Annotated in this window: 57 protein-coding genes and 1 pseudogene (2 of these 58 cut by a window edge); 30 read left to right on the forward strand and 28 right to left on the reverse strand. The window is 66.6% G+C overall.

Annotation, left to right across the window (positions count from 1 at the left end):
• Positions 1–246, reverse strand: the 5' portion of a protein-coding gene (locus ACSFA7_RS11145; RefSeq protein ID WP_435499399.1) for a hypothetical protein. 312 nt of this gene lie to the left of the window's left edge; 246 of the gene's 558 nt are visible here — the first part of the coding sequence; the start codon lies at positions 244–246; its stop codon lies off the left edge, out of view.
• Entirely contained in the window at positions 243–1,655 is a 1,413-nt protein-coding gene (locus ACSFA7_RS11150; RefSeq protein ID WP_435499400.1) for a carotenoid oxygenase family protein, read from the reverse strand. Before ACSFA7_RS11150 ends, ACSFA7_RS11145 begins: the two co-directional genes overlap by 4 nt.
• Before the next feature lie 144 nt (positions 1,656–1,799).
• Between ACSFA7_RS11150 and ACSFA7_RS11155 the strand changes: the two genes are divergently transcribed.
• A complete protein-coding gene (locus ACSFA7_RS11155; RefSeq protein ID WP_435499401.1) occupies positions 1,800–2,441 on the forward strand; it encodes a TetR/AcrR family transcriptional regulator in 642 nt (213 codons plus the stop codon).
• Positions 2,442–2,458: 17 nt separating this feature from the next.
• Here the strand turns inward: ACSFA7_RS11155 and ACSFA7_RS11160 are convergent, their stop codons facing one another.
• From ACSFA7_RS11160 to ACSFA7_RS11180, 5 genes are read right to left on the reverse strand one after another with little or no spacing between them, the layout of a single operon-like run.
• Positions 2,459–3,235 (reverse strand): GNAT family N-acetyltransferase, encoded by a 777-nt coding sequence (locus ACSFA7_RS11160; RefSeq protein ID WP_435499402.1) that lies wholly within the window; start codon positions 3,233–3,235, stop codon positions 2,459–2,461.
• A complete protein-coding gene (locus tag ACSFA7_RS11165) occupies positions 3,232–4,479 on the reverse strand; it encodes a biosynthetic peptidoglycan transglycosylase (protein WP_435499565.1) in 1,248 nt (415 codons plus the stop codon). Before ACSFA7_RS11165 ends, ACSFA7_RS11160 begins: the two co-directional genes overlap by 4 nt.
• A gap of 31 nt (positions 4,480–4,510) precedes the next feature.
• The gene (locus tag ACSFA7_RS11170; protein WP_435499403.1) at positions 4,511–5,080 is read right to left on the reverse strand and encodes a hypothetical protein; all 570 of its coding nucleotides are present in this window, start codon (positions 5,078–5,080) and stop codon (positions 4,511–4,513) included.
• Positions 5,061–5,990: an exosortase Q gene (gene xrtQ, locus ACSFA7_RS11175; RefSeq protein ID WP_435499404.1), complete on the reverse strand. Its 930-nt coding sequence runs from the start codon at positions 5,988–5,990 to the stop codon at positions 5,061–5,063. Before xrtQ ends, ACSFA7_RS11170 begins: the two co-directional genes overlap by 20 nt.
• A gap of 18 nt (positions 5,991–6,008) precedes the next feature.
• Positions 6,009–8,069 carry a VIT and vWA domain-containing protein gene (locus ACSFA7_RS11180; RefSeq protein ID WP_435499405.1) on the reverse strand — a complete coding sequence of 687 codons (2,061 nt, stop codon included), beginning with the start codon at positions 8,067–8,069 and terminating at the stop codon, positions 6,009–6,011.
• Between the two features lie 205 nt (positions 8,070–8,274).
• On the opposite strand from ACSFA7_RS11180, the gene creD reads away from it, so the two are divergent.
• The 4 genes from creD to ACSFA7_RS11200 all read left to right on the forward strand — a co-directional run bounded on the left by creD (position 8,275) and on the right by ACSFA7_RS11200 (position 14,115).
• The gene (creD, locus tag ACSFA7_RS11185; RefSeq protein ID WP_435499406.1) at positions 8,275–9,732 is read left to right on the forward strand and encodes a cell envelope integrity protein CreD; all 1,458 of its coding nucleotides are present in this window, start codon (positions 8,275–8,277) and stop codon (positions 9,730–9,732) included.
• A complete protein-coding gene (locus tag ACSFA7_RS11190; protein WP_435499407.1) occupies positions 9,729–11,021 on the forward strand; it encodes a glycoside hydrolase family 3 N-terminal domain-containing protein in 1,293 nt (430 codons plus the stop codon). The genes creD and ACSFA7_RS11190 overlap by 4 nt, the downstream gene beginning before the upstream one ends.
• Positions 11,022–11,032: 11 nt before the next feature.
• On the forward strand, positions 11,033–13,435 hold the full coding sequence (locus ACSFA7_RS11195; RefSeq protein ID WP_435499408.1) for a penicillin-binding protein 1A: 2,403 nt from the start codon (positions 11,033–11,035) through the stop codon (positions 13,433–13,435).
• 74 nt (positions 13,436–13,509) lie between these two features.
• Complete coding sequence (locus tag ACSFA7_RS11200) at positions 13,510–14,115, forward strand: hypothetical protein (protein WP_435499409.1); 606 nt, start codon at positions 13,510–13,512, stop codon at positions 14,113–14,115.
• Here ACSFA7_RS11200 and creC read toward each other — a convergent pair.
• Both creC and creB read right to left on the reverse strand, forming a co-directional pair.
• Positions 14,109–15,548, reverse strand: a complete 1,440-nt coding sequence (gene creC, locus ACSFA7_RS11205) for a two-component system sensor histidine kinase CreC (RefSeq protein ID WP_435499410.1) — start codon at positions 15,546–15,548, stop codon at positions 14,109–14,111. The genes ACSFA7_RS11200 and creC overlap by 7 nt on opposite strands.
• Positions 15,545–16,339, reverse strand: coding sequence for a two-component system response regulator CreB (creB, locus tag ACSFA7_RS11210; protein WP_435499411.1), 795 nt, complete (start codon positions 16,337–16,339; stop codon positions 15,545–15,547). Before creB ends, creC begins: the two co-directional genes overlap by 4 nt.
• A 569-nt stretch (positions 16,340–16,908) precedes the next feature.
• Between creB and ACSFA7_RS11215 the strand changes: the two genes are divergently transcribed.
• Positions 16,909–17,853, forward strand: a complete 945-nt coding sequence (locus ACSFA7_RS11215; protein WP_435499412.1) for a YcjF family protein — start codon at positions 16,909–16,911, stop codon at positions 17,851–17,853.
• A 1-nt stretch (position 17,854) separates the two neighbouring features.
• Here the strand turns inward: ACSFA7_RS11215 and cueR are convergent, their stop codons facing one another.
• The gene (gene cueR, locus ACSFA7_RS11220) at positions 17,855–18,256 is read right to left on the reverse strand and encodes a Cu(I)-responsive transcriptional regulator (protein ID WP_435499413.1); all 402 of its coding nucleotides are present in this window, start codon (positions 18,254–18,256) and stop codon (positions 17,855–17,857) included.
• On the reverse strand, positions 18,253–18,447 hold the full coding sequence (locus tag ACSFA7_RS11225; RefSeq protein ID WP_206176408.1) for a heavy-metal-associated domain-containing protein: 195 nt from the start codon (positions 18,445–18,447) through the stop codon (positions 18,253–18,255). Before ACSFA7_RS11225 ends, cueR begins: the two co-directional genes overlap by 4 nt.
• Before the next feature lie 136 nt (positions 18,448–18,583).
• On the opposite strand from ACSFA7_RS11225, the gene ACSFA7_RS11230 reads away from it, so the two are divergent.
• Positions 18,584–20,827 (forward strand): heavy metal translocating P-type ATPase, encoded by a 2,244-nt coding sequence (locus ACSFA7_RS11230; RefSeq protein ID WP_435499414.1) that lies wholly within the window; start codon positions 18,584–18,586, stop codon positions 20,825–20,827.
• 10 nt (positions 20,828–20,837) lie between these two features.
• Here ACSFA7_RS11230 and ACSFA7_RS11235 read toward each other — a convergent pair.
• The 5 genes and pseudogenes from ACSFA7_RS11235 to ACSFA7_RS11255 form a co-directional block, all read right to left on the reverse strand.
• Positions 20,838–21,323, reverse strand: a pseudogene (locus ACSFA7_RS11235) (N-acetyltransferase family protein); the annotation flags it as partial.
• Positions 21,324–21,367: 44 nt separating this feature from the next.
• Positions 21,368–22,495: a sterol desaturase family protein gene (locus tag ACSFA7_RS11240; RefSeq protein ID WP_435499415.1), complete on the reverse strand. Its 1,128-nt coding sequence runs from the start codon at positions 22,493–22,495 to the stop codon at positions 21,368–21,370.
• A gap of 35 nt (positions 22,496–22,530) precedes the next feature.
• Positions 22,531–23,823 (reverse strand): beta-ketoacyl-[acyl-carrier-protein] synthase family protein, encoded by a 1,293-nt coding sequence (locus ACSFA7_RS11245; protein WP_435499416.1) that lies wholly within the window; start codon positions 23,821–23,823, stop codon positions 22,531–22,533.
• Positions 23,820–24,101 carry a phosphopantetheine-binding protein gene (locus ACSFA7_RS11250; RefSeq protein ID WP_435499417.1) on the reverse strand — a complete coding sequence of 94 codons (282 nt, stop codon included), beginning with the start codon at positions 24,099–24,101 and terminating at the stop codon, positions 23,820–23,822. The genes ACSFA7_RS11245 and ACSFA7_RS11250 overlap by 4 nt, the downstream gene beginning before the upstream one ends.
• A gap of 38 nt (positions 24,102–24,139) precedes the next feature.
• Positions 24,140–25,000, reverse strand: coding sequence for an alpha/beta hydrolase (locus tag ACSFA7_RS11255; protein ID WP_435499418.1), 861 nt, complete (start codon positions 24,998–25,000; stop codon positions 24,140–24,142).
• Between the two features lie 138 nt (positions 25,001–25,138).
• Here ACSFA7_RS11255 and ACSFA7_RS11260 point away from each other — a divergent pair, with 138 nt between their 5' ends.
• Both ACSFA7_RS11260 and ACSFA7_RS11265 read left to right on the forward strand, forming a co-directional pair.
• On the forward strand, positions 25,139–25,828 hold the full coding sequence (locus tag ACSFA7_RS11260) for a response regulator transcription factor (protein WP_435499419.1): 690 nt from the start codon (positions 25,139–25,141) through the stop codon (positions 25,826–25,828).
• Entirely contained in the window at positions 25,825–27,204 is a 1,380-nt protein-coding gene (locus ACSFA7_RS11265; protein WP_435499420.1) for a sensor histidine kinase, read from the forward strand. The genes ACSFA7_RS11260 and ACSFA7_RS11265 overlap by 4 nt, the downstream gene beginning before the upstream one ends.
• Here ACSFA7_RS11265 and gloA2 read toward each other — a convergent pair.
• From gloA2 to gstA, 7 genes are all read right to left on the reverse strand, one after another.
• Positions 27,201–27,962, reverse strand: coding sequence for an SMU1112c/YaeR family gloxylase I-like metalloprotein (gloA2, locus tag ACSFA7_RS11270; protein WP_435499421.1), 762 nt, complete (start codon positions 27,960–27,962; stop codon positions 27,201–27,203). The genes ACSFA7_RS11265 and gloA2 overlap by 4 nt on opposite strands.
• Before the next feature lie 5 nt (positions 27,963–27,967).
• The gene (locus tag ACSFA7_RS11275) at positions 27,968–28,432 is read right to left on the reverse strand and encodes a GNAT family N-acetyltransferase (protein WP_435499422.1); all 465 of its coding nucleotides are present in this window, start codon (positions 28,430–28,432) and stop codon (positions 27,968–27,970) included.
• The gene (locus ACSFA7_RS11280; protein ID WP_435499423.1) at positions 28,429–28,914 is read right to left on the reverse strand and encodes a RidA family protein; all 486 of its coding nucleotides are present in this window, start codon (positions 28,912–28,914) and stop codon (positions 28,429–28,431) included. The genes ACSFA7_RS11275 and ACSFA7_RS11280 overlap by 4 nt, the downstream gene beginning before the upstream one ends.
• Positions 28,915–28,978: 64 nt before the next feature.
• A complete protein-coding gene (locus ACSFA7_RS11285; protein WP_435499424.1) occupies positions 28,979–30,082 on the reverse strand; it encodes an alkene reductase in 1,104 nt (367 codons plus the stop codon).
• A gap of 96 nt (positions 30,083–30,178) precedes the next feature.
• Positions 30,179–31,993, reverse strand: a complete 1,815-nt coding sequence (locus ACSFA7_RS11290) for an acyclic terpene utilization AtuA family protein (protein ID WP_435499425.1) — start codon at positions 31,991–31,993, stop codon at positions 30,179–30,181.
• Positions 31,990–32,772, reverse strand: a complete 783-nt coding sequence (locus ACSFA7_RS11295) for an enoyl-CoA hydratase/isomerase family protein (protein WP_435499426.1) — start codon at positions 32,770–32,772, stop codon at positions 31,990–31,992. The genes ACSFA7_RS11290 and ACSFA7_RS11295 overlap by 4 nt, the downstream gene beginning before the upstream one ends.
• Positions 32,773–32,916: 144 nt before the next feature.
• Positions 32,917–33,525 (reverse strand): glutathione transferase GstA, encoded by a 609-nt coding sequence (gene gstA / locus ACSFA7_RS11300; RefSeq protein WP_206176431.1) that lies wholly within the window; start codon positions 33,523–33,525, stop codon positions 32,917–32,919.
• 192 nt (positions 33,526–33,717) lie between these two features.
• On the opposite strand from gstA, the gene ACSFA7_RS11305 reads away from it, so the two are divergent.
• The 10 genes from ACSFA7_RS11305 to ACSFA7_RS11350 all read left to right on the forward strand — a co-directional run bounded on the left by ACSFA7_RS11305 (position 33,718) and on the right by ACSFA7_RS11350 (position 41,921).
• Entirely contained in the window at positions 33,718–33,903 is a 186-nt protein-coding gene (locus ACSFA7_RS11305) for a DUF1328 family protein (protein WP_013538518.1), read from the forward strand.
• Positions 33,903–34,049: a hypothetical protein gene (locus ACSFA7_RS11310; protein WP_206176434.1), complete on the forward strand. Its 147-nt coding sequence runs from the start codon at positions 33,903–33,905 to the stop codon at positions 34,047–34,049. Before ACSFA7_RS11305 ends, ACSFA7_RS11310 begins: the two co-directional genes overlap by 1 nt.
• 11 nt (positions 34,050–34,060) lie before the next feature.
• Positions 34,061–34,948, forward strand: a complete 888-nt coding sequence (locus ACSFA7_RS11315) for a transglutaminase-like domain-containing protein (RefSeq protein ID WP_435499427.1) — start codon at positions 34,061–34,063, stop codon at positions 34,946–34,948.
• A gap of 176 nt (positions 34,949–35,124) precedes the next feature.
• The gene (gene mnmG, locus ACSFA7_RS11320) at positions 35,125–37,083 is read left to right on the forward strand and encodes a tRNA uridine-5-carboxymethylaminomethyl(34) synthesis enzyme MnmG (RefSeq protein WP_435499428.1); all 1,959 of its coding nucleotides are present in this window, start codon (positions 35,125–35,127) and stop codon (positions 37,081–37,083) included.
• The gene (gene rsmG / locus ACSFA7_RS11325) at positions 37,080–37,721 is read left to right on the forward strand and encodes a 16S rRNA (guanine(527)-N(7))-methyltransferase RsmG (RefSeq protein ID WP_435499429.1); all 642 of its coding nucleotides are present in this window, start codon (positions 37,080–37,082) and stop codon (positions 37,719–37,721) included. Before mnmG ends, rsmG begins: the two co-directional genes overlap by 4 nt.
• A gap of 113 nt (positions 37,722–37,834) precedes the next feature.
• A complete protein-coding gene (locus ACSFA7_RS11330; RefSeq protein ID WP_435499430.1) occupies positions 37,835–38,449 on the forward strand; it encodes a LysE family transporter in 615 nt (204 codons plus the stop codon).
• Positions 38,450–38,471: 22 nt separating this feature from the next.
• A complete protein-coding gene (locus ACSFA7_RS11335; protein ID WP_435499431.1) occupies positions 38,472–39,386 on the forward strand; it encodes a ParA family protein in 915 nt (304 codons plus the stop codon).
• A gap of 42 nt (positions 39,387–39,428) precedes the next feature.
• Positions 39,429–39,974: an RBBP9/YdeN family alpha/beta hydrolase gene (locus ACSFA7_RS11340; RefSeq protein ID WP_435499432.1), complete on the forward strand. Its 546-nt coding sequence runs from the start codon at positions 39,429–39,431 to the stop codon at positions 39,972–39,974.
• The gene (locus tag ACSFA7_RS11345; RefSeq protein WP_435499433.1) at positions 39,974–40,915 is read left to right on the forward strand and encodes a ParB/RepB/Spo0J family partition protein; all 942 of its coding nucleotides are present in this window, start codon (positions 39,974–39,976) and stop codon (positions 40,913–40,915) included. Before ACSFA7_RS11340 ends, ACSFA7_RS11345 begins: the two co-directional genes overlap by 1 nt.
• A gap of 112 nt (positions 40,916–41,027) precedes the next feature.
• Positions 41,028–41,921, forward strand: coding sequence for a CsgG/HfaB family protein (locus tag ACSFA7_RS11350; RefSeq protein ID WP_435499434.1), 894 nt, complete (start codon positions 41,028–41,030; stop codon positions 41,919–41,921).
• 83 nt (positions 41,922–42,004) lie between these two features.
• On the opposite strand, the gene ACSFA7_RS11355 is transcribed toward ACSFA7_RS11350, so the two are convergent.
• Positions 42,005–43,429, reverse strand: a complete 1,425-nt coding sequence (locus ACSFA7_RS11355) for an FAD-binding oxidoreductase (RefSeq protein WP_435499435.1) — start codon at positions 43,427–43,429, stop codon at positions 42,005–42,007.
• 74 nt (positions 43,430–43,503) lie between these two features.
• Between ACSFA7_RS11355 and ACSFA7_RS11360 the strand changes: the two genes are divergently transcribed.
• From ACSFA7_RS11360 to ACSFA7_RS11370, 3 genes are read left to right on the forward strand one after another with little or no spacing between them, the layout of a single operon-like run.
• Positions 43,504–44,004 (forward strand): DinB family protein, encoded by a 501-nt coding sequence (locus ACSFA7_RS11360; protein ID WP_435499436.1) that lies wholly within the window; start codon positions 43,504–43,506, stop codon positions 44,002–44,004.
• 14 nt (positions 44,005–44,018) lie between these two features.
• Entirely contained in the window at positions 44,019–44,624 is a 606-nt protein-coding gene (locus tag ACSFA7_RS11365) for a cob(I)yrinic acid a,c-diamide adenosyltransferase (RefSeq protein WP_435499437.1), read from the forward strand.
• Positions 44,621–44,971 (forward strand): hypothetical protein, encoded by a 351-nt coding sequence (locus tag ACSFA7_RS11370; RefSeq protein ID WP_435499438.1) that lies wholly within the window; start codon positions 44,621–44,623, stop codon positions 44,969–44,971. The genes ACSFA7_RS11365 and ACSFA7_RS11370 overlap by 4 nt, the downstream gene beginning before the upstream one ends.
• 64 nt (positions 44,972–45,035) lie before the next feature.
• Here ACSFA7_RS11370 and ACSFA7_RS11375 read toward each other — a convergent pair whose 3' ends face one another.
• Positions 45,036–45,674 carry a GDSL-type esterase/lipase family protein gene (locus ACSFA7_RS11375; protein ID WP_435499439.1) on the reverse strand — a complete coding sequence of 213 codons (639 nt, stop codon included), beginning with the start codon at positions 45,672–45,674 and terminating at the stop codon, positions 45,036–45,038.
• A gap of 160 nt (positions 45,675–45,834) precedes the next feature.
• Between ACSFA7_RS11375 and ACSFA7_RS11380 the strand changes: the two genes are divergently transcribed.
• Genes ACSFA7_RS11380 through ACSFA7_RS11405 form a run of 6 tightly spaced genes read left to right on the forward strand, consistent with a single transcriptional unit; the run spans position 45,835 to position 52,037 of the window.
• Positions 45,835–47,019: an ABC transporter substrate-binding protein gene (locus ACSFA7_RS11380; RefSeq protein ID WP_435499440.1), complete on the forward strand. Its 1,185-nt coding sequence runs from the start codon at positions 45,835–45,837 to the stop codon at positions 47,017–47,019.
• Entirely contained in the window at positions 47,020–48,849 is a 1,830-nt protein-coding gene (locus tag ACSFA7_RS11385) for an ABC transporter permease (protein WP_435499441.1), read from the forward strand.
• Positions 48,850–48,866: 17 nt separating this feature from the next.
• Positions 48,867–49,445, forward strand: coding sequence for an OsmC family protein (locus ACSFA7_RS11390; protein WP_435499442.1), 579 nt, complete (start codon positions 48,867–48,869; stop codon positions 49,443–49,445).
• On the forward strand, positions 49,429–50,271 hold the full coding sequence (locus ACSFA7_RS11395) for an ABC transporter ATP-binding protein (RefSeq protein WP_435499443.1): 843 nt from the start codon (positions 49,429–49,431) through the stop codon (positions 50,269–50,271). Before ACSFA7_RS11390 ends, ACSFA7_RS11395 begins: the two co-directional genes overlap by 17 nt.
• Positions 50,268–51,113, forward strand: a complete 846-nt coding sequence (locus tag ACSFA7_RS11400; protein ID WP_435499444.1) for an ABC transporter ATP-binding protein — start codon at positions 50,268–50,270, stop codon at positions 51,111–51,113. The genes ACSFA7_RS11395 and ACSFA7_RS11400 overlap by 4 nt, the downstream gene beginning before the upstream one ends.
• A 30-nt stretch (positions 51,114–51,143) precedes the next feature.
• Positions 51,144–52,037 carry a VOC family protein gene (locus ACSFA7_RS11405; protein ID WP_435499445.1) on the forward strand — a complete coding sequence of 298 codons (894 nt, stop codon included), beginning with the start codon at positions 51,144–51,146 and terminating at the stop codon, positions 52,035–52,037.
• 5 nt (positions 52,038–52,042) lie between these two features.
• Here ACSFA7_RS11405 and ACSFA7_RS11410 read toward each other — a convergent pair whose 3' ends face one another.
• A complete protein-coding gene (locus ACSFA7_RS11410; RefSeq protein WP_435499446.1) occupies positions 52,043–52,474 on the reverse strand; it encodes a winged helix-turn-helix transcriptional regulator in 432 nt (143 codons plus the stop codon).
• Positions 52,475–52,588: 114 nt separating this feature from the next.
• On the opposite strand from ACSFA7_RS11410, the gene ACSFA7_RS11415 reads away from it, so the two are divergent.
• The gene (locus ACSFA7_RS11415; RefSeq protein ID WP_435499447.1) at positions 52,589–53,179 is read left to right on the forward strand and encodes a dihydrofolate reductase family protein; all 591 of its coding nucleotides are present in this window, start codon (positions 52,589–52,591) and stop codon (positions 53,177–53,179) included.
• 124 nt (positions 53,180–53,303) lie between these two features.
• Positions 53,304–53,756, forward strand: a complete 453-nt coding sequence (locus ACSFA7_RS11420) for an RcnB family protein (protein WP_435499448.1) — start codon at positions 53,304–53,306, stop codon at positions 53,754–53,756.
• Positions 53,757–53,834: 78 nt separating this feature from the next.
• On the opposite strand, the gene ACSFA7_RS11425 is transcribed toward ACSFA7_RS11420, so the two are convergent.
• Both ACSFA7_RS11425 and ACSFA7_RS11430 read right to left on the reverse strand, forming a co-directional pair.
• On the reverse strand, positions 53,835–54,098 hold the full coding sequence (locus tag ACSFA7_RS11425) for a hypothetical protein (protein ID WP_206176473.1): 264 nt from the start codon (positions 54,096–54,098) through the stop codon (positions 53,835–53,837).
• Between the two features lie 136 nt (positions 54,099–54,234).
• Positions 54,235–54,577, reverse strand: the 3' end of a protein-coding gene (locus ACSFA7_RS11430) for a CysB family HTH-type transcriptional regulator (protein ID WP_013538536.1). Its footprint extends 602 nt past the window's final position; 343 of the gene's 945 nt are visible here — the last part of the coding sequence; the start codon falls outside the window, past its right edge; the stop codon is at positions 54,235–54,237.

The following is a 54,577-nucleotide window of genomic DNA, read 5'->3' on the forward strand; positions in this document are numbered from 1 at the left end:
GACGCGCAGGCGCACGCCCAGCAGCGACCACTCAGTGTGCGCCACGAGCGCGTAGACCGCAAGCCCGCCGAACAGCAGCACGGTGCCGATCTCCAGCACCTTGACCGTGCGCCCGGGCGTGAGCCAGTCGCGCACCAGGAACACCGCCGACAGCAGCGCCGCCGCCCACAGCGCAGGTACGACGCCCAGGACGCGGTCGAACACCGCGAAGACGATGAAGGGCAGGAAGGCCAGCAGCATGCTCATGTGCGTTCTCCAAACCAGTTGCCATGAAAGCCGACCGGCACGCGGTGCGGCAGCGACGCCGTGCAGACCGGGCCCTTGGCGAGCGCGCAGGCATCGAAGATGACGAGGTCACTGGTGTTGGTCGCGCCGCGCCACACGGTGGCGAGCAGCCAGCCGTCGCCTTCTTCGGCATCGGGCGAGCGGGGGACGAAGACGCCTTCCGACACCACGTCGGGCGCGGGGAACATGTACATGTCGCGCTCGCCCTTCTTCGAGTGGTCGATATGGAGCAGGCCCGCGTAGAGGCGCGGCGGCTCGCCGGGCGCCGCTTCGGCGTGACACGCATACCAGCCGTGGCGGTAGGGCAGGCCGGCGAAGCGTTCGTCGATGCGCGGGAACTCGCCCGGGATTTCCGCGAGCCGCGTCCGCGTGAATTCGCGCGACGGGTTCGACAGGTCGAACTGCCAGCGCACCAGCCAGCTCGGTGACGGCGCGTCGCTCGCGGGCGAGCCATCGGGCTTCGGAAAGAGGGGCGGCGTGTCGAACTGGAACACGTCGGCGAACAGGCTGCCATCGGCCTCCCAGGCGTTCATAACGTGGAACGCGTAGCAGCTCGGTCCGCGCCACCAGACGATGTCGGCCGTGCTGCCGCCCCGCGGCATCAGGCCGACGCGGGTGCCGTACTCGGGCTCCCAGGCAAAGGGCGGTCGGCCGCTCTGGGCGCGCTCCAAGCTGGCGGTGAGCGGCATGACGGGGAACATCACATGGCGGTCGGTCACCATGAAGTCGTGGACCATGCTGGCGTAGGGCGCCTCGAAATGCTCGAAGCGCGTCACGCGGCCTTCCGGCGAGATCACACCGAAGCTCATGCCGTTCGACAGCCGTGCCGGCGTGCCGTAGCCGAAGAACAGCAGTTCGCCGGTGCGCGGATCGGTCTTCGGATGGGCAGTGAAGGTGCCGCTCAGGCGGCCGTCGAAATCGGTGGCGCCCAGGGTGGCGAGCGTGGGCAGTTCGAAGCCGATGGGCAGATGCGCCTCCTCGAGCGCGAGCAGCCGGCCGGCGTGGGCGATCACGTTGGTGTTGCCCGTGCCGTCGTGCTTGGGCGGAGGTCCGTCGCTGACAGTCGCTTTCTGGAAACTGCTGGTCAGGTCCCGCCCTTCGGTGGCGGCGCGCCAGAGATCGGTGCGCAGCCAGCGGTTGCGGTAATGCACCTGGCCATCGGCCAGGGTGAACGAATGCAGCATGCCGTCGCCCGCGAACCAGTGCGCCTTGGGATCGGGCACCACCGGGTTCGGGCCGTTCCGCACCAGCGTGCCGCGAAGGCCTTCGGGAAGGGTGCCTTGCAGGGGCAGCGGGCCGAGCGCCGTTTCGAAGTCGATCGGGGCCATGTTGGGCGGCGGGGCGTTGCGAGGGAGGGTGATGTCGTTCATCGGGGCTCCAGGGGTTTCGAGGGAAGGTCGGTCGAATATCTTTCCAGTGGAAATATCAATGAGCCCGCGCGTGCTGTCAAGGAATTTTTCCAGTGGTAAGATTTTTGGCCTCCTCGCCACTGCCGTCGCTTTTTTCGCTTTCCCATGACCACCGAAACCCCGTCCAAGCGCTACCACCACGGCTCGCTGCCTGAGGCGCTGCTGGCCGCGGCCGAGGCCGTGTTGCTGCGTGACGGCATTTCCGGCCTGGGCCTGCGGGCCATCGCGCGGGAAGCGGGGGTGTCGCACACGGCGCCCAAGCACCACTTCGGCGACATGTCGGGATTGGTGAGCGAACTGGCCGCAGTTGGTTTCCGGCGCCTGACCGATGCCATGCGCACCGCCGCGCCCGAGATCGCGGACGTGCCCGAGCGCCGCAACGCCATCGCGCGCGCCTATGTGCACTTCGCCAACGACAACGCGGCGATGTTCGGGCTGATGTTCCGCAACGACATGATCGACATGCGGCGCCCCGCCCTGCACACAGCCGCCCGCGAGTCGATGCGCGTGATGGCCGCCATCATCGGCGGCAGGCCGGAAACCTCGGCGGAAACGCCGGTGTCGTTGGGCAACGCCGAGGCCGTGCAGATGACAGCCGCCTGGGGCTACGTACACGGCCTGGCGATCCTGCTGATCGACCAGCGCCTGGGCGGCATCCTTCAGCTGACGCCCGGATTCGGCAGCCCGATCGACTTGGTCGATGCGACGCTGCGAGATGCGCGCTTCGGCTTCGAAGCCGGCGATTGAAGAAGAGGACCTGGGCCTTACCGGGACCACTGCTGGCGTTGCCAGTATCTGTATTGCCAGTGGGTTTCGAACCCTGCGCGCCGATAGAGCGACAGCGCCGGATGGTTCTGCGCATCGACCTGCAGGAACACACGCTCGAAACCCTTCGTCAGCGCCGCTTGGGCGAGCCCCGCCAGCACGCGCCCGGCCAGTCCCCGGCCCCGGTGCGCCTTGTCGGTCCGCATGCCGTGCACGCTGGCCCAGCCGTGTCCGAAAGCCATCGCGCCCGCGGCCACTGTGCGCCCGTTTTCGCGCACGCTGGCATAGAGCGAGCCCTTGGCGCGGGCCAGCGCGCGCACACGATGGGCGCCGTCCACCGGATCGAAGCCCTCGCCGAGGAACAGTGCCGCCCAGGCGTCGTCGGGTGTGCGGTCGACATCGGCCAACGCACCTCCGCCGGCACCGGCCGCGGCCTGCCGCATCTGCCGTGTGGTTCCGATCTGCACGCAGGTTGGGCTGTCGCCCATGTAGTGGCGCCGCTCCAGCTCGGCGCGCAGGCTTTCGAAGCAATCGGCATCTGCCAGCCGCAGCGCAGGGGCGACCTGGCGGCTGTCGTAACGGTCTTCGATGCGGTCGAGCGTGGCTGGGTCTACCGCACTGCGATGCAGCGGAACCGCCGATCTCGCACGCTTGACGGTGCCGCCGTCAAAAGGCAGCAGCCAGCCGTCGAGTTCCTCGGATGCCTCGGGCGATACCGCCGCGATGGTGGCGCGCTCGATGGCCTCGATGTCGGCAATGCTCGGCACTGTGCTCATGGCGTATTGGCCTCTGGTGGGATGTACTTGGCCGCTGCCACGCTCTTGAGCAACGCCTCTCGCTGGTTGCGGCTGATGCCGCGCACGCTTTCGGCGACCCACTTGGTGCGGTCGGGGTCGATGTTTCCGTCGCGCCGCCATTGCTCGAGCACGGCCTGCGGCTTGTGCAGCATCGCGGCGAGCCAGACGGCCTGTGCGGGCTCCAGCGTGCGTGCGCTGCGCTTGAAGTAACGCCGCGCCGCCGCCTCGGCACCGCAGATGTTGCCGCCCCAGGGCGCGTTGTCCAGGTAGAGCTGCAGGATGCGGGCCTTGCCCAGCGTCTGCTCCATCTCGACCGCATAGAGCATCTCGCGCAGCTTGCGCTCGGCCGTGCGGTCGCTGCCGGTCACCAGCAGCTTGGCGAGTTGCTGCGTGAGCGTGCTGCCGCCGCGCTTGGTCTGGCCTTCCTTCTGGTTGTTGTCGATCGACGCGAGGATCTCGGTGATGTCGTAGCCCGCGTGCTGGAAGAAGCGCTGGTCTTCGGCCGCGATGACGGCCCGGGCCAGCCAGCTGTCGTTGGCCAGCTTGGCGGACGGGCCGCAGCTGGTGCGCGCACCGAGCATCGCCTCGGTGCCGAGGCCCTCGACGGTGAACTGGCTGATGACGGGCTGCACAGCGAACGTGGCCTCGGGCAGCACCAGCTGTGCGCTCAAGGCGAGCGTGCCGCCGATGCGCGCGCGCTGCAGCTCGGGCAGCGTGGGCACCAGCACCGCGTACCAGCGCGCGATGGGCGCGTCCTGGACCTTGGCGCTCAGGTGCAGGTTCTTCGGCGCGAGGCGGCCTTCCCATGTGCCCTGGAGCATGTCGGTTTCGGTGGTCCGGGGCGTGGCTTCGAAAGTGCCGGTCAGCGTGTTGCCGTCGCGGCGCACGGTGGCGACCAGGCGTTCGACCTTGATCGGCTGCGTGCCGAGCGCCGGCACCTCAACGCTGCAGGGTTCGCAGCGTAGCTCCTGCAGGCCGGCTGCGTCTTTCCAGCTGAAACGCACGGTGCCGAAACGGGTATCGAGGGAATGACCATCCAGCCGCGGTGCGAACCAGGACGAGGTGGCCAGGCGCATCGCAGTCGGCACACCGATCTCGAAGTTGAGCGGACCGGCCTTCACCGCCGTGCTCCATTCGCCCGCCGCCGGAGCCAGCGCGATCTTGACTATCAAAAAGATAGCTACAAGCGCTGTCAACACGAGGGCCAGCAGCCCGAAAAGCACAAATCGCAAGGTCTTCTTCACAAACACGCTCTCACATCGGTCTCGCCACCGTGACGGCTTGCCACGGACCGGTCGACTGCCCACTGGCCGCCGACCAATACCAGGCTGAAGTGTCGGTGAAAGCCGTGCCTTGGGCATCGACGATGCGCTCGCAAACGCGGATCTTTTGAGGGCCGTGCCGTTGCGCAACAAAACAGCGCCACAAACGCGCCTGCGCGTCGCGCTCCAGCCGCGCCTGTTCGATGCGGTAGCCGAGCGCGCGGTAGCAGTCCGCGGCCGGATGGAGCATGCGGGTGGGCTGTTTCACCTCGCGCATCACGAGGGTCTGGGTACCGTCGGTCATGCGGCCGATGGCGCCGGGGAAGCGGTCGGCGAAGCGCTGCTCGACTTCGCTCAATGCGAGCGGCCGCAGCGGAACGCCGTCCCACTGGCTGGGCCACTCGTGCGAGGCAGCCATCGCCTCGGGCGCAGACGGTGCCCGCAGCGCCGCCGCCGTCGACCACAGCATGCACAGCAGCATCGCCAGCGCGAAGGCTGTCTTGTGGCCGATGCGGTTGATGAAATGGTTGGCGAACCAGCGTTCAAAGAACGGTGTCGACATGGCGGCCTCCTTGCGTGGTGATCAGGCCCGATATAGGGTGATCGGCGGGTTCCGGCATGGCACGCGCAGGCACCATCAGGCGGGCGATGCAGCCGCAGACGGCCGCCAGCACGACCAGGCCCAGCGCGTTGTGCGCCCACGGCGCCAGCGCATGCCCCGCGCCTTCGAAAGCGATGAGCACGCTGTTGCGCACGATGTTGCCGGCCAGCACCAGCAGGCCGACCATTGGCAGGCGCCGCAGGAAAGCCTTGTCGCTGCGTCGCGCCCACAGCGCGACGGCACAGGCGGCGAAGTAGCCCAGCCACACCATCTGCACGCCGGAGCAGGGCGCATCGACGATCACCAGGCGACCGTCCACCATCAAGCTCGTGCCTTCGCGCGCCACGTCGAAGCCCGGTGCGAGCAGCCAGCGACTGGCCTCGGCCGTCACCACGCGCAGCGGATAACCTGCATAGAACTGCAGCGATGACAACAGCGGCAGTGCGAGCACCGCGAGACCCGCTACCGGCAGCGCCGCGACGCGCCTCGGCAGAAAAGCCAGCAGGCCGCAGGCCAGTGCCAGCACAGCCACCAGTCCCGCCGCCAGCGGCGGCAGCGCCGGCACGACACCGAGCCCCGAACGCAGCAGCGTGGCGAGCACGGTGCCTGCACCCGCGAGCGCCAGCCAGCCGAGCCGCGGCGAAGCGCGCAACTCACGTCGGCATTGCCATGCCAATGCAGCCAGTGCAACCAATGCCAGCAGGCCCAGCGGATCGTCGGAGCCGTCGCGCATGCGCTGGACCATCCATGCCCAGGTCGGCGTCAGCGCGGCGAACTGCAGCGTGAGCCAGCCTGCGGCCGGCGTGCGGTCGATGTGAATGCCCCAGTCCACGATGCGCGGATGACGGTGGGCGAGCGTTGCCAGAGACATGTTTTTCTTTCCGCTCGTTCAAGAGGTGAATCGGCGAGCATCGTTGCGGCGCGCGCGGCGGCGCAGCATGGCGAGCATCGACAGCACGACGGCGATGGCGCCGAGCGTTTCGGGTTCGGGGGTGCTGGGCACCTCGGCGCCCAGCGCCAGGTCGCTCACACCTTGCGGCATCGGCAGCGGTTGGTTCACATCGACGCTGTTCTGCGGCGCCAGGTTGCGCACAACCTTGTCGACTGCGATGAAGCTCGTGTACTGCGTGAGCAGGCTGTACTTCAGGCCCAGCTCGGTGATGCGTTCCTTGAAGGCCGCGCTGCCTTCGAGTGTTTCCTGGTCGCTCAAGCTCTGGATGCGATGACGCGCCCACAGCGTGCGCAGCGCGGCGGTGTCCAGGCGGGTGCGGTCGTCGATGCGCACTTCCTGGCGGTACGGGCCGCTGGCGCCCTGGCCTTCGATGATGACGCGGCCTTTGGGCTCGCCGCGCCACTTGCCGAACACGATCACCGGTCGTTCGCCGAGCACGTCGGGCAGGGCTTGGGGTTCCACGTCGTACACATCGAGACCGCCGAAGGTGGCCTTCACGCTGGTGAGCACCGGAGACTCCACCATGCGGCGAAACCGTGCGGCCTGCTCGGGCGCCTGCACCGGGTCGGTGATGATGAAGGGCTCGCCCATGCCGGCGCGCGCAATGCCTTCCATCAGGCTGCGGTTCACCGAAGAGCCGATGCCGAAGGCGAACACGTTGGCTTTGGAGAGGTTGCTGCGCACCAGGTCAAAGGCTTCGCGCTCGACCGTCACGTAGCCGTCGGTCACCACGACCACGGTGCGCGACACGTTCTCTTCCTTCGGCTCGGCGTAGACGCGTTTCAACGCCGGAATCAGTTCGGTGCTGCCGCTGCCGCTGTAGTTCTTGATCGTCGCGAGCGCCTGTTCGATGTTGGCGCGCGTGGCCGGCACGGATTTCGGCGAGAGCATCTTGTTGCTGCCCGAAAACAGCAGCACGTTGAAGGTATCGCTCGGGCGAAGGCCTCCGATCAGGCGTTCGAGCACCGTCTTGGCGGTATCGAGCGGAAAGCCATGCATCGAGCCCGAGATGTCGACCACGAAGATGTAGTCGCGCGGCGAGATCGCGCTGGCGGCCACGGCTTTGGGCGGCTCGACCATGGCGAGAAAGAAGTTCTCGGCGTTCTCACCTTGGCCCTTGTAGAGCATCAGGCCCGACTCGATCTTTTCGCCCGCGAGGCGGTAGTCCAGCACGAAGTCACGGTTGTCGGCAGGGCGGCCATCGGCTGTGAGCGTGATGTCAGCGTGCTGGTCTTCGTCGCTCTTCTTCACATCGATGGTGTGGGTGGTCGAGCGCACTTCCTTCAGGCCCATCGGCGTGTCGATGGTGGCCTTGAGCTTGAAGCTGGTGCTCGGTGCCACGCCTGCATGCAGCGTGGGTTGTGCCGCCCACTTGGCTTGCGCGTTCTCCGATTGCGGGCTGTTGTAGCGTGGGCCGACCACGGTCGGGAACACGAACTCGTAGTTGCCCGATTGCGGCACCAAGAGCTCGGTGTAGCGCAGCTCCACCTTCACGTCGTCGCCGGGCAGGATGTTGGCGACGTTCATCTGGAACACGTTGGGCAGGTGCTGCTCGAGCAGTGCGGCGGTCTTGCCTTCTTTCTTCGCCGTGTCGTATTCGATCTGCGCTTGCTGCTTCTCGCGGATCTGCGCGGTGATCAGTCGATCCGCCAGCCGAACATTAAGACCGCTCACAGCGGCCTTGGTCGAGCCGGGGAACACATACTTGGCTTCGATGGCGCGCTGGCCTTCGTTGCGATAGGTCTGCGTGACCGTGACATCGGCGATCACGCCCGAGATCTTCACGGCGACTTCCGTGCCCTTGAGCGGCAGGCGATCGACCGAAGGGTCGTCGCTCTTGACGAAGAAATACGGGCTCTCCGTCTTCAGGCGCGGGCCGGCAGGCGCTTCCTGCGCATGCACAGGGCGCAGGCCCATGGCGATGAAGCCCGCGGTCGCCAGGCTCACGGTGGCGAGCCAGAGCCAGCGGCCGGGACGTGGGGTGGTGGTGGCATCCATGGCGGGGGTCCTTGTCCGTGCGAACTTGCACGGCCGCAACTTTCGGCGGCGTGCGAGAAGGCAGTTGGAAGGCTCCTTGAAGTCGCCGGCCGCGAACGTCGCGCTGTGTGAAGCCTGTGTGAAGTGCCGCCGTCCGGGTGCTTCACACAAGCTTCGGATCGCGCAGGGAGCATCGCCGCTTCGCTACAGACGAGGAGAAAAAATCATGCTTCAGTTCCTGAAGGCACTTCAGACATCCGTGCTGGCCAAGGTGGCCGGACTGTTCTTCCTGATGCTGCTGCTTTGCATTCCGCTTGCGGAGATCGATTCGATCAACAACGCACGCGGCGAGAGCCGGCGCGAAGCCGCGCAGGAACTCGCCGCCACCTATGCCAGCCGCCAGACCATGGTCGGTCCGCTGTTGCTGGTTCCGTACGTCGAGCGCTGGATGGAGCCGCTGCGCGACGCGCAAGGCAAGGTGATCGGCCAGGAGCAACGCAGCAAGGAGATGGTCCACGCGGTGTTTCCCGACAAGCTGCACATCGACGGCTCGATGACGCCGCAGGAGCGTTATCGCGGCATCTTCAAGATTCCGTTCTACACACTCAACGCCACGCTGACCGGCGGATTCACGGCCTTCGACCCCAAGGTCTTGCCTCACAGCGAAACCGATTCGAAGATCGAGTTCAAGGCACCCTTCATCGCCTTCAACGTGAGCGACTTGCGCGGCCTCGACGGCTCGCCGGCGCTGGTGATGGGCGGCGAGGCGCTGCGTTTCAAGCAACGCGTGCCGGGCATCGCCGACAACGCCTGGTTCGCCGACGGCATCCACGCACCGGTCACAGGCACCGCGCTCGCGGCATGGCAGGCCAACACGCCCCTGACCTTCGAGATGAAGCTCGGCCTGGTCGGCCAGGACACCCTCGCGATCGCGCCCATCGCCGAAGACACCACCGCACGCCTCACCTCGCCTTGGGCGCACCCGAGCTTCGGTGGCCGTTTTCTCGCCGCGCAACGCAACGTGACGCCGCAGGGCTTCGATGCGCAATGGCGCATCTCGTCGCTCGTGACCTCGGCGCGCGAGCAGGTGCGTGCCGGACTCTCCGGTCGCGTCGACGGCAACGACACAGCCGCAGCGGCAAGCAGCGCGCGCCCGCAGCGCAATCTCGGCCCGCTGCAGACCTTCGACGTGTCGCTTGCGCAGCCGATCAACGTCTATTCGATGAGCACACGCGCCGGCAAGTACGGCATGCTCTTCATCGGCCTGGTGCTGATGGCGGCCTTCATGTTCGAGCTCTTCCGCAAGTTGCGCCTGCACCCGATCCAGTACGGCCTGGTCGGCCTTTCTATCGCGCTGTTCTTCCTGTTGCTGCTCGCGCTGTCGGAAAAGTTCGCGTTCTGGATCGCCTATGCGAGCGCAGCCGGCGCAAGCGTTGCACTGCTCGCCGTGTACTTCAGCGCAGTGCTCGGCGGTTGGCGGCGCGGACTGTCGTTCGGTGCCTTCATCGCGCTGTTGTATGGCGCACTCTACGGACTGCTCGCCTCCGAAAGCAATGCGCTACTGCTCGGCGCATTGCTGATCTTCGGCATGCTGGCCACGTTGATGTTGGTGACGCGCAAGGTCGACTGGTACGCACTGTCGCGGCGCGCCGAGCCTGCAGCACCTGCTGCACAAGGCGCATGAAACTCCTGCGCTTCGCGCTCGGCGCCCTGGGCTGGCTGGCCCTGGCAGCGCTGTGGTTCTGGGCCTTGCACCTGAAGGACCCGCATCTGCGCTTCATGCGTGCATGGGAGTTGCCGATTTTGCTGGGTGCGCTGGGCGTGGGCGCGGTGACCGCGTGGCGCTTCGGTCGCCGCGCACTCCGGCCCGTGTCGCTCGGCCTGGTGTTCGCGGCGCTGCTCATGGCCCTCGGCAACGAAATGACGAGCCTGCGTCACCGTGCCGAGGTACCCGCTTCATCCGGTCCCGTGGCGCAGATGCTCGGTGCGCACTTCATGGTTGGCTACGACGATGCGAAGGACCTGCACGAACTCGCCCGCAAGGGCTTGATCGGCGGCGTGTTCATCACGGGCCGCAACGTGAAGGGACGCACGGCCATCGAACTGCGCGAGGAAATCGATGAGTTGCAGGCATTGCGCCGCGAAGCCGGCATGCCTGCGCTGATCATCGCGACAGACCAGGAGGGCGGTGCCGTGTCCCGCCTCTCGCCTTTGATCGAACGCCAGCCCGGCCTCTCCACGCTCGTCGACGCCGACGTGCCCGAAGCCGAACTCGCGCAGCGCGCCCATGCCTACGGCGCACAGCAAGGCCGCTCACTCGCTGCGCTCGGCATCACGCTCAACTTCAGTCCCGTGGTCGATCTGCGTACCGGCCGCGCACCGGGGCGATGGGACTTCCACACCCGCATCGACGAACGCGCCATCTCGGCCGACCCCGCTCTCACCGCGCAGGTGGCGCTCGCTTACGAGCAAGGCCTCGAATCGGCTGGCGTGCGGGGCACCCTCAAGCACTTTCCCGGACTCGCCGGCGTGACCGAGGACACACACCACTTCGCCGCGACCCTGCGCACGCCCGTCGCCCGACTTGCAACACATGACTGGAAGCCGTTTCAAGACGTGTCGAGAAAATCGAACGCCGCGATCATGCTAGGTCATGTGGTCGTTCCGGAACTCGACCCCATCTATCCGGTCTCTTTCTCGCGCAAAATCGTGCAGCAGCTGATTCGCGGCGAGTGGGGCTACCAGGGCCTGCTCGTCACCGACGATCTGACGATGCGCGCGGCCTACAACCGCGGGCTGTGCGACACCACGGTCCGCGCCCTCGATGCCGGTGTGGACCTGTTGTTGATCGCTTTCGACCACGACAAGTATTTCGACGCCATGCATTGCGCGCAGCAGGCCGCGCAGCGCGGCGCACTCGACCTGCCGATGCTGGAACGCAGCGGCGCCCGCCGGCTCCAACCCCTTCGCTAGCCACTTTCTCTATGTTCAAACGTTCAAGCCCCTCCCGACCCGACGACGGCGCCACGCCGAACGACCGCGACGCCCGCTGGCGGCTCATCGGCAAATGGAGCGCCATCGTGGTGGGCTCCGGCGCACTGATGGTGCTGGTCGCATCCATCGTCGCGGTGGTTGCCATCTATCCGAAGCTGCCCGATATTTCCGAGCTCGCCGATTACCGGCCCAAGCTGCCGCTGCGCGTGTATTCCACCGAAGGCACGCTGATCGGCGAGTTCGGCGAAGAGCGCCGCAACCTCACGCCCTTCGCGAGCATTCCCAAGGTCATGAAGGATGCCGTGCTCGCCGTGGAAGACGCGCGCTTCTACGACCATGGCGGCGTCGACTACAAGGGCTTCATGCGCGCCGCGGTGGCCAGCCTGAAGGGCGGTAGGAAGCAGGGCGCCTCGACCATCACGATGCAGGTGGCGCGCAACGTCTACCTGAGCTCGGAACGCACGCTCAGCCGCAAGACCTACGAGATCATGCTGGCCTTCCGGCTCGAGCAGCAGCTCACGAAGGACCAGATCCTCGAGATCTACCTGAACCAGATCTACCTCGGTAACCGTGCCTACGGTTTCGCCGCTGCATCCGAAACGTATTTCGGCAAGCCCCTGCAGAACGTGACCATTGCCGAAGCCGCCATGCTCGCCGGTTTGCCGAAGGCCCCGGGTGCGAACAACCCGGTAGCCAACCCGCGCCGTGCACGCGCACGCCAGCTCTACGTGATCGACCGCATGCAGGAGACCGGCTTCATCACCGCCGAGCAGGCGGCCGAGGCAAAGAAGGAAGAACTGCACCTGCGCGATGCGGCCGACCCGAACCGCCTGCATGCCGAGTACGTGGCCGAAACCGTGCGGCAGATGATGTACGCGCAGTACGGCGACAGCATCTACACGAGCGGCATGAAGGTCTACACCTCGCTGGTCGCAGCGGACCAGGCGGCTGCCTACAAGTCGCTGCGCAAGGGCATCATGGATTACGAGCGCCGGCAGGTCTATCGCGGTCCCGAGAAGTTCGTGGACCTGCCGACCGAGCAGAAAGAAGTCGATGAGGCCGTCGATGACGCGCTTGCCGAGCATCCGGACAACGGCGATGTGATCGCCGCCGTCGTGCTCGATGCCAATGCGAAGGAAATCGACGCGGTGCGCGCCAACGGCGAAGCGATCCAGATCACCGGTGAAGGCCTCAAGCCCGCGCAGTCGGGCCTCGCCGCCAAGGCGCCGCCCAACATCAAGATCCGCCGTGGCGCTGTGATCCGCGTGGCCAAGACGCCGAAGGGCACTTGGGAGATCACGCAACTGCCCGAAGTGGAAGGCGCCTTCATCGCGATGGACCCGCGCAGCGGCGCCATCAAGGCATTGGTCGGCGGTTTCGATTTCGGCAAGAACAAGTTCAATCACGTGACGCAGGCCTGGCGCCAGCCCGGGTCGAGCTTCAAGCCGTTCATCTATTCGGCCGCGCTCGAAAAGGGCTTCACCCCCGCCACCGTGGTGAACGATGCGCCGCTGTATTTCGATGCCAGCGCCAATGGCGGCCAGCCGTGGGAGCCGAAGAATTTCGAAGGCACGTATGAAGGTCCGATGCCGCTGCGCACCGCGTTGATGAAATCCAAGAACCTGGTGACGCTGCGCGTGCTGCAGTCGATTGGCGCGCCCTATGCGCAGGACTGGGTCACGAAGTTCGGCTTCGACAAGGACAAGCAACCCGCCAACCTGCCGATGGGCCTGGGTGCCGGCTCGGTCACGCCGATGCAGATGGCCGTGGGCTACTCGGTGTTTGCCAACGGCGGCTACCGCGTCAATCCGTACCTCGTCACCCGCGTCACCGACATGAAGGACAAGGTCATCATGGAAACCGAGCCACCGGTGCTCGACGAAGCGCGGCGTGCCATTCCCGAGCGCAATGCCTTCATCATGGATTCGCTGCTCCAAAGCGTGGTGAGGGGCGGCACCGCGTTCAAGGCGCACCAGGCCCTCAAGCGCGATGACCTCTACGGCAAGACCGGCACCACCAACGATTCCTTCGACACCTGGTTCGCAGGCTTCCAGCCCACGCGCGTGGGCATTGCATGGATCGGCTACGACACGCCGCGCCAGCTCGGCGTGCGCGGCGAAACCGGCGGCAGCCTGAGCCTGCCGATCTGGATCGGCTACATGCAATCGGCGCTGCAGGGCGTGCCGGTGACGCAGCCGGCCGCACCGCCCGGCGTGGTGAACATCGACGGCGAGTGGTACTTCGACGACTTCACGCCGGGGCACAACGTGGCGAGCCTGGGTCTCGAGAACGCCGAGCAGGCACCACCGCCGGTGGAAGAGCTCACCGGCGCACCGATCGGTGCACCGCCGCCGCCTGAAGAGCGCAACCGCATCCTCGATTTCTTCAGATAAGCCCCGCCAGAAGGGGACGGCATCGGGTCTCTACACTCGGTGCCGTCCCCTTTTTTCTTTGGCCGAACGCATTCATGGAAATCCTCACGCTGGTGGCGCTCCTTCTTGTCGGCGCCTACATCCTCAAGTCCAGAGACCAGCGCCAGCGCATCGCGCTGCTGGGAAGCCACCTCGGCCAGTACCAGATCGAGAAGCTGATGGAAAGCCTGACCCAGGGCTACCTGCGCTGCCTCGGCGAGGACGACCCCGAACGCCGCCAGCAGATCTGGAGCCTGCTCGATACCACCGAAGAAAAGCTCTCGTCGCAGTTCGACAGCTTCGCCGCCGGCTTCGCGCGCCTTCCCGAGGCGGACACGCGCGTGAGCAAGCTGCCCATCGCCATTCCGTACGCGCACAAGCTCTTTCCGTCCACGACCTTCGATCTGCGCGAGGCGCTGAACATCCACGCACGCGGCATCGCCGGCGTGATGAAGAACGGATCGAGCCGTCCGGCCAAGTCCAAGGCCTTCACCATGTCGGCCGAGCTGTTCCTGATGCAGCACACCTGCCACTGGTTCTGCAAGTCGAAGACGGTGGCATCGGCGCGCATGCTGGCGCGGCACCAGACCTCGTACGAGCAACTGCTCGATGCGGTGAGCCCCGAGACGCGTCGTGCCTACGGCACCCTGACAGGTCAGTGATGTGACAACAGCGGCAGCGTGAGCGTCGCCACCGCGCCGCCGCGCGTTGCATTGCCAAGCTCGATGCGCCCACGATGCAGCGCGGCGATTTCCTTGACGAACGCCAGCCCCAGCCCCGTGCTCTTCTTCTGGTTGTGCGGCCGCGCAAGCGAATAGAACTTCTGGAAAACCTTCTCCTGCGCGTAGTCCGGAATGCCGGGCCCGTGGTCGCGCACGCTCACCCGCGCGAGCTTCGCGGTGGTCTCCAGCGTGAGCAGCACTTCGCTGTCGGGCGGTGAAAAATCGATCGCGTTGTCCAGCAGGTTGCTGATCGCGCGGCGCAACAGGAACGGGTCGCCCTCGGTGCTAGCTTCGGTGCGGATGTTCACCAGCAGGCGAATGTTCCGCTTGGCCGCCGCGGGCTGCGCGCTGATGGCGATGTCGTCGATCAGCGAAGCCAGCGGTACGGGCTCGGTCCGCTCCAGCGCGCGCCGCGTTTCGAGCGCGGTGAGCTCCATCATGCGATCGACGATTTCCTGGATGCGCTGCGTCTCGCGCTCGATGTTCTTGAGGAAACGCTCGCGCTCCGCATGCGGCATCGACGGCTCCTGCAGCAGCTCGGCCGCGCCGCGGATCGCCGAGAGCGGGCTCTTCACTTCGTGCGTGAAGGTCTGCACGTAGTCGGCGACATAGTTGCGGCCCGTCAGTGCATCGCGCATTTCGCTGAAGCCAGTACGCACCGCATCGACCGCGCGCCGCGCCATGCGCGAAAAGCTCAAGGTGCGCTGCGCGCGCACCCAGGTCCAGTAGTCCGAGATCAGCCCGAAAGGCCGCACCAGCCAGATCGAGACGATCACCGCGAGCAGCAACAGCGCCAGGCCCGAACCCACGCCCACCCACAGCGTGCGGGCGCGCGCGTCTTCCACGAACTGGCCGAAGCTCTGCACCGGCTTGCCAACGCTGACCATGCCGACGATCTCGTTGTTCCAGCGGATCGGTGCGCCCACGTACATCACCGAGGTGCGCGGATCGCCATCGACATCGCGCGAGGTACGTGCGCCATAAAGACCCGCGAGCGTCCGGCTCACGTCGCTCCACTGCGAGTAATCGGCGCCCAGGTGCCTGCCGAGCGAATCGAACATCACGCGGCCGCTGCGGTCGGTCACGTAGACGCGCAGCTCGACCTGGCTCTTGTGCAGGTTGTAGATCTGCGCCGAGAACTCGCGCGCGTAGACCGTGCGGAACAGTGGCTCCAGGCGCGCGGTGTTGATGGCGCCGGCGATCACGTCCTGCTCGACCAGGCTGGCCATCAATTGCGAAGTCTCGACCAGCGATTCCTCGGCCGATTCGCGGTAGCGCGGATCGATGTCCGACACCACGCGGTAGAGCAGGAAGGCGATGCCCGCCGTGTAGATCAGCAGGATGCCGATGAAGATCCGCGTTCGCCGGGTCACGAAACCCTGGCCGGCAGTTCTTCGTTCAGCGCATAGCCGGTGCCGCGCAGCGTGCGGATCGGCTCCACGTCGGGCGCCACGACCTTGAGCTTGGCGCGCAGCGTCTTGATGTGCGCGTCGACCGTGCGGTCGAAGCTGTCGCTGGCGTCGTCCCAGACGTGTTCCAGCAATTCGTCGCGCGTGAAGACGCGGCCGGGCCGCTGCACCAGCAGCCGGAGGAGCCCGTATTCGTAACGCGAGAGCTCCAGGAGGCGGCCGTAGTACCGGATCTGCATGCGCTCGTTGTCGACCGCAAAGGGCATTGGCGGGGTCTGTGGCGCCGCTGGAGGCGCTGCGGACGAATTTTGAGGGGGTACCCCGTTTCCAGGGGCTGCGGCCGTTCCGGGGCCTCCAGGGCTGTTGCGCGTGCTGCGCCGCAGGATTGTGCGGACCCGGGCGACCAGTTCGCGCGGCGAAAACGGCTTGGCGATGTAGTCGTCGGCACCCAGCTCCAGGCCAACCACGCGGTCGATTTCGTCGCTGCGGGCCGTGAGAAACAGCATCGGCACCTCCGGCCCGCCCTGCGACTGGTTCAGCGCCCGGAGGCGCTTGAAGAGCTCGAAGCCGTTGAGATCGGGCAGCCCGATGTCCAGGATGGCCAGCGCAGGCGGCTCCTGCGCGAACTGCGCGATCGCTTCTTCGGCGGTGGCGCACCAGACCGGCGTGAAGCCGTCGCTCTTCAGGACGTATTGCAGCGTGTCTGCGATGCCCGATTCGTCTTCGGCGATCAGGATCCGGGGTTTGAAGCTCATCCGCGAATGTTAGCGAGGGGAAGGAAGGACGGCGGTGCCGGTTTTCCGCCCGAGGCGCCGGGGGCCGGCGCGGCCTTTCGCGGCCTTTTTTTTGGCGCGGCGCTCTTTCTGTCTTCTATTTCTTATTCTTCTTATTCAAATTAGTAGTAGTAGATAAGGGATGCCCTCTTCTGTGGACAGGACACTTTTTCCGTTATGTGACAAGGACTTGTCACAGCTCTGTCACTGTGCGCAGCTGCGCTTCCGGGATGTACCCGCAAAAGGAACAACATTGGGTAACCCGCCCGCCCTGTGGATAACCCATGGCTTGTGCCAGAACTCTCCCCAGAGTTGTCCTTTGACAGTCCCCGGAAAATCTGCGAAAGGCGATTTTCGGTCCGATAAATTCATTGCCTCTTATTTGGGCAATATGTAGATTTCCCTTTCAAATCAACCACTTGCCACACCCCTACACAGAAGCACCGACGTTATCCACAGAGTTGCCCAAGTTTTGCGGGGACAACGCGCAAGGAACCTTCGAGCCCCTGGCCAACCCAACGCCGTCCTTCACATTGCAAAAAATTTCGAACATGACACCTTCAGAAACCAAGGCCATCGTGACCCTGAGCCTGCTGGCTGCCTTTGTCGACGGCGAGAAACACGAGCGCGAACGCGCCGAGATCAAGCGCATTGCGGAGGGCCTGTCGCAAGCCGACGGGTTGAACCTGCCGACGCTCTACCAGGACGTGCTGATGAAGCGCGTTTCTCTCGCTTCAGTGGCTGGCGAGCTGACCAGCAACGAATCGAAGCAACTCGCCTATGAGATGGCGGTGTGCGTGTGCGATGCCGACGGCGCCCAATCGGAAGCGGAGCGCATGTTCCTGATGGACGTGCGCACCTCGCTCGGCCTCGACGCCTCGGCCGCTCGTTTCTCGCAGCAGGCAGAGGAAATTGCCGCGGTGCCCGTGGCCGCGGCAGCAGGAACCGCCGTGACGGCGGTTGCGACCCCCAACGTGCCGGACAGCGCAGAGCTCGATAAGTCGATCCTCAATGCCGCCATCCTCAACGGCGCGCTCGAGTTGCTGCCCGAGACGCTCTCGACCATGGCGATCATTCCGCTGCAGATGAAGCTGGTCTATCGCATCGGCCAGGCGCACGGCTACCAGCTCGACAGCGGCCACATCAAGGATTTCCTGGCCACGGTCGGCGTGGGCCTGACGTCGCAGTACCTGGAGCAGGCTGGGCGCAAGCTGCTGGGTGGCTTGCTGGGCAAGGTGGGCGGTGGTTTGTTGCGCGGCCTTGGCAACCAGGCCGTGAGCTCGGGCATGAGCTTCGCCTCGACCTATGCGCTGGGCCATGTGGCCAAGCGTTACTACGCCGGCGGCCGCACGCTCTCGACGCAGATGCTCAAGGAAGCGTTCTCGGGCGTGGTGAAGGAAGGGCAGAGCCTGCAGACGCAATACCTGCCGGCCATCCAGGAGAAGGCTCGAACGCTGGATGCTGGCAAGGTGCTGTCACTCGTGCGCGGCGCTTGATCTAGGCTTTACCGAGATCGTCGAGGATGGGGCAGTCGGGCCGCGCATCGCCGTGACAGCAATGCACCAGGTGCGCGAGCGTGTTGCACATCGACTGCATGTCAGCGATGCGCTGCTCCAGTTCGCCCAGGTGCTTCTGTGCAATCCGCTTGACGCTCGAACTCGCGCGCCGGCGGTTGTGCCAGAGGCCAACCAGTTCGGCGATTTCTTCCATCGAGAAACCCAGGTCGCGTGAGCGCTTGATGAAGCGCAGCGTGTGCACATCCGCCTCGCCGTACTGCCGGTAGCCGCTGTCGGTGCGCGCCACCGCCGGCAGGAGGCCCAGCCCCTCGTAGTGCCGGACCATGCGCGCCGACACGCCCGAGAGGCGCGCGGCTTCGCCGATGGCGACCTGGCTCGTCATTGAACGCCGTAGCCCGCGTTTTCGATCGCGGCCACGATGTCCTTGCGCGGCTGTTCGCTCAGCACGTCGACATGGCCCGTCTCGAGGTCGACCGTGACCTGTGCTTCGGGATCGACCGTCTGCACCGCGTTCTGCACTGCGTTCACGCAGTGGCCGCAGCTCATGCCCGAGACCTGGAATTTCTGGCTCATCGTTCTGACTCCTTATTTGGTGGATGAATAAAGTGAGCCGCCAGTTTGAACCCTCTCACGATGTCAACGTCCAGCGAAGGGGCACTTCGAATTCGGCCTTGACCTTGCCATGGTGTGAGGCTTTAGTCTTCGGCACATGGAAACCTCGCAGCAACTCTCTTCGGCCGCCACTGCCACGCTGGACCTCTCGGTTGGCGGCATGACCTGCGCTTCGTGCGTGATGCGCGTGGAGCGCGCCTTGAAGAACGTGCCCGGCGTGCAGGACGTCAGCGTGAACCTCGCGACCGAATCGGCCCGCGTGGTGACCACCGATGCCGAAGACATGGACGCACGCCTGCGCCGAGCCGTGCGGGCCGCCGGCTACGAACCCCGCGCGGCAAGCAGCGCTGCCGATGAAGCTGCGGCCCTGTCGCCGTGGCATGGCTTCGGCCCGGTGGCCATCGGCCTCGCACTGTCGATTCCGCTCCTGGCACCGATGCTCGGCGGCCCGTTCGGACAAGACTGGATGTTGCCGCCCTGGCTGCAGTTGTTGCTCGCCGCCCCGGTCCAGTTCTGGCTGGGCGCGCGTTTCTACCGCGCGGGCTGGCATGCGGCCAAGGCCCGCACCGGCAACATGGACCTGCTGGTGGCGCTCGGCACCAGCGCGGCCTTCGGTTTGTCGCTGTGGCTGTGGTGGCGCGCTGCGACCGGCGAGCATGCGGGCCACGGCGAGATGCCGCATCTTTATTTCGAAGCAGCCGCGGTTGTGATCACGCTGGTGCTGCTCGGCAAGTGGCTCGAGGCCCGCGCGAAGCGCCAGGCGACCTCCGCGATCCGCGCACTGCAGCAGCTGCGGCCCGAAGTGGCGCACCTGGTCGGCGCACGTGGCGAGAGCGACGTACCGCTCGCCGAAGTGATGGTGGGCGACCGCCTCGCCGTGCGGCCCGGCGAACGCGTGCCGGCCGATGCGCGCGTGATCGAAGGGCAGTCCGAAGTCGACGAATCGATGCTCACCGGCGAACCCCTGCCGGTGGCCAAGGGACCCAGCGATGCGCTCACGGGCGGCGCGGTCAACGGTGATGGCCGGATGGTGATCGAGGTGCGCGCGATCGGCGCTGAGAGCGTGTTGGCCCGCATCATCCGACTGGTCGAGGATGCACAGGCCGCCAAGGCGCCGATCCAGCGGCTGGTGGACAAGGTTGCGGCCGTGTTCGTGCCCGTGGTACTGGTGATCGCGCTGATCACGCTGGCGGGTTGGCTGGTCGCAGGCGCGGGCATCGAGACCGCGTTGATCCATGCCGTGGCGGTGTTGGTCATTGCTTGCCCCTGTGCGCTCGGCCTCGCGACGCCGGTGGCGGTGATGGCGGGCACCGGTGTGGCGGCACGGCACGGCATCCTGATCAAGGACGCCCGCTCGCTGGAGATCGCGCATCGCGTCGACACAGTGGCCTTCGACAAGACCGGCACGCTGACATTGGGCCGGCCCGTGCTCACTGCATTGCTGCCGGTGGCAGGCATCGAGGCCACGGAAGACCAACTGCTGGCCATCGCCGCCAGCCTGCAGGGTGGCAGCGAGCATCCGCTCGCACGCTCGGTGCTTGCGGCTGCCGCACAACGCGGCGTGCAGGCGCCGCCGTTGGGCGCGATGCAGGCCATGCCGGGCCGCGGTGTTCGCGGTGAAGTGAACGGCGCCACCTGGGCCATCGCGAGCCTGCGCTGGTGCAGGGAGCTCGATGCGATGCCCGCGGAAGCCGAGATCGAAAGCCTGCAGGCGCAAGGTGCCACCGTGTCCGCGTTGCTGCGTTTCGATGAAGCGGGCGCCGCGCATGTGCAGGCCTTGCTGGCCTTCGCAGACGAACCCAAGCCGCAGGCTGCGGAGGCTATTCGCACGCTGCGTGCAAGAGGCCTGCGCGTGGTGATGATCTCGGGCGACAACCTGCGCGCGGCGCAGGCGATGGCGGCGCGGCTCGGCATTGCCATCGAGGACGTGCGCGCCGACGTGCTGCCGGCCGACAAGGCTGCACAGGTCAGTGCTTTGCGGCGCGACGGCCATGTCGTGGCGATGGTCGGTGACGGCGCCAACGACGCACCCGCGCTCGCCGCGGCCGATGTGGGCATCGCGATGGCACCTTCAGGTGGCGGCACCGACGTGGCGATGGAAGCGGCCGGCATCACGCTGATGCGTGGCGATCTCGCGCTGGTGGCGCAAGCGTTCGAGCTCTCGGCCCGCACGGTGGCGAAGATCCGGCAGAACCTGTTCTGGGCCTTCGCCTACAACGTGGCCGGCATCCCGCTCGCCGCCTTCGGGCTGCTGAGTCCAGTGGTTGCCGGCGCGGCGATGGCGCTGTCGAGCGTGAGCGTGATGGCGAACGCTTTGCTGCTGCGCCGCTGGAAGCCCTGAACGGCTTTCTTCAATTGAACAGCAGCGCCATCATGTGATCGTCGATGGCTTCTGCATCGCCGGCCCGCTGGTAGAACTTGCGCAGCGTGCCTTCGCGCACGAAGCCCAGCTTCTCGTAGAAGCGCAGGCCCGGCGCGTTGTCGCTTTCGACGCAGAGCTCGATGCGCTTGACGCCGGCGGCCCTCAGTTCGTCGATCGCCTGGCTCACCATCGCCAGCGCTACGCCTTGGCCGTGCAGCGCCGGATCGACGGCCAGCGTGCCCAGGCTGGCCACGTGCTGCACCCGGCCCGGATAGCGCGTGGCGCGGTAGAAGCCAGCGATCCGACCGTCCAGTTCATAGATGAAGAAGCGTCCGCTCCCGACCATCTCCTGGTAGATAGGCCGAAAGTCTTCGAGCGGCATCGGGTCGTAGCCAAGATAGGGCACGACCTTCTCGTGCATGTAGAGCGTGAAGACCGCGTGGAGGTCTTCGGGGGTGGCGAGCCTGCGCATGGTGAAAGTCTCGGAGCAATGGAAGCGCCGAGCTTACCGACTGCATCTCAGGTCAGGAGCGCCACCGAGAACGCCAGCAGTGCGCACTGCACACACCAGGCCCATCGCAGGCGAATGCGCGAATCGAGCACGGCGCCGATGGCCCAGAACCCCGCGACGGCCAGCGCGAGGAGTTCGAGACCGGTGCGGAATGCGAGGTCGTCGGAGCCCCACAGAAGGATAAGCGTCACGCCGATCCATCCGATGAAGTGGATCGATGCCGAGGCGACCTGCGCGCGGGTCAGCGCCGGATCGTGGATGTGCATCGCCTCGTCGAGCGAGAACGGCGTTTCCGGAAAGCGCGCCACCACATCGGCCGGCCGCCAGCCCGGTGGTTTGAACCACACGGCGAGCTTGTCGCGCCATCTGCGCGTGTGCCAGCTGTCGCGCACGAGCGGCGCATATGGCCCGAGGATGGCCCGCAGCGGATCGAAACTCGCCAGCGCCTTGCGCGTGCCGTAGACCGCGGGTTCGTTCTCCTCGGCGAAGGTGCCGAACATCCGATCCCACACCACGAGCATGCCGCCGTAGTTGCGGTCCACATACCCGTCGTTCACTGCGTGGTGCACGCGATGGTTCGAGGGCGAGGAGAACACGCGGTCGAACCAGCCGAGCTTGCCGATGTGCTCGGTGTGGATCCAGAACTGGTAGACCAGCACGATGAGTCCCGCGATGCCGAACTGTTCGGGCGGCACGCCGATTACTGCCATTGGCAAGTAGAAGGCCCATCCCAGGAAGGCGACCATGCTTTCCTGCCGCAGCGCAGTCGAGAAGTTGAATTGCTGGCTCTGGTGATGCACCGAGTGCGCGGCCCAGAACACCGCCGACTCATGCCCCGCGCGGTGAAGCCAGTAGTCGCAGAAGTCGAACAGCAGCACCGCGATGATCCAGCCGATGGCGCCGTCCCAGAAGGTGGGCCGCGTCCAGATCGCGACGGCCGGATAGACCATCGCGTAAAGGCCGATCTGGAAGAGCTGCATGCACACCGCGAGCGCCTGGCTCAGCAGGCCCTGGCTCAGGCTGCCGAGCGTATCGCTGAAGCGGTAGGTGTTGCGGTGCCTCAGCCAACCCCACGCGAATTCGCACGCCATGAGCAGCGCGAACACGGGCACGACGAGAACGACCAGCCGATGCACCGCGTCTTGTTTTTCAGCAAGCCTTCAGCGAATCTTCAGCGTTCCGCCGCATCTGACACGCGACCGGCCACGATCACCGCGTTGGTGCCGCCGAAAGCGAAGGAGTTGGAGAGCGCGTAGCGGATGCCCCTGGCTTCGCGCGCTTCGCCGCGTACGAAGTCGAGATCGAAAGCTGCATCGGGCGTCTGCAGGTTCGCGATGGGGGGCAAGGCTTCGCGAGCCAGTGCGCGCAGTGCGGCAATGAGCTCGATGGCGCCGCCGCCGCCGAGCACGTGGCCGTGGATCGCCTTGGTGGCACTCACGGGCGTGGCATTGCCGAACACCTCGCGGATCGATGCGGCTTCGGCCGCGTCGCCAGCTGATGTGGCGGTGCCGTGCGCGTTGATGTGTCCGACGTCCGAGGCCTCGATGCCTGCATCGCGCAACGCGGCCCGCATGGCGCGCACCTGGCCGGCTGAATCGGGGTTGGTGATGTGCGTGCCGTCGCAGTTGGTGGCGTAGCCAGCGAGCACGAAGGGTACAGCGTTCGCGCCGCGAGCCTGTGCATGCGCTTCGGATTCGATCACCAGCGCCGCCGCGCCTTCGCCGATGGCAAAGCCCGCGCGGTCGCCCGAGAAAGGCCGGCAGGCGGAGGACGGCGCATCGGCCGGCGGCGGTGCCATCACGCGCATCGCGTGCCAACTGGCCATCACGCCGGGCGTCAGCATCGCGTCGTGCCCACCGACGATGGCGACGTCGATCCAGCCGCCGCGAATCGCGCGCATCGCCTCGCCGATGGCCACGGCCGAGGAGGCGCAGGCACACGCGTAGGCAATCGCCGAGCCGCGTGCGCCGAAGTGCAGCGCGAGCTCTGCCACGGCCGCGTTGGGCATCACGGTGAGCACGGTCGTCGGGCGCATGCGCTTCTGCTCCCCGTAGAGCGCGTTGGTCGTGGTGTCGAAGGCGCCCGCGCCGGCGAGGCCGCTGCCCCAGAAGATGCCCAGGCGCTCGGGATCGACGCTGTCGGCATCCAAGCCCGCCTGTGCGGCCGCGTCCTGCGCGGCGGCCAGTGCCATGGCCGTGCCGCGGTCCAGCGGCAGTCGCGAGGTGCTGCGCACACCGTTCGAATCGAAATCGCAGGCGGCCACGGCGAGCGACATCGGGTCCATGCCCTTGATCTTGAGCGTCTGCGCGCGCACGGCCGAGCGGCCCGCGAATAACGCATCGTCGAAGGCCTCGACGGTGCGGCCGATAGGGGTGATGAAACCCATGCCGCTCACGCGCAGGGGCGCCGAGGCGGCGCGTGCCGCGGATGCGGCCAGCATGGCGTGGGCGGCGTTGCTGCTCATGCGTGGGCCGCTTCGATGGACGGCACGAACGCGCCGCTGCTCTCGGCGTCGATCACTTCGCACAAGCGCTGCAGCGTGATGCCGGCTTCGCGCGGGTCCAGGCGGTCTTCGGGAATGCGCAGGTGGAAGGCATCTTCCACCGCGAACACGAACTCCATCAGCGCGAGCGAGTCGAGACCGAGGTCGGTGAGCACGGTGGCGGGCGAGATGGCGCTGCGATCGACCTTGAAGTCGGTCTCCAGGATCGTCGCGATGCTGTTGAAGGTGGGCGAGGACATGGGCTGTGTTCCTTTCGGGTGCGTTCGCTCGGACGAACTCATGCGTACAGGGGATGCGCGGGCATCGTGGAATGCGCCAGCGCATCGGCGAATGACACTGTTTCGCGCACGACCTGTTGACGGTCGTTGTCTATCGTGATCATGTGGTAGCTGTTGGTCACGACCACGGTGCGAAATGCGCGGCAGCGCAGGCCCCGCGCGAGGATGTCGAGATTGGCCACGCTGGCCACCTCGTCCTGTTGGGCATGCAGCGCGAGCACGTTGTCGCACTGCACGGCGTTCAGGTTGCGTCGCACGTGACGGATCAGCCGGTCGTGTTCGCGCAGATGGCCGACACCGATCACCGAGCTGCCCGCGCGCGAGATCTTGCGATGGCGCAACTCGCGCTCGATCCAGGCGCGCACGCGTTCGTTGTTCACGCCGTAGGGCGGGCGTTCGCGGTATTGCCAGAGGCGCCCGAGCGGCGTGTAGAAGGCGAGCGGCAAAAGGAACTGCGTGCGCGGAATCGCCCAGCCGTCGAAGCGCAGCGTGGTCGACATGAGCACCAGCGCATCCACGTCGCGGCCGCAGCGGATGGCCGCGCCCAGCGCGAGCGAAGAGCCGGCGGAGATGCCGACGAGCATCACGCGGTCGTGCTTGAGACGCAGCGCCTTGACCTGCGTCTGGATGGCGTCGAGCCAGCGTTCGTACGGCGCGGCGTGCTGCATCGGCGCACCGGCATCGAAGGAGTAGCCGTCGATCGACAGCGGATGTGCCGCATACCCCCGGGCGCGCAATGCCGATTGCACGGTCAGCAGCTCGTCAGGCGTGCTGCATAAACCATGCAGCAGGACCACCGCGGTGCGTTGCACCTCGAGTGGAACCAGGCTCAGTTGATCGGAGGCGTCACGTGCGCTCATCGTGTGGCGCGGGCCATGAAAATGGCCCCTGTTTCATGCTGCTGTCGTATGCTCATGCAACGACTATCGTGTGGAGCTACTGACCGGCCCCTGACCCATTCATTCAGCAACTCTTCACACTTTCACCACCCCACCACCATGCGAATCCTGCTTGTCGAAGATGACGCCGTCCTGCGCGATGTGATGCTGCGCAGCCTGGCGGATGCGGGCCACCGGGTCGACGTGTCGACCAACGTCGAAGACGCCGACCACCTCTGGCGCGTGCAACCCTTCGACGCGGTGCTGCTCGATCTTAACCTGCCGGCCACCGCGAGCCCCACGAGCGGCCTCGCGAGCGGACTCACGGCACTGCGACAGGCACGCGCGCGCGGCGACCGCACGCCGGTGCTCGTGCTCACCGCGCGTGGCCGCACCGAAGAACGCATTGCAGGCCTCGATGCAGGCGCCGACGACTACCTGGGCAAGCCCTTCGATCTCGCCGAAGTCGAGGCGCGCCTGCGTGCGCTGGTGCGCCGTGCGAAGGGCACCGAAGACATCGTGCTGCTCGGCCAGCTCAAGCTCGACCGCAAGGCGCGCCGCTTCTCCACCACGGGCGGCCCGCTCGACCTGCCCGCGCGCGAGTTCGAGGTGCTGTGGGAACTGATGAGCCCGCCGGGCCGCACGGTCAGCAAGCGGGCGCTGTCCGACAAGCTCTCCAGCTTCGATGAATCGCTCGGCGACAACGCGCTCGAGGCCTTCATCTCGCGGCTGCGCAAGAAGCTGCTGGGCACCGGCGCGAGCATCCGCACGTTGCGCGGCATCGGCTACCTGCTCGAAGCCGAGGTGTGACGGACGGCACCGTTGCCCCGATCGCACCGTCGCTCACGCGGCGGGTCCTGCGCAACGTGCTGGTGCCGTTGGCACTCACGTGGATGTTCGGCGCGGTGATCGCGCTGGTCATCGCCAACTACTTTTCCGAACAGGCTTTCGACCGCGGCATGCTCGACGACGCCTATGCGCTGTCGGCCAACGTGCAGGCAGGCGAGCGCGGCATCGAGCTGCTGCTCACGCCGCGCGAGGTGGCCACGGTGCTCTTCGACCAGATCGACAAGGTCCACTTCTCGGTGCAGCGGCTCGACGGTTCGCTGATCTCGGGGGAGCCGGAACTGCAGGCACCGTTGCCCGTGAATGGCGCGCGCTACCGCTTCTCCGATCTGGACTACCAGGGCAAGTCGATGCGTGCGGTGGTGCTCGAGCACGATGCGGAGCCCGGCATCGCGATGCCTTACCGCGTGGTGATCGCGCAGACCACGCTGAGCCGCACGGCGCTGGTGCGGCAGTTGCTCGGCTTTGCATTGGCGCCGCAGATCCTGCTGCTGGTGCTGTTGGCTGTGTGGCTCTGGTACGGCATCCGCAGCGACCTGCGTCCGCTCGGCGACCTGCAGCAGGCGCTCGACCGGCGCGACGTGCGCGATCTGTCTCCGGTGGCGGTGGCGCAGACCTCGCGCGAGCTGCAGCGCCTGGGCAATGCGGTCAACTCTCTGTTCGAGCGGTTGGGCCACAGCGTTCAGGCGCAGCGCGAGTTCGTGGGCAATGTGGCGCACGAGCTGCGCACGCCGCTCGCGGGCATTCGCGCACTGGCCGAATACGGTCTCGCCCAGCACGACACGGCGGTCTGGCGCGAGCAGCTCGCGCGGGTGTCGGAGCGGCAGGCGCGTGCCAGCCACCTGATCGATCAGTTGCTCGCGCTCGCGCTGGCCGAGGAAGCACGCACGAGCCTGGCCCGCGAGCCGGTGCGCCTCGATGCACTGGCCGAGCAAACCGTGCTGCGGCATCTCGCGCGTGCGGATGCGCGGGGCGTGGACCTCGGTGCGCGCGGCCTCGACGACGGCGTGGTCGTGATGGCCAACGAAGCGCTGGTCGAAGGCATCCTCGACAACCTCATCGACAACGCGCTGCGCTATGGCGGCCGCACGATCACGGTGGAGCTGGCAGGGCGCACGCTGAGCGTGATCGACGACGGGCCCGGCATTCCGCTCGAGGCGCAGCGCGACCTGATGCAACGATGGGCGCAGGGCCCCGCCGGGCAGAAGCTGGGGCAGGGCTCGGGGCTGGGGCTGTCGATCGTGTCGCGCTATGCCGAGTTGCTGGGGGCGGAGTTGCGGCTCGAAGCGGCCGAGCCTGCGGGCTTGCGCGTGAGCGTGGCGTTCGGAGAGGTCGCCTAGGTCTGCGTCGGCAGCGGCGTGCCCTGGTGGAACGCCATGCGCCATCTGCCGCGCCGCAGTCGCCACAACGAACTGCGAAGCGAATCGGCTGCGGGGCGCTCCGGTATCGCGGCACGGTGTGCGCGGTAGGTGACTAGCGCGACATCGGGCGCCATGCGTTGCACGCGAAAGTCCGAGATCGTTCGCTCTGAAAAAACCTCGTCGCGCAGCGCGTCGATGATCGCGGGCCGCGTCCATTCCGTGCCCGACACACCCAGCTCGCGGAAGTCGTCGTCGAGCAGTTCCTCGAGCTGCGCCGCGCGGGATCGCACCTCGCGCAGATGCAGCGCGCCTTCGAGCTTCAACAGCAGCGCACCGAGGTCGTCGGCAGGCTCGGCTTCGTAGAGCTCGAGAGGAAGCCCGTCGGGATCGGCGAAGAAGGTGAAGCGCCGGCCCGTGTATTCGTCCACGCGCAGCGGCTCCACCGCGATGCCTTGCGCCACGAGTTCATCGGCCGCGGCCTGCACGTCGTGCATTTCGAAGGACAGGTGCCGCAGGCCCTGCGCCTCGGGCCGCGTGGGACGCGCAGGTGCTTCGGGAAACGAGAACAGCTCGATCTGCGAACCATCGGGCAGCGCGAGATCGAGCTTGTACGAAGCGCGCGCGGCACGGTAGTTCTCGGCGACGACGCGCAGGCCGAGCACCTCGGTGTAGAAGCGCTTCGAGCGTGCGTAGTCGGCGCAGATGATGGCAACGTGGTGAATGCGGGCGAGCTGCATCGTGGTTATCTCAAGGGCTTGCGCAGGAAGACGCGGGTGCGCTCGGCGAAGGCGACGCGCTTGTATTCGACATAGCCGATGCGTTCGTAGAGCGCGCGGTTCTCGGTCATCTTCTCGTTGGTGAAGAGGTAGATCGAATCGTGGCCTTGCCGGAGCGCTTCATGCTCGGCGAGCTCGAGCAGGGCGCGGCCGACGCCGGTGCCCTGGTGCTGGGGCCGTACCGCAATCACGTCGATCAGGAAGCCTTCGTCGGTGACGTCGAGCACCAGTGCGGCGATGGTTTCGTCCTGGTGCGTGGCGACCCAGACCTGCGCATTGGCGATGGCTGCACCGTAGTCCTTGGTCATCGGAATCGGTGTGAGACCGAGACGCGGGATGTAGTGTCGAAAGGCCTCGATGGCGCATTCGGCGATGGATGCGGCATCTTCCGTGTCGGCCCGCCGGAGGGTCCATGCAGTCCCTTGGCTCACGCGTCGAACTCCAGCTCACCCTCGATCTCGACCGGGATGTTGAACGGCAGCTCCGCCATGCCCACGGCACTGCGCGCGTGCGCGCCGATGTCGGCCCCGAAGAGCTCGAGGATGAGGTCCGAGAAGCCGTTGATCACCGCAGGCTGCTTGTCGAAGCCAGGTGCCGAAGCGACCATGCCGAACACGCGCGTCCAGGCCGTGATGCGATCGAGATCGCCCAGGGCGCGTTGCAGGCTGCCGAGCATCGCGAGGGCCGTGAGGCGGGCGGACACATAGCCTTGCTCGACCGTCACCTCGCGGCCCAGCTTGCCGAGCGGCGCGGCGATGGTGCCGTCGGCGTTGAGCGGGCCGTGACCCGAGATCAATGCGCGGCGGCCGATCACGCGCACGAACTGAAAAGGCAGCGCGACACCGGGCGGCGGCGTCACGGTCGGGGGAAGAACGAGGCCGAGCGCGGCCAGTCGTTGCTCGATGCGGGCCATGACATTTCTCTCCTGGAGGGCGGGGGACACGAAAGTCCGCCGCATCTTGCCATGGCCCTGGGGATCAGCCGAGGGCCGGATAGTCCGTGTAGCCCTTCGCGCCACCGCCGTACATCGTGGCCTTGTCGAGCTCGTTCAGCGGTGCGTTTTCGCGCAGGCGGCGCACAAGGTCGGGGTTCGAGATGAAGGGCTTGCCGAAGGCCACGAGGTCGTCGCCTTCCTTCACGGCCTCATCGGCCAGCGGCTTGTCGTAGCCGTTGTTGACCATCCATGCGCCCTTGCCGCCGGCTTCGCGATACGCGGCCTTGAGGGCTTCGTAGTCGAAGGGGCGGTCCTCGATCTCGCGCGGGCCGCCGGTGGCGCCTTCGATGATGTGGATGTAGGCGAGGTTCAGCTGCGCGAGCTGCTTGACCACGTAGGTGAAGAGCGGCTGCGGGTCGCTGTCGTGCACGTCGTTGGCAGGCGTGACGGGCGACAGGCGGATGCCGGTCTTGCCGCCACCGACCGCGTCGACCACAGCGCGCGTGGCTTCGAGCAAGAGGCGCGCGCGGTTCTCGATGCGGCCGCCGTAGTCGTCGGTGCGCTTGTTGCTGCCGTCCTTCAGGAACTGGTCGAGCAGGTAGCCGTTGGCGCCGTGTACTTCGACACCGTCGAAGCCGGCGGTTTCCACCGCGCTGCGCGCCGCGACCGCATAGGCATGGACGATGCCAGGAAGTTCACCGGCATCGAGCGCGCGCGGCTCGGAGGTTTCGACGAAGGTCGGCACGCCGCCCTTGATGAGCACGGTCTTGGTCTTGGCGGTGATGGCCGAGGGGGCGACGGGCTTTCCGCCATCGGGTTGCAGTTCGGTGTGCGAGACGCGGCCCACATGCCAGAGCTGAACGACGATCTTGCCGCCCTCGGCATGCACCGCGTCTGTCACGCGCTTCCAGGCGTCCAGCTGCTCGGTGCCGTAGAGGCCGGGCACGTCGGCGTAGCCCTGGCCCTGGTGGCTGATGGCGGTGGCTTCGGTGATCAGGAGGCCCGCGGTGGCACGCTGCGCGTAGTAGGTGACGGCCAGCTCGGGCGGCACGGCGTTGGGCGACCGGTTGCGCGTCAGCGGCGCCATCACGATGCGGTTGGCGAGCTTCAGGTCGCCGGCCTGTACGGGGTCGAAAAGGGTGGACATCGTGGATGAGGGAGCAGAGTTGAAACAGGCGCAAGGCTAAGCGCCCGGCCTCAACCCTGCTGTCGCACGGTTGTCCCGATTGGTGTTAATGCACGGTCAGGGGAGCAGCGTGGCGCTCACGCGCACCGGCATGGCGAGCAGGATCTGCCCCATGCCCTTGCCCAGCGGGTCGTTGCGCAGCGAGGCCATGCCGCCGCCTCCCAGCGCTTCTTCGCAGACGAAGTTGAAGGCGTCGATGCCCGGCACCTCGTAGCGCGTGACGCGGCCCTTGACGAGGTGCGCGAGCCACGCGGCCACGCGCGCTTCGGTGAGCTGCTCGCGCAGCAGCGGCAGCAGGGCGGGGTGGCGCGCGATGACGCCGATGTTCGAGGTGTCGCCCTTGTCGCCACTGCGGGCCCAGGCGAGGCGGATGAGGGGGACTTCGACGGTGTCGGTGGCCTCGGGTGCCGCTGCTTGTTGCGTGGCGTTGGCGGGGCGCGGCACGGGGGTATCGATGACAGTGGGTGCGAGGGTGCGCGGCACATCGATCCGCTGTCCGTCGATGCTCACGCTGGCCTCGACCTGCGACTTGTCGAGCAGGAAAGCGTACTGCCGGATCGACGGCGACACGGAAGCCCGCCCGCCGCTCGCACCCGTGGTGCCCGGAGACCACGAGGTGCCGGCTGGCGCCACCTCGCGCGCGAACAGCTCGAGCGCCTCCTTGCGCGGATGCGTCACCGCGAGCCGCAGCACCACCTCGCGCGTCTGCAGCGCTTGCGCGTTCGCATGCGGGCCGTAGCAGGACTCGGCGCCCAGCATTTCGATGTGCGTGCCGCTGTAGGGGCCGAAGCCGGTTTGCGTGAAGAGCTCGCCGGTGCGCGTGAGGATCGCCTCGCCCGTGCGTCGTGCCTTCGCGGCCGCATCGAAGCCCACGATGGTGAGCTGTGCCGCGGTCTTGAAGCCATCGACAAACGTGGCGCTGACCTTGTAGCTCGCGGTCGGTGCACGGCCGCGTGCGCCATGCACGCGCACGCGCTGCTCGCCGGCCTGCTCGATGCGCACCTGCGTGAAGTCGGCCGTCACGTCGGGCAAAAGGTAGGCCGCGGGGTCGCCGATTTCGTAGAGCATCTGCTCGCCCACCACTGCGGGCACGAGCTTGCCGCCGGTGCCCGCGGGCTTGGTGACGACGAAGCTGCCGTCCGCGCTGCACTCGACGATGGGGTAGCCGATGTGGGGCCAGTCGGGCACGGTGTCCCAGTCGGTGTGCAGACCGCCGGTGGCCTGGCAGCCGCATTCGATGATGTGGCCCGCGAGGCTGCCCGCTGCAAGCAGGTCATAGTCGCCGGACTGCCATTCGAACTCGTGCATCAGCACCCCGAGCGTGACGGCCGAGTCGACGCAGCGGCCGGTGATGACCACCTGCGCACCCGCGTCGAGCGCCGCCTGGATCGGCCGCGCGCCGAGGTAGACGTTGGCGGTGAGCACGCGTTCGGGCAGTGCCGCGCCGCTCTGCAATTCGCGCACCGGCGGCTGGGCCTGGCGCAGCTGTGGCAGCAGCGCGGAGACGTCGTCGCCGCTCACCACGGCGATCTTGAGTTCGATGCCTTGCTCTTTCGCGAGCGCTGCCAATGCATCGGCGCAGCCCTGCGGGTTGACGCCGCCCGCATTGCTCACCACGCGGATGCCTTGTTTCACGACATCCTTGAGCACCGACTTCATCGCGACCGAAACGAAGTCCGTCGCATAGCCGAGCTCCGGCTTCTTGAGTCGCGCGCCAGCGAGGATCGACATGGTGAGCTCGGCGAGGTAGTCGAACACGAGGTAGTCGATCTGCCCGCTGGCCACGAGCTGCGGCGCGCCCACGCTGCTGTCGCCCCAGAAGCCCGAGGCGCCGCCGATGCGGACGATGCGTTCCTTGTGGGTGCTGTTCATCGGCCGCTCCACTGCGGCTTGCGCTTCTCGCGAAAGGCGAGTTGCCCTTCGGCTGCATCTTCGGTGAGCGCGAAGAGGCCGATCTGGCTTTCGGTGAACGCCATCGATTCCTCGAAGGCCATCGCCTCGATCTTCTTCATCGTGTAGAGGCCGCGGCGGATGGCGGCGGGCGACTTGTCGAGCATGCGGCCGAGCAGCCAGTCGACGCTTTCGTCCACGTCGTCGCTCACGCGGTTGATCAATCCATGTTCGAGCGCCTGTGCAGCGGTGATGGGCTCGCCGGTGATGCACATCTCGGCCAGCACGCGGCGCGGCAGCAGGCCGTCGAGCACGCTGAGCACCTGCGCGGGGAAGAGGCCGACCTTCACCTCGGGCAGGCCGAAGACGGCACCGCTGCTGGCCACCGCCATGTCGCACATCGCCATGATCCCCATGCCGCCCGCCATGCATGCGCCGTTGACGCGCGCGATGAGCGGCACGGTCGACTGGCGCGCCTGGCGGAAGAGGTTGGCGAAGCCCTGGTAGGGCTGCGCGTAATCGAACTTGAAGGAGGTGCCGCTCTGCAGGTCGGCGCCGGCGCAGAAGGCGCGCGTGCCGGCGCCGGTGATGACGACGGCGCGCACCGCGGGGTCGGCGTTGGCGCGCGCCAGTGCGTCGGAAAGACCAGCAAGCACAGCGCCGTTGATCGCGTTGCGCCGCTCCTCGCGGTCGATGGTGAGCCACATGACGGGCCCGCGCATCTCTTCGCGCAGTTCGACGGTGGGAGGGGTTTCGGCCATGGCGCTGGGTTCCTTCGATGGTCTTCTGGAGTTCTGCCCGTAGCGTGACGCGAAAAAAAAGCCGCATCGTGCGGCTTGTGGCTGAAGCGGCCCGGGTTTTCCCGTAGAGGGCCCGGCCGCTTCGCTGCTTCTATGAGCTTCGGTTTACTTCAGCAGGCCTTCGGCCTTCATCGCTTCCTGCACGGCCGGACGGGCGGCGACGCGCGCATGCCAGGCCTGCACGTTGGCGAAGGCGGAGATGTCGACGCCAGTCGGCTTGGTCCAGTTGGTCACGGTGAACAGGTAGCCGTCGGCCACGCTGAAATGCTCGCCCATCAGGTACTGCTTTTCGGCGAGCTGGCCGTCGAGCCATTCGTAGCGCGACTTGAGCTTGTCCTTGAAGATGGTCTTGGCTTCCTCGGGCATGTTCGGGTTGAACAGCGGGCTGTAGCCCTTGTGGATCTCGGTGCCGATGAAGGTGAGCCACTCCTGCAGGCGATAGCGCTGCAGCGTGCCGGCGGCGGGCGCGAGGTTCTTGGTGGGTGCGAGGTCGGCGATGTATTGCACGATGGCCGGGCCTTCGCGCAGGCGCGTGCCGTCGTCCAGTTCGAGCATCGGCACGTAGCCCAGCGGGTTGATGCCGTAGTAGTCGGTGCCGTCCTGCAGCTTGTGGCTCTTGGTGCTGGCCATCACGGGTTCGAAGGCGAGACCGGCTTCGTGCAGCGCGATGTGGGGCGAGAGGGAACAGGCACCGGGCGAGTAATACAGCTTCATGCGAAATGGCTCCAGGGAAATGGATGGGATGACGAGGTTGATCTTTATGGGAAACCGAGGGGCATGCTAGCGGGTTTGGCGGCGTCGCGTTTTTGTCCTACGGCCGCTTGGGGCTGGTGACTATCGGGCAGGCGTGGCGTGCTTTCTAAGCTCCTTCGCACGGTGGGCGAGGCCTGCTGCAAGGAGTTTCGGATGTTGAAGTACGCGATCATTTTTGCGGTCATTTCGCTGGTGGCCGGCTTGCTCGGTTTCGGTGGCGTGGCTGCGGGAGCGGCCGGTATTGCCAAGCTGCTGTTCGGCCTGTTCCTCGTCTTGGCCGTGCTGTTCGTGGTGCTCGCCGCCCTCGGCGTGGGCGCGGTGAAGAAGGCGCTGGACTGATGCAGCGTCTGAAGACGAAGTGGCCGCAGGCGCGGTCGCTCGACATGCTGTTGCAGAGCCCCGCGCACCGTGTGCTGCGGGTGCTGCTCGTGACGCAGGCTCATTGGCAATTGCCCGAACACCGCTCGCGGCGACGACGGGCCTGAAGAATCTCCCTATGCACATTTCCCACATCGACGCGCAACTCGACTACGAGGTGACGGCGCCCGCGCACATGCTGCTCAACATCGAAGCCGCACGCGCCGGTGCGCAGGCGGTGGTGGAGGAGACCTTGACCATCGAGCCGCCGACCGAGATGCAGGTGTTCTGCGACGAGGGCAGCGGCAATCGCTTCATCCGCTTCGATGCGAAGCCGGGGCCGCTGAAGATCGGCTACAAGGCGACGGTGCAGCGCTCGCATGTCCACGTGCCGCCGGACCTGCGCGAGGTGCCGGTCAGCGAAGTGCCCGACGAGGTGCTGCACTACATGATGCCGACGCGTTATTGCGAGTCGGACCTGATGTCGCGCTGCGCACAGCAGCTCTTCGGCGAATTGCCGCCGGGCATCGGCCGCGTGCAGGCCATCGTCGACTGGATCCACGAAAGCATCGCCTACGAACCGGGCAGCAGCGACTCGACCACCACGGCGCGCGAAGTGTTCGTGGAACGCGCGGGCGTGTGCCGCGACTTCGCGCACCTGGGCATCACCTTCTGCCGCGCGCTGAACATTCCGGCACGGTTGGTGGTCGGCTATGTGTGGTTCGACGAACCGCCGCAGGATTTCCACGCGGTGTTCGAAGCCTGGCTCGGCGGGCAGTGGGTGCTGTTCGATCCGACGCGCATGGCGCCCGTCGACCGGCTGGTGCGCGTGGGCACGGGGCGCGATGCCAAGGACGTGGCCTTCTGCACGATCTTCGGCGCGGTGCGCATGACGGACAAGAAACTCGTGGTGCGCGAGCTGCAGGACGAAAGCGTCGCCCCGCCGGCCGCACCGGCCCCGAGCGGTGCGCTGGTCGGCATCGAAAAGCCAGTGCCGGTGACGCAACTGACGGAAACTGCCGGCTGACAACGATAGTTTGCTATTAAATATATAGCGAACTATCCAATAACCACGGGCGGGAGCGGGCAGTTTGTCATTGCCCCCTAGCTTGCCCACACAACCGGCGCAAGGCGGCATCGCCGATTAAAATCAGTGCCCCCTTTGCGCAGCGCACGCGTCTCAGTAGTGCGCCCCTCTTTCAAATGCTGTACCCCGAAGAATTCGATGTGATCGTCGTCGGCGGTGGCCATGCCGGCACCGAAGCCGCGCTCGCCGCCGCGCGCATGGGCGCCAAGACGCTGCTGCTCTCCCACAACATCGAGACGTTGGGGCAGATGAGCTGCAACCCGTCGATCGGCGGGATTGGCAAGGGGCACCTCGTGAAAGAGGTGGATGCACTCGGTGGTGCGATGGCGATTGCCACCGACGAAGCGGGCATCCAGTTCCGCATTCTCAATTCGAGCAAGGGGCCGGCCGTGCGCGCGACCCGCGCCCAGGCCGACCGCGTGCTGTACAAGGCCGCGATCCGCCATCGCCTGGAAAACCAGCCGAACCTGAGCCTGTTCCAGCAAGCGGTCGACGACCTGATGGTGGAGGGCGATCGCGTGGTCGGCGCCGTCACGCAGGTGGGCATCGCTTTCCGTGCGCGCACCGTGGTGCTGACCGCGGGCACTTTCCTCGACGGCCGCATTCATGTCGGCCTCGACAACTACCAGGCCGGACGCGCGGGCGACCCGCCGGCGATCAGCCTGTCGGCGCGGCTGAAGGAACTGAAGTTGCCGCAAGGCCGGCTCAAGACCGGCACGCCGCCACGCCTCGATGGCCGCAGCATCGACTTTTCGAAGTGCACCGAGCAGCCCGGCGACGGCATGCCCGGTGGGGCGGGGCCGATGCCGGTGTTCAGCTTCATGGGCCGCACTGACATGCATCCGCGCCAGATGGCCTGCTGGATCACGCACACCAACGCGCGCACGCACGACATCATCCGGTCCGGCTTCGACCGCAGCCCGATGTTCACCGGCAAGATCGACGGCGTCGGTCCGCGCTACTGCCCGAGCGTCGAAGACAAGATCAACCGCTTTGCCGACAAGGAAAGCCACCAGATCTTTCTCGAGCCCGAAGGCCTGACGACCAACGAGTACTACCCGAACGGGATCTCGACCAGCCTGCCGTTCGACATCCAGTACCAGCTCGTGCGCTCGATGCCCGGGCTGGAGAACGCCCACATCCTGCGGCCGGGGTATGCGATCGAGTACGACTACTTCGATCCGCGCGAACTCAAGAGCAGCTTCGAGACCCGCTCGGTCAAGGGCCTGTTCTTCGCAGGGCAGATCAATGGCACGACCGGCTACGAAGAAGCGGCGGCCCAAGGCTTGTTCGCCGGCATCAATGCCGCGCTGCAATGCCGCGGCGAAGAAGCCTGGCTGCCGCGCCGCGACGAAGCCTACCTGGGCGTGCTGGTCGACGACTTGATCACCAAGGGCGTGACCGAGCCGTACCGCATGTTCACCAGCCGCGCCGAGTTCCGCCTGCAACTCCGCGAGGACAACGCCGACATGCGCCTGACGGAAGCAGGGCGCAAGCTGGGTTTGGTGGACGATGCGCGCTGGGACGCTTTCAGCCGGAAGCGCGACGCTGTTTCACGTGAAACAGAGCGGCTCAAATCGATCTGGGTGAACCCGCGCAACCTGCCGGCTGCGGAGTCGGAGCGCGTGCTGGGCAAGGCCATCGAGCACGAATACAACCTGGCCGACCTGCTGCGCCGGCCCGATGTGAACTACGAAACGCTGATGTCGCTGGACGGCGGAAAGTACGCCACCGGCTCGGCATTGACCGAAACAGAGATCGAGCAGATCGAGATCTCGGCCAAGTACTCCGGCTACATCGAGCGCCAGCACGACGAAGTGGAGCGCGCCGCGCATTTCGAGAACCTGCGCTTGCCTGCCGATTTCGATTACGGACAAGTCAAGGCATTGAGCTTTGAAGTGCGTCAGAAACTGGACAAGCACCGCCCCGAAACCTTGGGGTTGGCTTCGCGCATCTCCGGCGTGACGCCGGCAGCCATCTCGCTCCTGATGATCCATCTGCGCAAGGGCGGGCACAAAGCCTTCGCCCGCGACGCCGCCACGGAAGCTGCCATCGAGCCGCAGTCGGCCGAATGAGCGCGCCGATCGACACGCTGCGCGAAGGCGCGGCAGCGCTCGGCGTTACCTTGTCAGATCGACAGGGCGAGCAACTGCTGGCCTATGGCACGCTGATGCTCAAGTGGAACAAGGTCTACAACCTGACCGCGGTGCGCGATCCGGCCGGTGTGATGACGCACCACCTGCTCGACAGCCTGGCCGTTATTTCGCCACTTCGGCGCCAGTACCCAGAGAAGGGCAGGCTGCTCGACGTGGGTTCGGGCGCCGGCTTGCCGGGCGTGATCATCGCAATCATGCGGCCGGACATCGACGTGAGCTGCCTGGATGCGGTCGCCAAGAAGGCCGCCTTCGTCCAGCAAGTAGCTGCCGAACTGGAGTTGCCCAATCTCCGCGGACTGCATGCACGGGTCGAACTGCTGGAGGGCAGCTACAACGTGATCAGCTCGCGCGCTTTCGCTTCGTTGCCGGATTTCTTCAATGGCTCGAAGCACCTGCTGGCGCAGGATGGCGTCTGGCTCGCCATGAAGGGCAAGAATCCCGGCGACGAACTCGCAGTTCTGCCTCCAGAAGTGGCTGTGTTTCACGTGGAACAACTGACGGTCCCGGGCCTCGATGCAGAGCGCTGCATCGTCTGGGCGCGCAAAGAGGCGGTCTGATTCCGTAAAAGATGCAGCGCCGCCGGCAAAAGCCGGCGCCCGAACGGCCCTCCGTGCGCCGGCCTCGCTTAGACTCGACGCCTCCCTTGGCTCTCTTCTTCGAGGCAAATTCCATGTTTGGCATCGCTGACTACGGCGCATATGTCGCCGCCATCATCCTGTTCCTCCTGATTCCCGGTCCGGGCAATCTGGCGCTGATCACTTCGACCAGCAAAGGCGGAATTCGTGGTGGATTGGCAGCGACGACGGGTGTGATCGTTGGCGACCAGTGCCTTTTGTGGGCTGCGGTGGCTGGTGTGTCGGCGGTTCTGGCTGCTTACCCGACCGCGTTCAAGGCGGTGCAATGGTTGGGCGCTGCCTATCTGGCGTGGCTTGGTCTCAAGATGCTGTTGGCCAAGCCCGGCTCGGCACCGATCCTCAACATCAAGCCCGGCCATTTCTTCCGCCAAGCATTCACGATCACCTTGCTGAACCCGAAGGCCATCGTGTTCTACATGGCCTTCTTCCCACTGTTCGTCGACCCGGCCCGTCACCAGGGACTGGTCACTTTCGGTGCGATGGCCGTGACGATCGCGGCGCTGACCTTCCTCTACGGCCTGACCTCGACGCTGCTCACGCACTTTCTCGCCGAGCGCATCCGTGCCAATCGCCGCATTTCCGGCACGCTCGAAAAGCTGGCAGGCGTTTTCCTGATCGCCTTCGGCGTCAAGCTCGCGATCTCGCGCTGATCGATCGATCCCCAGAACTGACATGGCCAAGATTTTCTGCATTGCCAACCAAAAGGGCGGCGTCGGCAAGACCACCACCACCGTCAACCTCGCCGCCGGCCTGGCCAAGGTGGGGCAGCGGGTGCTGATGATCGACCTCGATCCCCAGGGCAATGCGACCATGGGTTCGGGCATCGACAAGCGCGAGCTGGAGCTGACGGTGTACGACGTGCTGCTCGAGTCGGCCTCGGTGGCAGAAGCGCGCGTCAAGTCGGATAAGCTGATCGAAGGCGGTTGCAGCTACGACGTGCTCGGCGCCAACCGTGAATTGGCGGGCGCCGAAGTCGAAATGGTGGCGCTCGACCGCCGCGAAAAACGCCTGCGCACCGCGCTGGCGGCGGTCGGCGCCGAGTACGACTTCGTGCTGATCGACTGCCCCCCGAGCCTGAGCCTGCTCACGCTCAACGGCCTGTGCGCCGCCCATGGCGTGATCGTGCCGATGCAGTGCGAGTACTTCGCGCTCGAAGGGCTGACCGACCTGGTCAACACCATCAAGCAGGTGCACGCCAACCTGAACAAGAACCTGCAGATCATCGGCCTCTTGCGCGTGATGTTCGATCCGCGCATCACGCTGCAGCAGCAGGTGAGCGAGCAGCTCAAGTCCCACTTCGGCGACAAGGTGTTCGATACGGTGATCCCGCGCAATGTGCGGCTGGCCGAGGCGCCGAGCTACGGCCTGCCGGGCGTGGTGTTCGATCCGGCAGCCCGGGGCAGCCAGGCTTTCGTGGCCTTTGCGCAGGAGCTGGTCGAGAAGCTGCCGCCTGCGAGCGCATTCGCTTCCGGTGCCGTCGCACCGCCGATTGCCCCGGTCGAGCGCATCGCGCCGGACTTGGCCATTCCCGAGGACGTGTTGGCGCCTGCGCCCGCCTCCGATTCCACTCCCGAAAAAAGCCTCTGACGCCTGCCGCAAATCGGCACGGCGCTATCAAGTTCGTAGCAAATGACAGTTTCCCGCATCCTGCTGCTGCCGGGCTGGCAGAACAGCGGCCCCGGCCATTGGCAGACCCTCTGGGAGTCGATCCACGGCGATCACCGCGTCGAGCAGCATGAGTGGATGCGACCGCTGCGCGGTGACTGGTCCGCGCGGCTCGAGGAGGAAGTGCTGGCGGCACCCGGCCCGGTGGCCTTTGCCGCGCACAGCCTCGGCTGCATCCTCGTCGCGGCCTGGGCCGCGCATTCGCGCAACGCGCACAAGGTGCGCGGCGCATTGCTGGTGGCGCCCGGCGACCTGGAGCGCGACGATCTTCGGCAACTGATTCCCGGCTGGGCGCCGATCGTGCGCCAGCCGCTGCCATTCCCGGCCGTGTTGATCGCCGCGAATGACGATCCTTACTGCGAGGCTTCGCGCTCGCAGCAGCTGGCGAAGGACTGGGGCGCACGCTTCGTCGACGCTGGCAAGGGTGGCCACCTGAACGCCGAATCCAGCCTGGGCGACTGGCCCGAAGGCCGGCAACTCCTGAACGACATTTCGAAAGACAAGAACTGATGGCGACCAAGAAACCCAAGGGCCTCGGCCGCGGACTCGAAGCGCTGCTCGGCCCGACGGCCGCACCCGCCGCCGACCATGGCAGCTCGGGCGCGGAAGAGGGCGGCGCACCGCCGAACCCGACCACGCTGATGCTCGACCAGATGGTGGCCGGCGTGTACCAGCCGCGCACCCGCATGGACGAAGGCGCGCTTTACGAGCTGGCCGAGAGCATCAAGGTGCAGGGCATCATGCAGCCGATCCTGGTGCGCCGGCTCGATGCCGAATCGGCAGCGGCCAAGAACGCCGAATACGAAATCATCGCGGGCGAGCGGCGCTTCCGCGCCGCGAAGCTCGCGGGCCTCGACAGCGTGCCGGTGCTGGTGCGCGACGTGCCCAACGAGGCCGCGGCCGCCATGTCGCTGATCGAGAACATCCAGCGCGAAGACCTCAATCCGCTCGAAGAGGCCCAAGGCCTGCAACGCCTGGTCGCCGAGTTTGGGCTCACTCACGAAATGGCGGCACAGGCCGTGGGCCGCTCGCGCAGCGCAGCCAGCAATCTGCTGCGCCTGCTGAACCTGGCCGAACCCGCCCAGCTGATGCTGATGGCCGGCGACATCGACATGGGCCACGCCCGCGCGTTGCTCTCGCTGGACCGCGGCACGCAGATCACCGCGGCCAACCAGATCGCCGCCAAGAAGATGTCGGTGCGCGAAGCCGAGGCGCTGGTGAAGAAGCTGGCCGCCGAGTTCACCCTCACGCCGTCCCGCCGCGGCAACGCCGGCGAGAAATCGCGCGACCTGCAGCGTGTGGAAGAAGAGCTGGCCGACCTGCTCACCGCCGAGGTCGAGGTGCGCATCAAGAAGCGCACGAAGCGCGGCGAAAGCGGCGAGCTCGCGATCCATTTCGGCTCTATCGAAGCGCTCAACGGATTGATCGAGCGCATCCGCCGAACGGCCTAGTTTTGAAATCGGGAGGGGCCGTTCGTTCGATTGATTCCTGTAATCCTTTGCGCGTATCCTCGACCGCTGGTTTTTTCCAACCCAAGATCTGAAAACAGAGGGAGTCCCTGTCATGACGTTCACCAAGTTCCCGCTCGCGGCCATCGCTGTCGGTGCGCTTCTCCTCACCGGTTGCGCGACCACCGACATGCAGATGGGCAGTCAGTCGGCCAAGACCATGGCCACCGGCAGCGCCGCCGGTTCGTCCACCGCCGGCGAAAGCAGCCAGCTCGAGCGCTGCGAATCGCCGCTCGGCACGGTGTCGCTGATCGAGAACCAGAGTGCGGGCTGGTACACCATCCTCACCGGCGAATACCGCCTGCCGCCTACTGCAAATCTGTTGCGTTTGCTGGTGCAGCAATCGAACTGTTTCATCGTGGTCGAGCGCGGCGCGGCCGGCATGAACGCCATGACGCGCGAACGCGCGCTGCAGCAGTCGGGTGAAATGCGCGGCGGCAGCAACTTCGGCCGCGGCCAGATGGTGGCCTCCGACTACGGCCTGTCGCCCGAGATCGTGTTCAGCAACAGCGATGCCGGCGGTATCGGCGGCGCGCTCGGCGGTCTCGTGGGTGGCGGCCGTGGCCGCGCGCTCGCGGCCATCGGCGGCAGCATGCAGACCAAGGAAGCCAGTGCGCTGCTGACCCTCATCGACAACCGCTCGGGCGTGCAGGTCGCGGCCTCCGAAGGCAGCGCTTCCAAGACCGACTTCGGCGCCTTCGGTGGGCTGGCCGGCCGCAGCGGCGCCGGTGGTCTCGGCGGCTACACCAACACGGCGCAGGGCAAGGTGATTGCCGCCGCGTTCATGGACGCCTTCAACCAGATGGTCCGGTCGCTGCGCAACTACAAGGCGCAGACGGTGCGCGGCCAGGGCCTCGGTGGCGGCGGCCGACTCGGCGTGGATGGCGGCGCTGCGCCGTCGCAGACCTATGTGCCGCCGGAGCAGGCACCGGCACGTCGCCGCAAGTAAGCCAAAAACGCTGGCCTTCGGGCCACGAAAAAGCCCGGCGCTCTCGCGAGCCGCCGGGCTTTTTTACGTGTGACCCGGATGGATCAGAGGCTGAAGATCTTGCCTGGATTCATGATGTTCTTCGGGTCCAGCGCACGCTTGATCGTCCGCATCATGTCGATCGCGCCGACACCCGCCTCGGTGACCAGGAAGTCCATCTTGTGCAGCCCCACGCCGTGCTCGCCGGTGCAGGTGCCTTCGAGCGCCAGCGCGCGGCTCACCAGTTGGTGGTTGAGCGCTTCAGCCTTCACGCGCTCTTCGGGAATGTTCGGATCGAGCAGATAGCCGAAGTGGAAATTGCCGTCGCCCACGTGGCCGACGAGGAAGTAGGGGATGCCGCTCGCATCGGCTTCGGCCACAGAGTCGAGCAGGCAATCGGCCAGGCGCGAGATCGGCACGCAGGTGTCGGTGGAGATCACGCGGCAGCCCGGGCGCGACTGCACCGCCGCGAAATAGCTGTTGTGCCGCGCCGTCCAGAGCCGCGTGCGTTCTTCCGGCGTGCTGGCCCATTCGAAGGCGTTGCCGCCATGGCCGCTCGCGAGCTCCTGCACCGTCTCGGCCTGCTCCTTCACGCCGGCCGGCGAGCCGTGGAATTCCATCAGCAGCATCGGCTCTTCGCGCAGGTTCAGCTTGGCGTAGGCGTTCACCATGCGCACCGTGTTCACGTCGATCAGTTCCACGCGCGCGATCGGCACGCCGAGCTGGATCGTCTCGATGGTGGTGCGCACCGCGGCCTCGATGCTCGGGAACGAGCAGATGGCTGCCGACACGGCTTCGGGCAGCGGATAGATGCGCAGCGTGACTTCGGTGACCACGCCCAGCGTGCCCTCGCTGCCCACCATCAGGCGGGTGAGGTCGTAGCCTGCGGACGACTTCTTCGCGCGCGTGCCGGTGCGGATGACTTCACCCGCGGCCGTCACCACTTCGAGCGCCAGCACGTTCTCGCGCATCGTGCCGTAGCGCACCGCGTTCGTGCCGCTCGCGCGCGTGGCCGTCATGCCGCCGATGGAGGCGTCCGCGCCCGGGTCGATGGGAAAGAACAGGCCCGTGCTCTTGATCTCTTCGTTGAGCTGCTTGCGCGTGACGCCCGGCTGCACCGTCACCGTGAGGTCGTCGGCGTTGATCGACAGCACCTTGTTCATGCGCGACACGTCGATGCTGATGCCGCCCTGCACCGCCAGGAGGTGACCTTCGAGCGAGGAGCCGACGCCGAAGGGAATGACCGGCACGCTGTGCTCGCTCGCGAGCTTCACGGCATCGGCCACGTCCTGCGTGCTCTCGGCAAACACCACGGCCGAGGGCGGTGGCGCGTCGAACGACGATTCGTCGCGCCCGTGCTGGGTGCGCACTGCCATCGCCGTGGAACAGTTGGCGCCGAAGCGCACCTTCAGCCCGTCGATCAGGCTGGCCGGGACGTCGCGCAGATGAAGCTCCGGCATCAGGTGCGAGGTTTGGGTCGGGGCGTTCATCGGGAGTCTCCTGACGGGTGAGGGGGATCGGCCATTTTACGGAGCGAGCACCATAATGCGCTTCGGAAAAAATGATGAACCCCACGACCCTCAGCGCCCTCGCGGCCTTCCCCTCGCAGCTGGAGGCCCACTACGCGGCCATTCCCGAGACTTTCAGGCACTGGGCGCCGCCCTCGTGGGAGGGCGTGCCCAGCGAGGCCTTCACCGCCATCGAGCAGCTCTGCCATGTGCGCGACATCGAGATCGAGGGCTATCACGTGCGATTCAGGCGCACCCTCACGGAGAACCGCCCGACGCTGGCCTCGATCGACAGTGAACCCCTTGCTATCGAACGCAACTACGGCGTCGCCGACGCGAAGCTGGTGCTGGCCGATTTCCGCCTCGCACGCGCGCAGACGATGGAGATCATCTCGGGCCTGACCGATGCGCAACTCGCGCGCACGGCGGTCTTCGAAGGCTACGGCCCGCTCACGATGCGCAGCCTCATCCATTACCTCTGCAGCCACGACCAGCAGCATCTTGCAGGCCTGCAATGGCTGGCCGGCAAGATCGACGCTTCGACGGTCCCCGCATAACCAGGAGCGCGCCCATGGGCAACCGACTTTCCCAGATCGCCACCCGCACAGGCGACGACGGCACCACCGGCCTCGGCGACAACACCCGCGTGCCCAAGGACCATCTGCGCGTGCACGCGATGGGCGACGTGGACGAGCTCAACTCGCAGATCGGCGTGCTGCTCTGCGAGCCCATGCCCGAGGCCGTGCGCGAACTGCTGGTCGACGTGCAGCACCAGCTCTTCAACCTGGGCGGCGAACTCTCGATGCCGGGTTTCACGCTGCTCAAGCCCGAGGCGCTGCTGCAGCTGGACAACGCGCTGGCCGACCACAACGCCGCCTTGCCGCGCCTGGCCGAATTCATCCTGCCGGCCGGCACGCGCGCCGCCTCGCTCGCGCATGTGTGCCGCACCGTGGCGCGACGGGCCGAGCGAGCGGTCGTGGCGCTTGGCACTACCGCGGAACTCAACGACGCATTGCGCCAGTACCTCAACCGGCTCAGCGACCTGCTCTTCGTGCTCGCGCGTGTGCTCAATCGCATGGATGGCGGCGACGACGTGTACTGGAAGAGCGAGCGCATGGCGCGCGCGGCAGCCGCCGATGCGATCGACGCCAGCGACAAAGAAGGAAGCCCGTCATGAAGATGCACATCCATACCCTGGCATTCGCGGCAGCATGCCTCCTGCTGCCCACCGCCGCCGTCCATGCGCAGAGCGCAGACAACCCGCCCAAGGCGCAGCGCGCCCACACCCTCAAGGCACCGCCGCGCGACAGCAAGGTGGTGAACAGCGTGCAGCGCGGCACCAATGCTGCAGGCCGAGGCATCGATCGCGCCGACAGCGCCACGCGACGGGGTGTCAACAACGTGTCGGCCCGTGCCAGCCGGCCGGTGCGCAACGTGGGCGAAGCCTTCGGCCGCAAGCTCGCGCCGGGCTCCAGCGGGCGTGCGGCGCCACCGCCTGTGGGACCGCAGGGCAACGCGCCCTGAAGGCTTGCTTTGCTTTGGGTGGCAGCTTTGCCGCGATGACCTGCTGCAGCTTGCCGCCTGAGCCTCAGCGCCAGCCCGCGGCCTTGAACTGGTCCGCGAGCAGCTGCGCGACCTTCGCGTAGCCCTCGGCATTGGCGTGGATGCGATCGGAGCGCAGCGTCGCATCCGACAGCACGCTCGAATACACATTGGCGACGAGCAGCGCCTGCCCCGACTTCGCGACCTCTTCGTAGAACGGCGCATCGCTGAGCGAACCGACGAACGCGCGCATCGCGTCGGGCGCGGGCGTGGCCAGCAGCGCGACATGCGGCGTGTGCTCGCGCGCCTCTTTCACGAGCGCTGCGATGTTGTCGCGCGTGGCCGAGGCCGAGACACCGCGCAGCATGTCGTTGCCGCCGATGCCGATCAGGATCGCGTCGTAGCTGCCCGCGGCCAGCAGCGACGGCAGGCGCTGCAATGCGCCAGCCGAGGTGTCGCCGTTGACGCCCGCGTTCTCGATCTGCCAGCCGGTGATCTCGCCCAGTTTCACGGGCCACGAGGCATCGGGGGGCGCGCCATAGCCGAAGGTCAGGCTGTCGCCGATCGCCAGCACGCGGGCATCGGATTTGAGCGCTGCGGCGGAGGGCTTGCGCTTGCCGCAGGCGGCCAGGACGGCCGCGGCTGGCACGCCGCACATCAGTTGGAGGAGGTGTCGTCGTTTCATGAAGCGCGCAGCTTAAACGCGGGCCGCGCGCCCGCCGGCAATTGACCCTTTGCTTGCTCGGAAAGCGCATAAGCCTCCCCGTTTTTGTTCGTTCCCCGGTCAGGGGACGCGGCGAAGAATCGTTGCCCTGCACGCTCATTCATCACCGAGGTCCGACGTCATGCCGCTGCTCAATCGCCATCGCTTCCTGCGCCATGTGGTCGCACTCTCCGCCGTGCTGCTGGCCACGCCTTTCGCAGCCCTTGCCGCGCCCGCTACCGGCGAGCCGGTGTGGTTCGGCGTGAGCGGTCCGCTCACCGGGCAGAACGCGCAGTACGGCGCGCAATGGAAGGCGGGCTTCGACCTCGCGCTCGACCACATCAATGCGCAGGGCGGCATCCACGGCCGGCCGCTGGCCTACAACTTCGAGGACAGCCAGAGCGATCCGCGCCAGTCGGTGGCCATCGCGCAGAAGCTGGTGAACGACAAGCGCGTGCTCATCGAGCTCGGCGATTTCTCGAGCCCCGCCTCGATGGCCGCCTCGCCGATCTACCAGCGCGCGGGCCTCGTGCAACTGGGCTTCACCAACTCGCACCCCGACTTCACCAAGGGCGGCGACTACATCTGGAGCCCATCGATCAGCCAAGCCGATGCGCAGCCGCTGCTGGCCGACCTTGCGGTGAAGACGCTGGGCTTCAAGCGCATCGCGGTGCTCTACCTCAACACCGACTGGGGCCGCACCAGCAAGGACGTGCTCGTGAAGGCCGCGCAGGAGCGCGGTGCGCAGCTCGCCATTGCCGAGGGCTACCAGCCCGACGAGAAAGACTTCCGCTCGACGCTGGTGCGCGTGCGCGATGCCAACCCCGACGGGCTGGTGCTGATCTCCTACTACCCCGACGGTGCGCTCATCGCGGGCCAGGTGCGCAGCGTGGGGCTGAAGCAACCCATCGCGGCGGTGGGCTCGGTGTATTCGCCGAAGTTCATCGAGCTCGGCGGCGCGGCCGTGAACGGCATCCACACCAACACCGCCTTCTTCCCCGAGGAACCGCGCGCCGAGGTGCAGGAGTTCGTGAAGAGCTTCCGCGCCAAGTACGGCAAGGAGCCCGACGCCTTCAACGCCTATGCCTACGACGCCGTGGTGTACGCGGCCGCCGCGCTGCGCCAGACCGGCCCGAAGGCCGACCGCAAGGCCGTGCGCGATGCGTTCTACAAGATCAAGGACGTGCCCAGCGTGATCTTCGGCAAGGCCAGCTTCGATGCGCAGACGCGCCGCGTGATCGGCGTGAAGAGCGTGAACCTGGTGGTCAAGGACGGCAAATGGGCGCAGATCGACGAGAAGGCCGGGGCGGTGGCGTTGGCCAAATAAATGAGCTTCACCTCGTTCTTCGACTACACGGTCAACGGCCTGATCATCGGCAACATCTATGCGTTGCTGGCGGTCGGGCTCGCGCTGATCTTCGGTGTCTCGCACCTGATCAACTTCGCGCACGGCTCGGTCTACACCGTGGGCGCGTACATCGGCTGGGCGAGCATCACCTACCTGCACACGCCGCTGCCCGTGACCATCGCGCTCGTGGTGCTGGGCTCGGGCGCGCTGGGCATGCTGATCGAGCGCGTGGGGCTTCGGCCGCTGCAGGGGGCCGCGCGCATCGCGCCGCTGCTGGCCACCATCGGCATCAGCTTCGTGCTTGACATCCTCGTGCAGCTGATCTTCAGCCCCGATCCGCGTTCGCTGCCCACGCAGCTGCCCGACTGGCGCCTGAAGATCGGCACCGGCACCATCGGCGCGCTGGACCTCCTGATCGCGGGCATCGGCATCGCGAGCGCGGCGGTGCTGTTCGTCTTCCTGCGTTTCACGAAGCTGGGCTGGGCCGTGCGCGCCACCGCGCAGGACCGCGACGCGGCGCAGCAGATGGGCGTGGATGTCGATCGCGTGAACCAGACGGTGTTCGCCATCGCCGCCGCGCTGGGCGGGCTCTCGGGCCTGCTGGTGGGCATGTACTACAACAACATCAGCCCGGCGATGAGCTTCCAGGCGACGCTCAAGGGCGTGGTGGCCACCGTGGTCGGCGGCGTGGGCAACGTGCCGGGCGCCATCGTCGGCAGCCTGCTGCTGGGGCTGATCGAGAGCTACGGCGTGGCGATCCTCGGCACACCCTACCGCAACCTCTTTGCGTTTGCGTTGCTGCTGGTGATCCTGGTGGGGAAGCCGAACGGCCTTTTCGGCCGCAAGCGCGCACTGCCGCCCGAGCCGCTGACCGGCACCTTCATTGCGCCGAGCAAGCCGTGGCATGTGCCGCGCAGGCTGCTGCTCGCGCTCTTCGCCGCGGCGGTGGCGTTGCCGTTCTTCGATCCATCGCCGTATCTCCTGCAGACGCTCACCAATGCGTGGCTCTACGCCGCGCTCGCGCTGAGCCTCACGCTGGTCGCCGGCACCATCGGGCAGATCTCGCTCGGCCATGCGGGGCTGCTGGCCATCGGTGCGTATGCCTCGTCGCTGCTGGTGCTAGACCTACACCTGCCGGTCGGCACGGGCATCGTGCTCGCGGGGATCCTCACCTCGCTGATCGGCACCGCGTTGATCTTTCCGGCGTTCCGGCTGCGCGGGCACTACGTGTCGATCGCCACGCTGGGCATCGGCGAGATCGTGGCGCTGACCATCCTCAACTGGGAAAGCCTCACGCGCGGACCCATCGGCATCTCGGGGATTCCGCCGCTCTCGCTGTTCGGGCGCAATGCGTCGTCGAACGAAGCCATCTACTGGGCGTCGTTCGGCGCAATGGTGCTGCTGGCCTTGCTGCAGTGGCGCCTGTTGCGCTCGCACCTGGGCCGCACCTTCCGGGCGGTGCGCGAAGACGAAGTGGCCGCGCGCGCCTACGGCGTGAGCCCCGACCGCTACAAGGCGCTGGCCTTCGGCTTCGGCGGCTTCGCGGCCGGCGTGAGCGGCGCCTTCACCGCGCACATGTACTCGTACATCAACCACGAGACCTTCGGCTCGCAGATCTCGATCCTCGCGCTCACGATGGTGATCCTCGGCGGGCTCGGGAACATCAGCGGTGCGTTGCTTGGCGCGGTCGCGCTCGTGAGCCTGCCCGAGCTGTTCCGCGTGACGGCCGAGTACCGGATGCTGATCTACGGGGTCGCATTGCTCTTGTTGATCCGCTTCCGCCCACAAGGCCTGCTGGGCACCGTCTGAAGAAAGAACCACACGCCATGAGCCACCTCAACGACTACCTCGCCGAGAAACGCGCCGCCGTGCTGGCACGCAATGCCGCCGTCGAGGCGGGCACCGCGCAGCCGGTGCAACTCAAGGCCAGCGTGAAGGCCGAGGGCCGCAGCGGCGTGCGGCGCCTGCGCATTCGCGAGCACCAGGTCATCAGCGACAGCCCGCCCGATTTCGCGGGCTACAACCTCGGGCCGAGTTCACCCGAACTGCAGCTCGGCGTGCTTGGCACCTGCGTCACGCACATCTTCCTGATCCAGGCCGCGGAGCGCCAGGTGCCGCTCGAAAGCCTCGAGGTGGAAGTGACCGGCCTCATCGATCCGCGCGGCGGCAAGCCCGGCCACGAGAAGACGCCGATCTGGCCGCACGAGATCGGCTACACGGTGCACATCGATTCGCCCGCGAGCCGCCAGGAGATCGACGCGCTGTTCGAGGCGGTGGAGCGCAACTGCCCGATCCTGAACCTGCTGCGCAATCCGCAGACGATTCGCGCTGAGGTGAAGCTCGTCAATTCGAAGGCGGAAGCGGCGAATGCGCCGCGGGAAGCGGGCGATGCCATCGCTGCTTGAGATCCGCGGCCTCACGCGGCGCTTCGGCGGGTTGACCGCGGTGAATGCGGTCGACCTTCAGGTGGGCGAGGGCGAGTTGCTCAGCGTGATCGGGCCGAACGGGGCGGGGAAGACCACGCTCTTCAACCTCGTGACCGGCCTCGACCGGCCCGATGCGGGGCAGGTGTTTTTCGAGGGGCAGGACATCACCGGATTGCCGGCACAGCAACTCGCGCAACGCGGCCTCGCGCGCACCTTCCAGCATGGCCGCGTGTTCGCAAATCTCTCGGTGCTCGACAACGTGCTGGTCGGCGCGCACACGCGGCTGCGCGCCGTGAAACCGCGTGTCGGCGGCGTGCCGGGCCTGGGCGCCTTGGCCGAGCTGGGGCTCGCGCTGCTGCAGCCTTCGGCCGTGCGGCGCGAAGAAGAGGCGTTGCGCAAGGACGCGCTCGACATCATTGCGCTCTTCGGCGAACGGCTCGCGCCGCGCATCGACCATCCCGCGTACAGCCTCTCGTACGCGAACCGCCGCCGTGTCGAGATCGCACGCGCGCTCGCGCTCAAGCCGCGGCTGTTGCTGCTCGACGAACCCACGGCCGGCATGAACGAAAGCGAAACGGCGGAGATGCTGGAGATCATTCGCGGCCTCAAGTCGCGCGGCCAGACCATCCTGCTGATCGAGCACAAGCTGGACCTCGTGATGCAGCTGTCCGACCGCGTGGCCGTGCTCGACGACGGCCGCAAGATCGCGGAAGGCCTGCCTGACGAAGTGCGCAACGACCCCGCGGTGATCGAGGCATATCTTGGCCATCGCCACGTCGGCGAGACACAGGCGGTGCCCGCATGATCGCCACCGTCGCCCGCACGGGTCTTCCTCCTTCGTCGCTCTGGGGCGACGGGCGCGATGAAGCGGTGCCCGAGCGCAGCACTGCGGCCGCATCCATCGACACGAAACAACCGCTGCTCCAGCTGCGCAAGGTCAACAGCTTCTATGGCCCCGTGCAGGCGCACTTCGACCTCGACATCGAAGTGCGCAAGGGCCAGATCGTGAGCCTGCTCGGCGGCAATGCGAGCGGCAAGTCGACCACGATGAAGATCGTGCTCGGCCTGCTCAAGCCGCGCTCAGGCGAAGTGAACTTCAACGGCGAGTCGATGCTCGGCCTCGGCACGCCGCAGATCATCCGCAAGGGCATCGGCTCGGTGCCCGAGGCGCGCCGGCTCTTTCCCGCGATGACCGTGCGCGAGAACCTCTTGATGGGCGCCTATGCGCGCAGCGACCGCAAGGCCGTGAATGAAGACCTCGAACGCATGCTCGAGCTCTTTCCGCGCGTGGCCGAGCGCATCGAGTTCCAGGCCGGTACGCTCTCGGGCGGCGAGCAGCAGATGGTCGCAATGGCGCGCGCGCTCATGGGCCGGCCGCAGCTCATCTGCATGGACGAGCCCACGATGGGCCTGTCGCCGCTGTACGTCGACAAGGTGCTCGAGCTCATCGCACGCATCAACGGGCAGGGCGTCTCGGTCTTCATGGTCGAGCAGAACGCGAGCCTCGCGCTGCAGATCGCGCACCACGGCTATGTATTGCAGACCGGGCGCATCGTGCTTTCGGGGCCGGCGCGCGAACTGCTGGCCGATGCGCGCATCCGCGATGCCTACCTCGGCGGCGAGGGCGCTGCCCGCACTGCCTCCTGAATGAGCGAACGCACACAGGGAGAACCCACCATGGCATTGAAACTCGACCACATCGTGATCGCGGTGCACGACCTCGAACGCACCATCGCCGACTACGGCGCGCTTGGGTTCCACGTGGTGCGCGGCGGCGACCATCCGGGCCGTGCCACGCACAACGCGCTGGTGGTGTTCGAGGACGGCAGCTACTTCGAACTGATCGCGTGGCGCGAACCGTCACCCACCGAGCGCTGGTGGCAATTGCTGCAGCGGCACGGCGAAGGCATTGTCGATTTCGCGCTGTTGCCGCGCAGCACCGCGGTCACCGTGGCCGATGCGAAGGCGCGCGGCCTCTCGCTCGACGGTCCGCTCGATGGCGGCCGCGTGCGCCCCGACGGCGAGCGCCTGCGCTGGCAGACGGCGCGCGCGCCCTCGGCCGATTTGCCTTTCCTGTGCGGCGATCTCACGCCGCGCCATCTGCGCGTGCCCGAAGGCAAGGTGCGCGTGCATGCCAACGGCACGCTCGGCGTGGCGAGCCTTGCGGTCGCGGTGCGCGATCTCGATGCCACGCTGGCGCGCTACCGCGCGCTGCTCGGCCCCGTGCCCGACGATGCCGCCACGCACATCGGCGAGCCCGTGGCCGTGCCCGGCAGCAATGTGCGCGTGGCGGTCATCGCACTGGGCGGCAGCGTGCTGGTGCTGTCGTCGCCGCGCGAGAACGCCGCCGTTGAAAAGAAGGAGGGCGGCGATGCACTCGCGCAGCGGCTCGTGGCGCGCGGTGAAGGGCCGTATGCGGTGGTGCTGCACACTGAGGCGCCGAAATCGACCGGCGTGCTCGACCTGGCAGGAACGCATGGCGCGCTGATCGAACTCGACCTGCCGCCGGTGGATCTCCACGTGAAGCACGGCGCGCGCAGTCACCGGGTCAACAGCATGGTCGGGGGCTGAGGCGCTCAGGCTGTTCCGCTCCGGCCCAGGTGCGCCTTGCGCAGGTCGGCCTGCATCTTCTTCTGCAGCGCCGGCCCGCCTTTCTCCAGCGCCGCCGCGGGCGCCCCGCTTTCCTTGGTCGCCTGCGTGTACTTGCGCCCCCAGATGCCGATCTGCGTTATCACCGGCAGCAGGTCGATGCCCATCGGTGTGAGGCTGTAGATGGCCTTCTGCTTGTGGGTCGGATCGTCGGTCTTGCTGAGCACGCCATACTCGACGAGCTTGCCCAGGCGCTCGGTCAGGATGTTCGAGGAGATGCCTTCCTCGGACTGCAGGAATTCCCTGAAATGCCGCTTGCCGGCAAACATCATGTCGCGAACGATCAGGAGGCTCCAGCGGTCGCCGAAGACTTCGAGCGCGAGGTTGATCGGGCAAAGCGATTTCTGTTGAGTGGCCATCGGGGTTTGCGGTGCGTTCGAAAAACTGCTTGCATTTTCGCATCGGTCATCGAATACTGATGACTGCTTGCATTTCAAGAGCAGTAAGCCAATCAGACCCCGAAGAGAGCCACCATGCGAAAGCTCATATTGCAGATGCAGATGTCCGTCGATGGCTACGTCTCGCCTGCCAACGGCAACCTCGACTGGCAGGTCTGGGGCTGGGGCGATCGCTGGGCGTGGGACGATAAATTGAAGGCCTACTTCAACACCGTCTTCGAAGGCGTCGACACGATCTTGCTGAGCCGCAAGATCGTGGAGGAGGGCTACCTCGACCACTGGGGGCGCGCGGCGAAGAACTATCCGGCCAACCCGCGATTCGCTTTCGCGCAGAAGGTGGTCGATGCGCAGAAGGTCGTGCTTACCGACAAGCTGAAGACGTCGCGCTGGGAGCGCACCGTCATTGCGCGCGGCGGCTTGGTCGAAGAGGTGAGCGCGCTCAAGCGGCAGGAGGGCAAGGACATCCTCGTCATCGGCGGTGTTGGCTTCGCGTCGTCGCTCGTGACCGAGGGGCTGGTCGACGAGTTCCAGTTCTTCGTCAATCCCACCGCCGTGGGCGCGGGGCGCTCGGTGTTTCACGACCAGCGCAAGGGGCACGCATTGCGTTTGCTCGGATCGACGGGCTACGAATGCGGCGTCGTGGTCAACCGATACGCCCCGCAGTGAAGGACAACGCGCCGCCCCGATACCAGCGCTTACCTGATTTCACCTGACGGCGACCTGAAGTGAGCCGGCCAGACACAACAGCGGCACACAATGAACTCGTCATCAACGCATGAAGGAGTTCCAGATGAACATCAATTCGAAGAGCATGGCCGTCGCTGCTGCGGCGCTCGCGATGTGCATGGCAGCGGGAAGCGCCTTCGCGCAAGACCGCCGCTTCGACGGACGGCCCGGCGACGGGCGCGACGATCGCAACGGACGTGTCGAACAACGGCACGGCAACGACCGGGGAGAGCGCAATTTCGATCGCCGCGGTCCGCACCGTGATTACCGCGGCAACCAGGACTTCCGCGATGGCCGCCAGTTCGATCGCCGCGGCTTCCCGCAGCCGCATGCCGAATGGCGCCGCGGTGGCCGCGTGCCGGCCGAGTACCGTGGCCGCAACTACGTGGTGAACGACTACCGTGCCTATCGCCTGCAGGCGCCGCCCCGTGGCTACCAGTGGGTCGGCGTGGGTGGGGACTATGTGCTCGCCGCCATTGCCACCGGCCTGATCGCGCAGATCATCGCGGGCCAGTAACCCGCCCGATGCCCGGTCAGGGCCCCATGCGAAACCGCCACAGGTGACTGTGGCGGTTTTTCTTTGGGGGGACGCTTGTCAGGCCAGCGCGGTGGATACCGACTGGGCGCACACGTTGCGCCCGGTGATCGTGAGGCGCAGGCCCCCACCGTGCCATTCGAGCCAGTTGAGGCTCACATACGCGTCGATGTCGTTGTCGTCGATGCGGTCGGCCTGGCGGCTCTGCAGGAGCTCCACCGTGGCGGGCAGCGCCCGTTTCAACCGTTCTCGTCGCTCCGCTGCATCGGCCGCCTTTTGGGCGGCCCTGGTTTGCTGTTGCTGCTGCTGCGGGGTCGATGCCATTGCTGATCCGTTCCGGAAGCCAAGGAATTAACCCGAATGTACGCCCCTTGTGTGAAGCCGCACGCTTTCTTTTGAACCCCGCCGTTTTCGCAGTACCCGCCACGCAACAGCGCCCGGAACGGCCCTCACGGCAGGGCTAGATTTCGTAGTGGGAAGCCTTGGCCTCGTCGCCCAGCGCCTTTTCGACGATGGCACGCGTCAGGGTCGGAGCGAACGACTCGATGAAGGCGTAGACGTACTTGCGCAGGTAGTTGCCGCGGCGCACCGCGAGCTTGGTGAGGTTGATGCCGAACAGGCGCCCCGCATCGATCGCGCGCAGCTGCGTGTCGCGCTCCGCCTCGTAGGCCACCCCGGCCACGATGCCCACGCCCAGGCCCAGTGTCACGTAGGTCTTGATCACATCGGCATCCATCGCGGCGAGCACGATGTTGGGCTGCAGCCCGCGCGCCTCGAACGCCTCGTCGATGCGCGAGCGGCCG

It is taken from the genome of Variovorax trehalosi (assembly GCF_051216415.1).
Classification (GTDB): Bacteria; Pseudomonadota; Gammaproteobacteria; order Burkholderiales; family Burkholderiaceae_C; genus Variovorax.

Bases quoted from the DNA above. Each gene is read 5' to 3' on its own strand.
- ACSFA7_RS11150 (WP_435499400.1), bottom strand. From the start codon at position 1,655: ATGAACGACATCACCCTCCCTCGCAACGCCCCGCCGCCCAACATGGCC.
- ACSFA7_RS11155 (WP_435499401.1), top strand. From the start codon at position 1,800: ATGACCACCGAAACCCCGTCCAAGCGCTACCACCACGGCTCGCTGCCT.
- ACSFA7_RS11160 (WP_435499402.1), bottom strand. From the start codon at position 3,235: ATGAGCACAGTGCCGAGCATTGCCGACATCGAGGCCATCGAGCGCGCC.
- ACSFA7_RS11170 (WP_435499403.1), bottom strand. From the start codon at position 5,080: ATGTCGACACCGTTCTTTGAACGCTGGTTCGCCAACCATTTCATCAAC.
- xrtQ (WP_435499404.1), bottom strand. From the start codon at position 5,990: ATGTCTCTGGCAACGCTCGCCCACCGTCATCCGCGCATCGTGGACTGG.
- ACSFA7_RS11180 (WP_435499405.1), bottom strand. From the start codon at position 8,069: ATGGATGCCACCACCACCCCACGTCCCGGCCGCTGGCTCTGGCTCGCC.
- creD (WP_435499406.1), top strand. From the start codon at position 8,275: ATGCTTCAGTTCCTGAAGGCACTTCAGACATCCGTGCTGGCCAAGGTG.
- ACSFA7_RS11190 (WP_435499407.1), top strand. From the start codon at position 9,729: ATGAAACTCCTGCGCTTCGCGCTCGGCGCCCTGGGCTGGCTGGCCCTG.
- ACSFA7_RS11195 (WP_435499408.1), top strand. From the start codon at position 11,033: ATGTTCAAACGTTCAAGCCCCTCCCGACCCGACGACGGCGCCACGCCG.
- ACSFA7_RS11200 (WP_435499409.1), top strand. From the start codon at position 13,510: ATGGAAATCCTCACGCTGGTGGCGCTCCTTCTTGTCGGCGCCTACATC.
- creB (WP_435499411.1), bottom strand. From the start codon at position 16,339: ATGAGCTTCAAACCCCGGATCCTGATCGCCGAAGACGAATCGGGCATC.
- ACSFA7_RS11215 (WP_435499412.1), top strand. From the start codon at position 16,909: ATGACACCTTCAGAAACCAAGGCCATCGTGACCCTGAGCCTGCTGGCT.
- cueR (WP_435499413.1), bottom strand. From the start codon at position 18,256: ATGACGAGCCAGGTCGCCATCGGCGAAGCCGCGCGCCTCTCGGGCGTG.
- ACSFA7_RS11225 (WP_206176408.1), bottom strand. From the start codon at position 18,447: ATGAGCCAGAAATTCCAGGTCTCGGGCATGAGCTGCGGCCACTGCGTG.
- ACSFA7_RS11230 (WP_435499414.1), top strand. From the start codon at position 18,584: ATGGAAACCTCGCAGCAACTCTCTTCGGCCGCCACTGCCACGCTGGAC.
- ACSFA7_RS11245 (WP_435499416.1), bottom strand. From the start codon at position 23,823: ATGAGCAGCAACGCCGCCCACGCCATGCTGGCCGCATCCGCGGCACGC.
- ACSFA7_RS11250 (WP_435499417.1), bottom strand. From the start codon at position 24,101: ATGTCCTCGCCCACCTTCAACAGCATCGCGACGATCCTGGAGACCGAC.
- ACSFA7_RS11255 (WP_435499418.1), bottom strand. From the start codon at position 25,000: ATGAGCGCACGTGACGCCTCCGATCAACTGAGCCTGGTTCCACTCGAG.
- ACSFA7_RS11260 (WP_435499419.1), top strand. From the start codon at position 25,139: ATGCGAATCCTGCTTGTCGAAGATGACGCCGTCCTGCGCGATGTGATG.
- gloA2 (WP_435499421.1), bottom strand. From the start codon at position 27,962: ATGCAGCTCGCCCGCATTCACCACGTTGCCATCATCTGCGCCGACTAC.
- ACSFA7_RS11280 (WP_435499423.1), bottom strand. From the start codon at position 28,914: ATGGCCCGCATCGAGCAACGACTGGCCGCGCTCGGCCTCGTTCTTCCC.
- ACSFA7_RS11285 (WP_435499424.1), bottom strand. From the start codon at position 30,082: ATGTCCACCCTTTTCGACCCCGTACAGGCCGGCGACCTGAAGCTCGCC.
- ACSFA7_RS11290 (WP_435499425.1), bottom strand. From the start codon at position 31,993: ATGAACAGCACCCACAAGGAACGCATCGTCCGCATCGGCGGCGCCTCG.
- ACSFA7_RS11295 (WP_435499426.1), bottom strand. From the start codon at position 32,772: ATGGCCGAAACCCCTCCCACCGTCGAACTGCGCGAAGAGATGCGCGGG.
- gstA (WP_206176431.1), bottom strand. From the start codon at position 33,525: ATGAAGCTGTATTACTCGCCCGGTGCCTGTTCCCTCTCGCCCCACATC.
- ACSFA7_RS11305 (WP_013538518.1), top strand. From the start codon at position 33,718: ATGTTGAAGTACGCGATCATTTTTGCGGTCATTTCGCTGGTGGCCGGC.
- ACSFA7_RS11310 (WP_206176434.1), top strand. From the start codon at position 33,903: ATGCAGCGTCTGAAGACGAAGTGGCCGCAGGCGCGGTCGCTCGACATG.
- ACSFA7_RS11315 (WP_435499427.1), top strand. From the start codon at position 34,061: ATGCACATTTCCCACATCGACGCGCAACTCGACTACGAGGTGACGGCG.
- mnmG (WP_435499428.1), top strand. From the start codon at position 35,125: ATGCTGTACCCCGAAGAATTCGATGTGATCGTCGTCGGCGGTGGCCAT.
- rsmG (WP_435499429.1), top strand. From the start codon at position 37,080: ATGAGCGCGCCGATCGACACGCTGCGCGAAGGCGCGGCAGCGCTCGGC.
- ACSFA7_RS11330 (WP_435499430.1), top strand. From the start codon at position 37,835: ATGTTTGGCATCGCTGACTACGGCGCATATGTCGCCGCCATCATCCTG.
- ACSFA7_RS11335 (WP_435499431.1), top strand. From the start codon at position 38,472: ATGGCCAAGATTTTCTGCATTGCCAACCAAAAGGGCGGCGTCGGCAAG.
- ACSFA7_RS11340 (WP_435499432.1), top strand. From the start codon at position 39,429: ATGACAGTTTCCCGCATCCTGCTGCTGCCGGGCTGGCAGAACAGCGGC.
- ACSFA7_RS11345 (WP_435499433.1), top strand. From the start codon at position 39,974: ATGGCGACCAAGAAACCCAAGGGCCTCGGCCGCGGACTCGAAGCGCTG.
- ACSFA7_RS11350 (WP_435499434.1), top strand. From the start codon at position 41,028: ATGACGTTCACCAAGTTCCCGCTCGCGGCCATCGCTGTCGGTGCGCTT.
- ACSFA7_RS11355 (WP_435499435.1), bottom strand. From the start codon at position 43,429: ATGAACGCCCCGACCCAAACCTCGCACCTGATGCCGGAGCTTCATCTG.
- ACSFA7_RS11360 (WP_435499436.1), top strand. From the start codon at position 43,504: ATGAACCCCACGACCCTCAGCGCCCTCGCGGCCTTCCCCTCGCAGCTG.
- ACSFA7_RS11365 (WP_435499437.1), top strand. From the start codon at position 44,019: ATGGGCAACCGACTTTCCCAGATCGCCACCCGCACAGGCGACGACGGC.
- ACSFA7_RS11370 (WP_435499438.1), top strand. From the start codon at position 44,621: ATGAAGATGCACATCCATACCCTGGCATTCGCGGCAGCATGCCTCCTG.
- ACSFA7_RS11375 (WP_435499439.1), bottom strand. From the start codon at position 45,674: ATGAAACGACGACACCTCCTCCAACTGATGTGCGGCGTGCCAGCCGCG.
- ACSFA7_RS11380 (WP_435499440.1), top strand. From the start codon at position 45,835: ATGCCGCTGCTCAATCGCCATCGCTTCCTGCGCCATGTGGTCGCACTC.
- ACSFA7_RS11385 (WP_435499441.1), top strand. From the start codon at position 47,020: ATGAGCTTCACCTCGTTCTTCGACTACACGGTCAACGGCCTGATCATC.
- ACSFA7_RS11390 (WP_435499442.1), top strand. From the start codon at position 48,867: ATGAGCCACCTCAACGACTACCTCGCCGAGAAACGCGCCGCCGTGCTG.
- ACSFA7_RS11395 (WP_435499443.1), top strand. From the start codon at position 49,429: ATGCCATCGCTGCTTGAGATCCGCGGCCTCACGCGGCGCTTCGGCGGG.
- ACSFA7_RS11400 (WP_435499444.1), top strand. From the start codon at position 50,268: ATGATCGCCACCGTCGCCCGCACGGGTCTTCCTCCTTCGTCGCTCTGG.
- ACSFA7_RS11405 (WP_435499445.1), top strand. From the start codon at position 51,144: ATGGCATTGAAACTCGACCACATCGTGATCGCGGTGCACGACCTCGAA.
- ACSFA7_RS11410 (WP_435499446.1), bottom strand. From the start codon at position 52,474: ATGGCCACTCAACAGAAATCGCTTTGCCCGATCAACCTCGCGCTCGAA.
- ACSFA7_RS11415 (WP_435499447.1), top strand. From the start codon at position 52,589: ATGCGAAAGCTCATATTGCAGATGCAGATGTCCGTCGATGGCTACGTC.
- ACSFA7_RS11420 (WP_435499448.1), top strand. From the start codon at position 53,304: ATGAACATCAATTCGAAGAGCATGGCCGTCGCTGCTGCGGCGCTCGCG.
- ACSFA7_RS11425 (WP_206176473.1), bottom strand. From the start codon at position 54,098: ATGGCATCGACCCCGCAGCAGCAGCAACAGCAAACCAGGGCCGCCCAA.